Below are 53,315 nucleotides of genomic sequence, written 5' to 3'. Positions count from 1 at the left end.
GAATCCAATTGCCCCTTCCGATGTTCACAAAACATTCTCAATCCCAAATAGGATTCGAACCAGCTTGCTTCTGCGGGATGCTATATTTTTCAAAGGAAGATTGAATTCAGAGGGGCAACAAAGCCGCTTCAAATGGTCGAAACTCGTTTGCCTGAGAATTCACGATGAGTAGGAAAGAGAGGGGGAATACCATCAATTCAGTAAAAGTCAAAAGTAAAGCGACGACCCCTTGTGCGCGATTTAAATACTTCTCGAGTATCCGCAGAAGGAGCATCGCCAGGCTTTCTCCGTCTGGTACCAATCCATTTTCTCACGGCAGGCCGGGCAGGTCTTTTTTTTGCCCGAGGGCTGGTTATTGGACGGCGATAATCCCTTTTTTGATTTCTGGATTTCGTTGGAAGACGGGGGTGACAAAGGGATGGCAAGGGGCGGAGATGGATCGAAAATCGGCTTCGAAGCGGGAGTGGGTTTAGGCGCATTCGGATGTTCACTTTTCTTTTCGCTCTTACCCCGATCTTCGTCCGTTCTTGATTCTTCATATGCGCAGGTATAACACTGCCACATTTCATCCTTCGTGAGGAAACTCATTCGACCCCCACACATAGGGCATTTTTTCTCCCATTCCGTATCCTGCGGCGCAGAAGACCCACGGGTTTCGTTTTTCTGCTCGCCGCCTCCCTTTTCCTCGCCGGGAAGATCGCTTTTATGAATAGAAGCCCCGGGCGGGACGGGCTGAGCGGCCGCGCTTTCAGAAGTAACTTCCTCAACCTTTTTTTTGATATAGGTTATCTCCGCCCCGAGATCGGCGAAGAGTTCCCCCACGGCCCTCTCGACGAGTTCCATTTCCGTTTCCCGCGCCACCATCTCATTGAGAATCCTTTTTTCTTCACTCTCAAGCCGCCCTATTTTTTCGCGCAGTCTCGATATCTCGTCTTTAATCTCCAGCGAATTGGCTTTCATGGCCTTAAACTCGTCGCGCTAGCCGGGGAGGGCGGACATCAAGCTCTTCTCGAGCGGTTTAAGCTCCTCAAGCTGAATGTTGACGGCCTTAACGATCTCTTGCCGGCTTAGCTTCGAAGTCGTCGACAACGCTTTGATCGCGGCGTGATAACGCTGGTTCTCCTCCGGGATGATGACTCCACAAGTTCGCGGAATTTTCCGAATATTGTATTCTCACCTTCGATTATTTTTTTACTTCATTGCGGAGAAGATCGATTTTGAACGACAGCTCTTCGCCCCCCTCCGATTTCGAAAAGAGATCGGCGGCGATTCGGTGAAGGGTTTCGCTTCTGTTTTTTTTCTCAACGCCCATTTATTTCCTCCTTGTAAAGCCTACCTTATTCATCATTCATATCGTTTCAACCCGTATTGGACGTATTTGAGACAACTCGAGTTTCGGCTTCACAAAGGAATCACATATCAGCGATGTAATTTGAGTTTGTATTATAATTTGGAGCGATTATAGATAGAATTCTAGCTGATTCAATGAGGGTGTCAAATTACATCGACCCCTTCCTGGCTCCGTTCCGGTCGGCCGTCGGGGCGTCGAAGCGGAGGAACGGGCTTTTTGTTTCATTCCGCCTTCCTTACTTCCCTTTTTCTCACCTATTATGCTAACCTTGAGGCCGGGAGGACATTCCAATGAAAAAGCTTATCCTTGGTGTAAGCCTGTTGATCGTCGTCGCCGTTCTCGGCATCAGCGAGACCCGGCCGGTCTTTGCCGAACCGGTTTTTGCCGTCCGGGAGGGGGAGCCCGCCCCCGATTTCACCCTGCCCGATCAGGAAGGAAAGCCGGTCACCCTCTCCGCGTTGCGCGGAAAATGGGTGGTCCTTTATTTTTATCCCAAAGACGATACCCCCGGCTGCACCAAAGAGGCCTGCTCCTTCCGGGACAACATCGTCGCCATTCAACATCTCAATGCCACGGTCCTCGGGGTCAGCGTCGATTCGGTCGCCTCGCACAAGAAATTTTCCGACAAACACAACCTCAACTTTCAAATCTTGGCCGACGACCAATTCAAAGTGACCCGGCAATACGGCACCCTCACCCGTTTCATGGGGATGTCGATCGCGCGCCGCAGCACCGTCCTGATCGATCCGAAGGGAACCATCCGGAAGCTCTTCCCCTCCGTCGAGCCGGAAGATCATGCCCGAGAGATCCATCAGGTGCTCAAAACATTGCAAGCCGGCGGTTGAACCTCCGGCCGTCTTTTCCCTGCTCACGTCCCGTCACCATCACCTCCTTCGGAGGTCCAAATGAAAGCCGACGGAATGACCTCTCACAATTTTCCCACGGAGGAAGATCGGCGCGTCGTTTGGGAGGGGCGGCCTGCCTGGGGTGAATATGTCTTCCTCTGGTTCTTCGCCCTGATCTCGGCGGTCCGAGCCCTTTTTATTTTCTTCTTGCCGGTGGGGGACCCCGGCACCGGGGCGATTTATGGGCTCGGCGCCGGTCTCTTCATCGGGCTCGCCCTTTTTCTTCGCCGCACCAGCCGTTATGCCGTCACCCGGGCCGCCGTTCACCGCGCGGCCGGATTTCTCGGTCGAGACGAAAAGATCATCCCTCTGCAAAAAATCGCCGCCGCCGGGGCGGAGCAGGGTCCGCTCGATCGCCTCTTCGGGATCGGGACCGTCGTCCTCAATTTAAAAGGGGGAGAACAGGCCGAGCGGTTGCGGGGCATCCGCGACCCGGAGGTGGTCTGCAGAAAGATTGAAGCCCTTCTCTAAAACAGTCTTCAGAAAGCGATCGTGACCTGGGCGGGAATGGTTTCCGGCGCCGGCGGGGGAGCGGAAAGGTGCCGGGCATATTCTTCATAGAGCTTGTTCACCCGGCGGCCATGGACATAGTCATGATGCCGAAACCCGCCGCCGAACGTGGCGGGGATGTGCAGAAGCTCATGGATGAGGGTCTTCGTTTTTTCCATCTCCGAGAGACGATCGTAATTTTCCGACACCAGCTCGATCACATAATGCGCCGGAAGGGCCAGGCCGGTCTGCATCGCTTTCGGGAGGGCATGGCAGCGGGCCAGAATCCTTCGGCTCCGCGACCCCCGGCTTCGGATCGTCCGGACCCGCTTCGGATCGAGGTGGTCCCATTCGAAGAAGGCGATGATGCGGGCGACCTCTTTATCGATGTCAGGTTCCGGAACATATTCCATATCGGTTTTCCCCCTAGGCGGTTGAGGCGTTCGGACGCCGGCACGATCGGGCCCTCGTCTATATAAATCAACCTCGATCCGCTGTCAAGCGTCTCCCTCTTTCCACTTTAAGATCGGCATGAAATGAGGTATAATCTCCTTTCTGTGAGGAATTCTTCACACAGCCGATGCACGGAGTCGAAACAGATGATCAGTCAGGAAATGTTGATTAGTTACATCAAAAAAGCGATGCCGGATGCCCTGGTCACGGTGGTTGATCGGACCGGCACCATGGACCACTATCGCCTTCAAATCATCTCCGAAGCCTTCCGGGGGAAAAACCTCCTCGACCGTCAACGCTTCGTCTACCAGGCGCTGGATGAGCCGATGAAGGATGGACGGATCCATGCTTTGGAGATTAAATCATACACGCACGAAGAGGCCCCTGCGTAGCGCCTCTCCGGGCGATGGGTGTCATTATTAACAGAACCAGAGGAGAAATGAACGATGAGCAATCCCATTGAGGAAGAAATCAAGAAGGAAGTGGCGGACAATAAGATTTTGATCTACGGGAAAGGCACCAAGGCGATGCCGATGTGCGGTTTTACGATGGAGACCATTCAGTTCTTCAACAAATACGGCTTTCCTTTTGAAGTGGTCGATGTGTTAAGAAACATGGAAAAGCGGGAGACCCTCTCCAAGATGACCAACTGGCCGACCCTCCCGAAGGTTTTCATCGGCGGGGAGTTCTACGGCGATACCGACATCCTTGATGAGATGGCGAAAAAGGGGGAGATCGAACCGCTTCTGAAAAAGGTGTTCGGAAAGGAATAACGGCTCCTCTTTATTCATCCTTACTTCACCGCATCCCGATCTTTCACGCATGCTCGTTCATCTGATTGCCGATTACGGCCACGGAGATCTCGCCTTCGCGGAGGTGGCGCAGCGGATCAAGCGCCACCTCCCGGACGCGGAGATCATCCTGACCCCCGTTCCCCCCTTCTCGACGCTGGCGGCCGGGTTCTGCGTGGCGCAGCTGGGATTAAACGATCCCCCCGCCGGGACCCTCATTTTCCATAACGTCGCACCCCGAATGGACGACAAACGGGTCCGCGCCGGGAATGCCGGAGAGCGGTTGGCGTTTGCCCGTTTGATCACCGGGGTTCGTGTCGTCGGCGTGAATGCAGGGTACGCCTTCTCGTTCGTTCGGGGCGCTTCGGAGGAGCTTCGGTGGGTCTCCGTTCCGGCGGAGGGCTCCCAGTTCCGTTCGCGGGATCTCTTCCCGGAGGCGATCGGAGAGATCGCGCAGGGACATGCCGCCATCCTGGGGGAGAAAATCCCGCCGGATCAAATCCCTGAAATACCGAAAAACCGGATCGCCTATATCGACGGCTACGGCAATTTGAAGACGACCCTCGACCGGGAGAGCCTCCCTTTTCCGTCCGGGGCCTCCGTCGAAATTAGAATCGGAAAGCATCAACACAAGGCCGCGGCGGCTCCTGCCAGCTTTGAGGTCCCGATCGGAGAGATGGCGCTCGCCCCCGGCAGCAGCGGCTGGCGGGAAGGGAGCGGGAAAGAGCTCCGCTGGATGGAGCTCTTTCTCCGCGGCGGGAGCGCCTGGGAAGCTTTTGGAAAGCCGCCGGTCGGCGCCTTGATCGAGATCGATTTGTAGGGGCGCACCCATGTGTGCGCCCAGGGCGGCCACGCAGGGCCGCCCTACACAGAATAGATGCGTTTGTATTTAGAATACAAAACCGGCATTGGCCGAAATCGCCGTCTGATCGACAATGCGAAACTCGACCCCGACCTGGAAATTCCCGCCGAGCCTCGCCAGAGCCCCCAAGAAGAACCCGAAGGCATCATCTTCTGAGGCTCTCCCTTCCACATCGAGGGCCGACCAGGCCACCCCGCCGTAAGGGATCACCGCTTGTCTGGAACCGCGGCTGTCGAGGAAAGCGCCCAAAGCAGCGTCGTATTCGGCCCAGCCGAAACGGGTAGAATCATCCTCTGCCCGGATGCGCGTTGTCTGGAAGACCGTGCCGATCTTTAAGTTGACATCGGAGATCTCCGCCCAGGTGGTCTTAAATCCGACGCCGAAAGCGGGTCCGAAGTCGGTATCGACCCCCCCTCCCTCGAAATCACCGACCCCGAGCCGGATGATCAGATCGACCCGGTCGGTCAATCCGACCTCTCCTTTTGCAAAGGCCTGCGTGCTTTCCACCTCGCCGCCGCCGGTGAGATCCCGATCGGTGAGAAGGTTCAACTCGGCGCTGATGACCGATTTGTTGGCGCCGGCGGTCGCCCCCGGCACGCCGATCGGCGCCGCAGAGAGCGAAGTCGCCATTGTTGCAATGAAAACGGTGACCAAAAAGAACATGAACTGGAATCGCTTCATCCTAAACCTCCGTTCGATGGTTGATTGCGTCGTGTGAAAGTGAGATAAAAAAAACTTAGCACATTGAAATCGGTTGATGCAAGACCACGGCTCAGCTTGAGGTTGATTCCAGCCCGCAATCGATGTATTCTAAGGCCGCATGAGGACCCGATGACCGCTTTTCTATCCAAACAATCGCTCCTCTTCTTTCTCCTCCTGATTCTTGCCGCCTGCCGGTCGGGGCCGTCTTACGATCATCTCCCCATTCCGGACCGAAGGCTCAACCTCTTGGGTCTGGAGATGATCGCGACGCAGCATCTGGATGCCCACCCCGACCATTTCGATAAATTTTCCAAAATCCTCACCGAAGCCGACAACGTCCTTCAAACCGATTCCACCAAAACACATGCCGGGGTCGTCTCCTGGATCCGGCGCGCGATGAAGCGGGAGGGGATCGAAGAATCGGCGCCGGTCTTTCTCTTCTTGCAGAGTGTTTATCTAAAGGGATGGGAGGGGGCCTACTTCAGTCGTGTCGATGAGGGGGAGCGGGAGTATCTCTATGATTTGATGGGGGCCGTCATGGGAGGGATGCACCGCTGCACCTGCGCCGGATCGCACCCCTGACGCTCTCGGAAGAGAATCCCCTGGCAGGTTCCGCGCCGGGCGAACTCCGCCTCGATCATCTCCAGGATCTCCCCTTTATGTTTTCCCCATCGGGGGGCGAGAATATCTTCTCCGTCGAGCTCCCCCATCAACCTTTCAATGATAAGCCGCTCCGGCAGGCGCTCCAGCGCATCGCAGACCCGTTGAATATAATCGGAAAGGGTCAGGAGCGAGAGCGCTCCCCGTCGATACGCCTGCGCCAGCGGGGCCTGTTTCGGAATATAAAGATGGGTCAGCTTGACGGCGTCGATCGGCAGGGGCGCAACCCGCTCGACCGTCGCCATCATCATTCCGCGATCCTCCCCCGGCAATCCCAGAATCAGATGGGTTGAGAGATAGAGACCTCTTTCCTTGATCCGCGCGACCGCACTGACGAAATCGGCGAAGGTGTGGCCCCGATTCACCCGCCGAAGGGTCTCATCGTGGATCGATTGGAGCCCGACCTCCAAAAAGAGCGCCGTTCTCTTCTGAAGGTCACTGAGCAGATCGAGGACCGGCTCCGGGAGGGAGTCGGGACGGGTCGCGATCGCCAGACCGACCACATCGGGATGAGAAAGCGCCTCATCGTAAATGCTCGCCAGGCGAGCGGGCGGGGCGTCGGTGTTGGTGAACGCCTGAAAGTAGGCGATGAACTTTTCTCCGCCGAACCGCCGCTTTCGGTAGACGGCGATCCCTTCTTCCACCTGTTCGCGAATCGATTTCAAGGGCCCGCCGCTGTTGGGGCTGAAGCTGGCGTTGCTGCAAAAGGTGCAGCCGCCGAAGGCGACCCGTCCGTCCCGGTTGGGACAGTTGAAGCCGGCGTCGAGCGGCAGCTTATAAACCTTCCAGGGAAAGCGCTCTTTCAGCGCGCGGCTGTAGGCGTTGTAGTAGTAGCGCGGCATGTGTCGCCCCCGTTGAGTGTGTTATAGTAAAGAAGGATCGCGTCGAAGACAACAAAAAAGAACGTAGAATCGGTTCATGGGTTATCCGGTCGTCGAAGTCAGCCGCCTCACCAAAGCGTTCAACGGGTTCGTCGCCGTCAACGACCTCTCCTTCTCGATCGAAGCGGGGGAGATCCTCGGTCTGCTCGGGCCGAACGGCGCGGGCAAAACCACCCTCATTCAGATGCTCCTCGGCCTCATTACGCCGACCGCGGGCGAGATCCGCATTCTCGGGCTCGATCTCAGGCGGCATCGGGAGGAGATCATCTCCCAGGTCAATTTCTCTTCAACCTATGTCTCTTTGCCGACGTCGCTGACGGTCCGTGAAAACCTGACCGTCTTCGCCAAGCTCTACGGCATCCGAAAGCCGGAGCGCCGGATCGACGAGCTGCTTGAGATCTTCGAGATCAAACGGCTCAAGAAGACCCTTACCCGCCATCTCTCCTCGGGCCAATTGACGCGCCTCTCGCTGGCCAAAGCACTGCTCAATCATCCGAAGGTCCTCTTCCTGGATGAGCCGACGGCGAGCCTCGATCCCGATATTGCCGACAAGACCCGGCGGCTGCTGAAATCGATCCGGGATCAAAGCCGGCTGACCCTTCTCTACACGTCGCATAATATGAAAGAGATGGAGGAGATCTCCGACCGGATTCTCTTTTTGCACCAAGGGCGCATTCTCGCGAGCGGGACCCCCGCCGAGATCGTGCGGCGCTTCGCGGAGAAAAACCTGGAAGATGTTTTCCTCAAGGTGGCGCGGGGGAGCCACCCAACGGAGCGGCCGGAGATCGCGCCATGAAGCTCCATCGGGTGGCGGCGATCATCCAGCGGCATCTTTATCTCTACCAGAGAAGCCTTCCCCGAATGACGGAGGTTTTTTTCTGGCCGCTGATCGATCTCCTCCTCTGGGGGTTCGTCACCCTTTATCTCCAGCGCTTTCAAGAAAACCTTCCGAAGTTCGTCGCCTTTTTCCTGGGGGCCTTGATCCTCTGGGATATCCTTTATCGGGCGCAGCAGGGGATCTCCGTCTCGTTTCTGGAAGAGGTCTGGTCGAAAAATCTTCTGAACCTCTTCGTCACCCCGATGAGGGCGAGCGAGTTTCTGGCGGCGCTCATGTCGATCAGCGTCTTAAAACTCCTCACCGCGGGGACCGCCAGCGTCCTGTTGGCGTGGTTTCTCTATTCGTTCAACCTTTTTGTCCTGGGAATTTCGCTGATTCCTTTCGTCCTCAACCTGATGGTGATGGGATGGTCGATCGGCATTGTAACGATGGCGGCGATTCTGCGATATGGACAGGAGGCCGAGGTAATGGCCTGGGGACTCGCCTTCCTCGTCCAGCCGATCTCCGCCGTCTTTTATCCGGTCTCCGTCATGCCCGGCTGGGTCCAGCCGATCGCCTGGATGATGCCGTCGTCTCACGTCTTCGAAGGGATGCGGGCGGTGGTAGAAACCGGCGCTTTTCCGGTCGAGGCGCTGGTGAAGGCGGTTATTCTGAATCTCCTCTATCTCTTTTTGGCCCTTTCCTTCTTCTATCGAAATTTGAGGATCGTTAAAGAAAAAGGGCTCTTGCTCAGGAGCGGAACCGAGTAAGAACCCAGTCCACGCTTCATCAGGTTGAGCCTTTTTGAACCATGTCTCTTGTGTAAGGACGCCCACGGAACCCCTTTTTCATTGGTGGTACTCTCACATTCGTTATCGATCCAAAGCAACCAAAACAAACGAGGAGGTGTTCTATGGCTACAGGACAACAAGTGGCGCCCCGGCAGCAGCAGCGATCGCGCGCGGTCAGTCAATGGAGCCCGCGGACCGAGATGGAGCGGATCTTTCAGGATTTCTTCAGAGATTTTAGAGATCTTGCTTCATGGAATCCGCGGTCGATGCTTTCATTGGCCTCGGCTTTTCCGACGGTCGAAATGGTTGAAGAGAAGGACAAGTATATCGTGAAGGTCGACACCCCCGGCATGGAGAAGGAAGACATCCGAATTTCGATTGCCGACAATACCCTTCAGCTCAGAGGAGAGGTCAAACAAGAAGAAGAGAGAGAGGATCGGAACTTTATTTACAGCGAACGGGTCTACGGGGCTTTCTCCCGCGACATCCCCCTCCCTTCGGCGGTGAATGCGGATCAGGTCCGCGCCACGGTGAAAAACGGCGTCTTGACGATCGAGTTGCCCAAGTCGAAGGAAGCGATGCCGAAAGAGATCAAGGTCGAATCTCAGAAATGAGGAGCTCCGGTGGCGATTGGGTCTCGCGAAGGCCCAATCGCTATTCGAAGAGAAGGAGAGGCTTACGGGGAGAGAATCTCTTTGGCCATCTGAATCGCCTCGGACGGCTCCTTCGCGATAAAGACCAACTTCGGCTTCAGCGCTTTGAAGAAGCGCTTTCCCTCCTCGTTCTCGGTCAGGAGGATCACCGGCGTGTTCGCTTTCAGCGCGAGCGCGACTTCGGAAGCGGTCCCGGTTCCCAGGCCGCAGGCGATGATCAGGTCGCTGGTGAGAGCGTTGATGTTGTTTCGCGCGCTCCCCATGTCGGTGATGATCGGAATGTCGACGGCGACTGAAATCAGGTTCCGATCCCGCGTCGGTAGAATCCCAAGGGTGAGTCCGCCGGCCTCTTTCGCCCCGAGGCTGGCGGCCTCCATCACCCCGGCGTTTCGGCCGCCGGTGAGCGTCACCCACCCTTCTTGCGCAATGAGCCGTCCCAGTTCAAAGGCGTTCCGAACGTGATCCTCCCGCGCCCGCTCCCCCGGCCCCATCACCCCGATGATGATTTTTCTCATGTTCGGTTGAACCTGTCTTCAACCCTCAACAGCCGTTCCATCTCCGATTCCTCCCTCCCGATTAAAGAAGCCTCTCGACCTCTTTTTCGATCGACTCCGGCTTGGTTGCCGGCGCGAAGCGCTCGATCGGCTTGCCCCCCTTGTCGATCAAGAATTTGGTGAAGTTCCATTTGATCGGCTCGGTGCCGAGGAGGCCGGGAAGCGCCTTTTTGAGATAATCAAAAAGGGGATGCGCCTGATCGCCGTTGACATCGACCTTGGCGAACATCGGGAAGGTCACCCCGTAGTTTTTCTTGCAGAACGCTTGGATCTCCGCCTCGCTCCCCGGCTCTTGTTTTCCGAACTGGTTGCAGGGGAAGCCGAGGACCGCAAAGCCCCGGTCTTGATATTTTTTGTGAAGCGCCTCGAGCCCCGCGTATTGCGGGGTGTAGCCGCACGCGCTGGCGGTATTGACGATCAGAAGCGCTTTCCCCTTGTACCGGTCGAGCGGGATTTCCTCGCCGGTGATCGCGCGGGCCTTGAATTCATGGACGGACGCTGCCATTCGATCCTCTCCTTTTCATGCGACGGTTTTCGGCGCCGGCCCTCATGAAGGCGATTTCAAAGGCCGGCGCTGCACTTGTGTATAAGCCAATTCGTAAAAGGAGTCAATCGCAGGTTTTTCTCACGATGGGGGGGGCTCAGGGGAAGGGGGCTCCTCTTTGACCAACCGGGGCGGTTTTTCCTCGAAGCGATAGGTGAGTGTTCGAGGGCACTCGACGTCCGGGTGGGTCGGGCTGTAGAGGCCGGCCGGATTCCTTTTGAAGAGCCACATCCGCAGATTGTAGTGGACCATCTCTTTCGGCATCAACGGATGCAGCCCCTCCATCGGTCCATCGAGCGGCTGCTCGAAGAGCGTGGGAGGCTCGTTGACCCCCATCGCCACCGGAATCAGCCACTCCGCCGCAGCCAATCGGAGCTGTCCTCCCTTCGGCTCGTAAATCAGGATCGGCGGGTAATCGGGGTTGGCCACCGTGCTCATCAGGCTGGTATTGAGAAAGCGGATCCCGACGCCGCCGGAGGGATACTCGATACACCCGACCATCGAGAGATAGCCTTCGCGGACCGCCGCGATCGGATCTTTATATTTCTCCAACGCGGCGCGCATCTTTGCAAGCTCGGAAGGGAGGGGTTGGGAAGCTTGTCTTTTCTTCTCCGCGGAGGAGGCGCACCCGACGACGATGAAAAGGGAGAGGAATAGAATCGGCCATCGTATGAAATCGAGAAGATGTTGAAACCGGTCCCGTCGACATTTTCTGTTCATGGGAAACTCTTCGTTGAGGATTCGTAAAGGAGGTGAACGCGGGCGCGGGCGAACCCGCAACGTTCTACGATCACTATACCAAGACCGATGAGCTTGGGAATGTCATCTCGATTACATTTGTTAAAGCTTGCCGAACAGCTTTTCCAGCAGCAGGTGGGTCGGAAGATAGACAACGACCGGGAGAAAGAGCATCAACAGGACGAGATAAAGGATCGGCGGCATCCATGTCTGCGGCTCGCTTCCGGGGCCGAAGACCCAGTTGATGTTTTTAGAGGGATCGGTGAAGAAGTAGGAGACCGGTAGGACGATCCAGGCCAGCAGCGTTTGCGCGAGAAAAGCGCGGCGGTCGTAGCCGAGGTGCGCCACCATCCAGACGAGGAGGATCGGAAGGAAGATGTGAAAGAGGGAGAGTCCCCGGAGGTAGCGCGGTTTGGACGAATCGAACATGTAGACGGCGAGGCCGATCGGCTCGGCGCCGCTAAGGAGCCGGACGAAGAAATCGATATTCCACGTCAACTCCAAAAGGAGAACCCCCACCGCCATCGTGCTAGCGAGGAATCGGCTCTCCAGCCAGAGGGCGGCGACGGCGGCCAGCAGGGCGATGTCCGAGAACCAGAGGAAGTTGGCCGGGCCGTAATGCGCCCAGTAGACCGGCACCAGAACGATCACAAAAACGGTGTAAGCGATCTTGATCCAGAGAGGAATCGCGCCGCCGTCGGGCCCCATCGCCGCCTCCGATACCATTCCCCTCAACATAGTCATTTCAGAGGAAACGAGTCAACCCCGGAGGTGGGATGCGTCATTGCGCAAGATTCGAACTTAAAAAGAATTGGATTCGGTCTACGTAAACGCCGACAGTCCCGTGATGTGCTCGCCGAGGATAAGCGTGTGGATGTCGTGCGTCCCTTCATAGGTGTAGACCGACTCCAGATTGCAGAGGTGCCGCGCGATTTGGTGCTCGTACATGATGCCGTTGGCGCCGAGGATGTCGCGGGCGACCCGCGCGATCCGGAGGGCATGAAACACATTGTTCCGCTTTCCCATCGAGATCTGGACGTGGCTCAACCGGCCTTGATCTTTGAGCCGCCCGAGACGAAGGGCGAGCGGCTGCATCTTCGTGATCTCGGTGAGCATCTCGACCAGCTTTTGCTGGACGAGTTGGTAGCCGGCGATCGGGCGGGTGAACTGGACCCGCTCCTTGGCGTAGGTCAACGCCCGATCGTAACAGGCCGCCGCCGCGCCGATCGCCCCCCAGGCGATCCCGTATCGGGCTTGATTCAGGCAGCGGAGGGTCGATTTGATCCCGTCGGTTCCCGGAAGGCGATTCGCCTCCGGAATGTGGACGTCCTGGAGGACCAACTCGCCGGTGTCGGAGGCGCGAAGAGAAAATTTATCGGTCACCTTGTTTTGTTGGAAGCCCGGGGTTCCCTTCTCCACCAGAAAACCGCGGATGATCTCCTGATCGTCCTTGGCCCAGATCAGCGCCACGTCGGCGATCGTCCCATTGGTGATCCACATCTTGGTCCCATTGAGAATATATTCGGCGCCGCGTTTCTCGGCGCGGGTGATCATCCCCTCCGGGTTCGAGCCGAAATCGGGCTCGGTCAGGCCGAAGCAGCCGATCGTCTCGCCCCGCGCCATCTTCGGGAGCCAGCGATCTTTCTGCGCTTCCGATCCGTACTCCGCGATCGGCCACATCACCAGGCCCGATTGAACCGAGACGAAACTCCGCAGGCCGGAATCGCCCCGCTCCAATTCTTGATTGATCAAGCCGTAGGCGACGCTGTTGAGCCCCGCGCAGCCGTATTTCGGATCGAGGTTGGCGCCGAGGAGCCCCATCGCGGCCATCTGCGGGATCAGCGTCATCGGAAAGGTCCCCGCCTCATAGTGGGGGACGATGATCGGAAGCACCTGCGCTTCGACCCACCGCCGGACTTCGTCGCGGATCATCCGCTCTTCCGGTTTCAGCTCGTCGTCCAGGTGGAGGAAATCGACCCCTTGAAAAGGCATCTTCGTCTTCCTATCAAGAGAGGAGCCGTGCATTCGGTGAAGATCGCAGGATCAGGCGGGGTGGGTATAACGCGCCTCAATCCTCTCCCGAATCCGGGCGCGGCTCTCTTCGGCGGAGAGATCGCGCGCCGCCTCGATCTGCGCCGCTTCGTCGGCGAGCGGATCGTCTTTGATCGCCTCCCGGAACCAGCGGGAGTAATCCCCCTGCCGGAGATGATGCATCCAGGTCTCGTTGTCCACCCCGTCCGCCAATTGGAGAAAGAGGGTGAGATTCTGCGCCCGCAAATTGAGTTTTCCCTCGGGCCCGCGGAAGTAGAAACTCTTGTCGGCGCCGAGCTCTCCCTCGGCATATTTGCGCAGGTGGCGGAGCCGCTCGCCGCGGGGGGGAATGCTGCGGAACCAGAACGGCTCGCTCTTCGGCCGCCGCCACCAGGCGATCGCCTCCCCCGGCTCCAGCGAGACCGGCGGGACCGACGGCGCGGGCTCCCCGAGCGTTTCGCTGAAGGTGCGAATCGTCTCTTCCGGGTTCGATCCGATCGCGATAATCAGGTCGATCGAGGCGAGGACGGCGCGCGATATGCGGTCGGGATGAACGGTGATCAGCAGGAACCCCTGGAGCTCTTTCGGGACGGTCAGGAGGGCGGGGGCCCAAGCGGCGGGAAGGAGGTGATGGGTCTCGTCGATCACGATCCAATGCGGCCGGCCGGTCCGCGCCCGCAATTCCATCACGGCGGTCAGCAGCCCTTCGAAATAAGCGGGCCGATCCTCCATCGTGATCCCCAGGAGGTTGATCGCCACATTTTGATCCGGCGCTTCGATGAGCTGGATCGCCTCCGCCACCGTCGGCGCGCGCTGGGGGGTTCCGAGGACCACCGCCCCCTCCAGGTTCTGGTAATCTCCCTCCGGGTCGATGATGCAAAATTGGTATCCTTTTTCCGAGAGCCGCTCGAGGAAACCGGTCGCCAGCGTCGATTTGCCCCCGCCCGAGGTGCCGGCGAGAAGGACGCTCACGCCATACGGCTTCAGTTGAACCGTCTCTTCCCCTTCGCGCCGGCCGAGGGGGACCTCATGCCGCGTCAGACGCGGCTCCAGATCGGCCAGATCGGCGGCCAGGAGATGATCGATCAGCTCGGTCACCCCGGCGCCGCGGCTCCCTTGGGTCACCCAGTCGGCCTGTTCTTTCAACGACGGGAGGGCGTTCGCGACCGCCACGGAGGCTTCACAGAGATGGAGAAAAGCATGGTCGTTCTCCGCGTCGCCGACGCCGACGGTGTTGTGCGGTGAGAGACCGAGCGCTTCGAGGGCGGCGGCGAGCCCGGTCGCCTTGTTCACCCCGGAGGGAAGAACCATCACCGCCCCTTTGTTGAAGATCACCTGAAGCTCCAGCCCCAGCTCGCGGATCGTTTCGAGGACCGCGGTCTCGTGCGGCGTCCAGGTCGCCACGATGACCCGTCCGACCGAGAGGGGACCGACTCCCCGAGCGCGCAGGGTCTCGGCAAAACGCGCCGGCGGCGCTTCGGCGAGAAGTTTGATCTCGCGGGTCGCCGGGCGATAAAGCAAGGCGCCGTTTTCGGCGACCACGCTTTCAAAAAGATCGACCTGCGGGAAGACCTGAAGGAGCTCGTCCAGCTCCCGGCCGGTGACGAGAATCAACCGCCGGCCGGAGTTCCGCAATCGTTCCAGCGCCGCCAATGTCGCTTCGTCTACCCGGCCTTCCGTGGCGAGTGTTCCGTCGTAATCGGTCGCAAGTGCGTAATAGCGCATCCAAATCCTTTCGAATAAAATTGTAACGTATTCGCTCGTTTGAATACCAGAGGGGCGCCTATCGCATCCCTCTTTAAATGAAAAAGACAACCGTGATCGAATGGAGATTATCCGGGCCGGCCCCGGGAGAGGCTCCCGAGCGCCCACCCGACGATGATCCCGAGCGCAAAGATGATGAAGAACATCAACGCGCGGGAGAGTGAAAAACTCCAGAGGAGGAACTGGAGGGTCACCGGTTCCACATTTTGAAGCACAAAGAGGATGACCAGAAAAAGAAGGGTGATTCCGATGAAGACCTTGATTTGTTTCACAGAGAAATCGACTCACTGAAGAGGGTGGAACGCGATTTCCTCCGCGTTGAATCTTAAACGGGAGGAAGTTAGGACGAAGGGGAGCAGTCCTTTCCTTTTTTGTATATTCTATTTCAGGGGAGAAGTCAATTCTCCGCCGGGAAATCCGGCGACGAGAATAGGCTGCTTTCAGTGGGAAGCGGTCAGCTTGAGCCCTAGAATTCCGGCGATAATCAGGATCAGGCTGACGATCCGGCCGATGTCGCGCGACTCCCCGAAGAGGAGGATGCCGATCAGCGCCGTGCCGGTCGCCCCGATTCCGGTCCAGACGGCATAGCCGGTGCCGACCGGAATCGTTTTCAACGCTTGGGCGAGAAGGATGAAGCTAAAGGCCATCGCGATGACGGTAAAGACGCTCGGCCGGAGACGGGTAAATCCCTCCGTATATTTCAGGCCGACCGCCCAGGCCACCTCGAAAAGGCCGGCGATAAAAAGATAAAACCAATCCATCGTGCATTTCCCTCCGGGATGATTGATTCGAGCCGCGATCCAAGCGGACTTCCTCTTGTATAGTCGAATTCATCGCCGGAGTCAATTTCGTTTGATCTTCTCCTCGGCTTCTTTTCGATCGCCCGGATGGGGCTGCGGTTTTTCCTGCTCGGCGGCGGCCTCCGGCTCCAAGTTCAATGCGGCAAGGATCGGAAAGTGGTCCGACCCGAAGTAAGGGAGCCGCTTCAACTCGATCAAGCGAAAATGCGGCGAATGAAAGACATGATCGAGCGGCCATCTCATGAATGGATACTTTGCGTGAAAGGTGTTGAGGAATGTCCGCCCGATCCGCGGATCGAGAAGGCCGCTGATCTTCCGGAAGAGCCGGGTGGTCCGCGACCAGGCGACATCGTTGAGGTCCCCCGCAACAATCACCGGCTTCTCAGATCCGCGAACCTCTTTTCCGACGATCAGCAACTCCACGTCCCGCTCCGTCGAGCGGGGATGCTGCGTCGGCGCCGGAGGGCGCGGGTGAAGACAGTGGAGCGCGATCTCCCGGCCCGACGGAAGCCGCACGCCGGTATGGATCGAGGGAACGTCTTCTTGAACAAGGAAACGGACCTGAGGACCGGATAATTCAAATCGAGAGTAGAGGAGCATCCCATAGGTGTTCTCAAGAGGATGACGGCCCATGAAGGGATGGCTCTTTTCCAAAAGATCCAACTCGCTCTGCCACCACCGATCGGCCTCGATGATCAGGATCAAATCGGGATCGGTCTGCCGGATGATCTCAAGGAGCCGCGGCCCGTTCCGGTTGGGCATACAGACGTTCGCGATCAGAAGGCGCAACGACGGTCCCTTCGAAGGTTGCCGGCTCTGTTGGACCTGCTTTTTCCAGAGGGGGGTGTAGGGGAGCATTCGTCCGATTTGATAGAGGGTCGAAGCGGCCAGAAGGACTATAAAAAGCGCTTCCCAAACGGAGCCCGACTCCCAAACAAGCGGATAGAGGATCAACACGGCGACGGCCAAAAGGGTGATCTGCAGGCGCGGAAAATCGAAAATGCGAATCCACCAGACCTCCATCCGGAGAAGGGGAAGGAGGGTCGCGAGGAGGGTGAAGGAACCGAGAAGGATTAAAGCCGCTTTCATGTCAAATTGTCCGCTTGAGAATGAACCTCTTCGCCCCCATTCGAGCATGGTTTAAAGAGGCCTACAATTTAGCTTATCCGAGAAGGGAAGATGACTGCAACGGAGAGAAATAAGATCGGGATGCTCAAAACCGGTCCGGCCGCCCGTTTACGGGCGGCCGGGTGCACAGACGTCGCGGGATAAATTTAAGGCGCTGCGGCGACGGGAGCGGCAAGCGCTTGGACGGGCGGCGGCGTATTTTCAATCGGAGAAATCGTCTGAAGATAAGCGAAGATCGATTTCAAATCTTCATCCGTCAGATTCCGATAAACCGGCCAAGGCATCGGCGGGAGGATGGGACGGCCGGTGTCTCGGTCTCTCCCGGTCCGGATCGCGGTGATAAACTCCTTCTCCGTCCAGGTCCCAAGGCCGGTCCGATCAGGCGTGAGGTTCTTGGCGTAGCTGATTCCCCACGGTCCGGCAAAGGCGGTGTTCGTGCCGGCGCCGATCCAGACCCAGGGACCTTCCAGCTTGGGCGGCGGGGGCATGACGATCTTTTCCGGGTGGCCCGACAGCGCCCGGGGCATGTCCGGACCGGGGCCGCCGTCTTTCATGACCCACGGCGTATGGCAATCGTGGCAGCCCGCCGTATTGACCAGGTACTCTCCCCGTTTGACCCGCTTGGATTGCGGCGAAGCCGGATCTTTTGCGATGCCAAGGCCGTTGTAAACCGTCCCGATGAGGAGGGACGTCAGGATCAACAGGCCGATCCGCTTGCGATGGTTTTTGAAGAAATCAACTTTTTCTGAAAATTTATTCATTGCTCTCCTCCCCCCTTGGCGCTTGCCGGAATAGTGGAATCGGTGATCGCAGACATTGTTACTCCAGCGGGATGCGGTTCTTCGCTTGTGCAAGCCACTGGTCGAACGTCTGCAGCTCCGGATTAAGCGCCCGGGAAACGGCGAGGTTGCGCGCGGCGCAGAAGTCGTCGTTGAAATCGCGCTTGAACTGGAACATGTTGCCGAGATCGTCGGCCCCCGGAAAACCGAAGCTGCGATAAACTTCCGGCGGCACGTCGTTGTAGCGGACTTCCCGGCCGAGGGCTTTGGTCAGGGAAGCGGCCATCTGGGCGCCGGTCAAATGCTCGCCGGCGATGCCGACTGTTTTGCCGATATACTCCGGCCCTTTCTTGAAGATGCCGAGGGCGCACTTGCCGATATCTTCGGCGGCGATCCCCGGGAGTTTTTTGTCTCCCATCGGCATGGTGATCGCAAGCTTTCCGTCCGGCCCTTTCTTGGGTCCCATTCCGAAGTAGATCATGTTGTCCCAGTAGAACGACGTCAACAGAATCGTCGTTGGGACGCCGGCCCGGGCGAAGAGCGGATCGGCCTCCCCCTTGCCGTCGAAATGGGGGACTTTGTATTTGCCGTGGAGGGTCGGCATCCGGTTGTCCGAGAGCGGGACCCATTTGCGGGTGTCTTCGAGGGTCGACCAGATGACGTGCTGAACGCCGGTTTGTTTGGCCGCCTCGGCCATGTTCTTGGCCTGGGCAATTTCTTTTTCGGCCGAAAAGTGCTCCCAGAAATTGGTGAGGCAGAATGCGCCGTAGGCGCCGTCGAATGCCTTCTTCACACTTTCCACATCGTCGATATCGGCCGCGACGACCTCGACCCCTTGTTGCGCCAGCGCTTTCGCTTTATCGGAGTTGACGTTTCGGGTCAGCGCCCGCGCTGCAAAGCCGCTCTCTTTATCATTCAAGATCGCGCGGACCAAGCCGCCCCCCTGTGCGCCGGTGGCGCCGACCACTGCGATGATTTTTTTATTGGCCATGATATCCTCCTCCATATGAGTTTAAGAAACAAAGTGAGCAACGAGAAAATACTTCTTTCGAAACTGAATCGAGTTATCTTAATTCAGGAAAAGAAGCGATTGCAAATGAGTCGATGTTTGAGACTCTCTTCGGTTGCCGGTTTCGGCGGTAAAGAATAGCAAAGCCCATACCAGGAAAACTGAACTCTGAGATCGAGCGGATAAAACAATTTAAAACAAAGCGTTGTAAATTGAGAGGGGATCTTTGAAGGAGAAAGTGCCCATCCGGATCTGCCGACATGCCGGCAGATGCCGACCGGCGGGCACTAAGAGGGGCGGGAGATGTTCAGCTTTTTCATTTTATGTTGAAGGGTGGTCCGTTTCATTCCGAGGCGGGCGGCCGCGCCGGAAGGGCCGGCGATGACCCAGTTTGTTTCGTTCAAAATCCGGAGGATATGTTCTCTCTCGGCGCTCTCAAGCGTGGAGACGCGGGAGTGGGGACCGGTTTCTGTAGAGAGGTTCAGTTCCGTCAAAGGAACGAAAAGGGTCGATTCTTGCGAGAGGATCACCGCACGTTCGATCATATTCTCAAGCTCCCGGATATTACCGGGCCAGTCATACCATGTCAGCGCTTCCATCGTCTCGGCGGAGATCGCCTCGATCTGTTTGTTCATCCGTCTCGAATATTTCTGGGCAAAGTATCTCACCAGTAAAGGGATGTCTTCGCGCCGCTCGCGCAGCGGCGGCAATAAGATCGGAAAGACATTCAGGCGATAGTAGAGGTCGCTTCGGAACGCTTTATCGGAAATCATCCGGGGCAGGTCGCGGTTCGTCGCCGTCACCAGGCGGACGTTGACCTTGATGGTTTTGGTGCTTCCGAGCCGCTCGAACTCTTGTTCCTGGAGCACCCGCAACAATTTTGCCTGCAGTTCCAGCGGAATGTCTCCGACTTCATCCATAAACAAGGTTCCCTGATGGGCCAGCTCGAACCGGCCGATCTTCTGTGCGATGGCGCCGGTGAAGGCCCCCCGTTCATGGCCGAAGAGCTCGCTCTCCAACAAGCCCATCGGGATCGCCGCGCAGTTGATCTTCACGAAGGTCCGCTCGCGCCGCCCGCTTAAGTTGTGAATCGCGCGCGCGATCAGCTCCTTGCCGGTGCCGGTTTCTCCCTGGATCAGCACCGTCGAGTCGGTCGAGGCGACCGTCTCCGCCTGCTTCAAAACACGCTTCAGCGCCTTGCTCTCTCCGATGATCTCCGTAAAATTATGCTCGGTGTGAATTTCGTCTTCTAAGTAGAGTTTTTCCTGCGCCAGCTTGTCTTTGAGCCGGCTGATTTCTTGGTAGGCCAGGACGTTCTCGACGGCCACGGCGACCTGTCTTCCCACCTGCTCCAAGAATTCCAGATCTTCCCGATCCCATGCTTCGCTTTTCGAGCTGGTGAATCCCATCGCCCCCAGCTTGCGAAGGGCGGTCGTCAATGGGACGAAACAACAGGAGCGGGCGCCGTCTTCCCGCATCAGCTGAATGACCCTGGACCAACGCACTTCTTTGGAAAGATCGGGAACAAGAACAGACCGCTGGTTTTTCCAGACGAACCCGTCCGGACACGCTTCGATCGGGGCTTCGAGGCCCCCGACGATCTCGGCGGGAACATTGGCCTGAAGGGTGTGCAGCCGCATCAGATTGCGATCGGGATCATAGAGCGAGAGGGCCACATAATTCACATGAACGACCGCGGGAAGTCGCTGCGCCAACTCTCGGAACAATTCGTCCAGATCCCGGCGAAGGGAGATCACCTCCGCGACCTCCAGTAAAGAGCGGTATCGCCGGGCCTGGCGATCGGATGTTTGGGTTAAGTGATGGTTCATCAGCGGGGCGCTTTCTCGTGCGGAAATGAACGGGGATATCTTAATTCAGAAGAGAAGAGATTGCAATGAGGGGATGTAAAAATCCTGGATCTCATAAAGGGGTCTATGGAGAAAGATCAGGCGAAGCGTCTTTCCTTTTCCGGGGAGGAATCCCCTTCGATAAAAGCGCGGACCTTGGAGAGGGCTTCCTGATCGCCTAAGATCAACAACGTATCCTCCGGCTCAAGGACCGTCCCGCCGGTGGAGACGAGGAATTCATCCTTTCTCCTGATTAAAACGATCAAGGCCTCTCTGGGAAAGCCGACATCCACGATCTGTTTGCCGACCACGGGAGAACGGCTCGGGATTTTTATCTCAATCAGCTCCCCCTTGACCCTTTCATTGGGGCCATAGGTGATCGGATAGGGAGACCGGTCGGGAAGGGGGGCTTCGACCCCGAGTTTTCTTGCGACCCAGGGGATCGACGATCCTTGCAAAAGGGCGGAGGTCAGGACGATAAAAAAGACGAGGTTGAAGAGGGTATCGGCCTGGGGAACACCGGCCAGCAGCGGGAAGGTCGCTAAAACGATCGGAACCGCGCCGCGCAGTCCCACCCAGGCCATCAAAAGTTTCTCTTTAATGTCCATTTTGAATGGAGAGAGGGTTAAAAAGACGGCGAGCGGCCGGGCGATGAAAATCAGAAAGGCCGAAATGAAGAGGCCGGCCCCGATGACCGGAACGAGCTGCGATGGAAAGACCAGCAGCCCCAGGGTCAAGAACATCGTAATCTGCATCAGCCAAGCGACCCCGTCCTGAAAGCGCATCAAGCTCTTCTTATGGATGAAGTCGCTGTTCCCCATCATCAGGCCGGCGACATAAACCGCCAAGAACCCATTTCCTCCAAGCGAGGCGGTCGCCCCATACGTGAGGAGAACCAAAGAGAGGGTCAGCACCGGATAGAGCCCTTCATACTCCAGCCGCATCCGGTTGACCAGATAGGTCATCCCCTTCCCCATGGCATACCCGAGCAGGGCGCCGACCGCCATCTGTTGAACGAACATCGGGATCAGATCGAACATGGAGGCGGTTGGATCGGACAAGAGGCGAATCAGTCCGATGGTGAGGAAGACCGCCATCGGATCGTTGCTTCCCGATTCGAGCTCCAGCAGCGGCTTTAAATTTCCCCGCAAGCTGACATTCTTCGACCGGAGGACCGCGAAAACCGCCGCCGCATCGGTCGAGGAGACGATCGCCCCGAGAAGCATCCCTTGAATAAATGAGAGATCGAGGATCAGCATGGCAAAGAGGCCGACCAGCACCGCCGTGATCAGGACGCCGAGCGTGGAGAGAACGAGGCCTTTTCCGAGGACCGGACGGACCCTTCTCCAATCGGTATCGAGACCGCCGGCAAAGAGAATAAAGGAGAGGGCGATAACGCCGAGCGACTGGGCCAGCCGGAAATCGGCAAATTCGATCCCCCCGGGGCCGTCCGATCCGGCGAGCATGCCGATGAGGATGAAGAGGAGAAGAGAGGGAACCCCCAATCTCCCCGATGCTTTGCTGGCGAAGACGCTGATCAGAATGAGAACAGAGGCTCCGACGAGAATGTATTCAATGTGGAAATCAGAGATCATTGCGCAAACGTCTTTCTTTTACGGCTTCGGCGGGAAACGCCGGCCTTCTATCTTCTATAAGGAATGATCGAAGAAGTGAGAGGGAAAGGAAAACGTCGATCGATTTCTTATGTCGGGAAATCACTCGAAATGTTAAAATATGACGCCGAAAAAGGCAAGGGCGAACTCCTTTTTTGAGACGCAGGATTCAATCCGGGCCTGCGCGTTTCCTCTTTTTTATTGCCGCGCGGGCCTTGGGCCTGACGACATACACCGGGCAGGGGGCCTTTTGCGCCACCCGCTCGGCCACGCTCCCCATCATGAAGCGGTCGAGGCCGGTCCGGCCTTGCGTGCCGAGCACGATCAGATCGGCCGAGGTTTCTTCGGCGGATCTGAGAATTTCGTAGAACGGAATCCCTTCTTTCAAAATCGGATGAACCTTGATCCCTTTGCGACCGACCTCTTTGGCAAGGGCCATCAGCTTCCGGCGCTCCTTCTCCCTGACCGCTTTAATCCATTCGAGGACCACGATGTTCCCGGCGCCGATACGGCTCGACGCGGCCGGATTGTAGACCGGTTGCTCGAACACATGGAACAGATAGATCTCCGCCCCGATTTTTTTTGCCAAATAAACGGCATGGTCGAGGGCCTCTTTTGAATAATCCGAAAAGTCGGTTGCCATTAAAATTCGACGCAGGATCGCCATCATTCATTCTTCTTTTTTCGACGCAGTTGATCAGACGGGGTGTCTTCTCTGCTGATGCATCGACGCTGCACGTTCATTCATGCGGTGATCAGGCCGGCTTCCGATCCCACCGGAATTTCCGCTCCGATTCTCTGATTGGAACATCGTTGATGCTCGCCTCGCGTCTTCTCATCAAGCCATTGTCGGCGAATTCCCACTGCTCATTTCCATGAGAGCGATACCAGCATCCGGCATTGTCATGCCATTCATATTCAAAACGAACCGAAATTCGATTATCGGTAAAGCTCCAGAGTTCTTTCTTGAGGCGATAATCGAGCTCCTTTTCCCATTTCCGTTTGAGAAATTCTTTGATCTTCTCTCGGCCGCTGAAAAATTCCGATCGATTCCGCCACTGTGAGTCTTCGGTGTAAGCACCAGCGACCCGCTCCGGATCGCGGCTGTTCCAGGCATCTTCGGCCGCCTGGACTTTTTTCTTTGCCGACTCCAGGGTAAACGGGGGAAGCGGGGGTCGTGTTTCCATCTGTGGATATTCTCCTTTCTCGGTGAATGTGAAAAGATGTTGTGACACCTGCCGGCCGACAACCAAAGTGATCCGTCTAGAAGATCGACCGCACCACACAGCCGTCGACCCGAAGGGCGGCGCCGACCGCCGGCGCCTGCTCGATCAGCCGATTGCATCCCGCCGCCAATCCAATGCCGGCGGTCGATCCGGTCACCAGGACGCGTTTTCCATAAAGCCCCAGGTCCATGAATCTCCTTTCATTTCTTTTTCAGTCGATATGGAGAGGTCATCAGGAAAGGTTTATTCTTCCGATGCCGTCATGAAGGGTTCTTCTCCCCGGAGCAAGTTTTCCACCACCGCATGAACCTGCTCATACGCAAGCGCGCCCCTCACGGCCGTTGCATCGGACAAGGCCGCGTCCCTTCGGCGAAGAAGCATCGTTGGGACGGCGGAAATCCCGAGCGCCTGCGCAAGCCGCTCGTCCTCCAAAACCGGTTCGGTGTAGCGGCCCGTTTCCAGGGCGCGCCGAAGCGGTTCTTCTTTTATCCCGGCCGAGGCGGCGATCTCCAGCAGAATTTCCATCTGTCCGATGTTCCGGCCTTCCTCAAAAAAGGCGCGGAAAATCGCCCGGTGCATCGGATCGAATTTCCCTTCGTCGCGCGCATGCGCCGCCGCTTCGAACGCTTTTCGGCTGTGGGGTTGCACCGGCGGAAGATGAAGGATCATGCCGCGCCGCTCCGCCATCGGGTAGACCGAACGGGCCCAGGTCGTTTTTAAATAATCGCCGGCCGGGTCGAGGGTGGGAACCGGCTCGGGCCGCAACTCGAACGCGCGCCAATGGATCTGAAGGGCCGGCCCGAACGCTTCTTGAAGCCGGTCGAGCACCGGGACCTCCAGATAGCAGAACGGGCAGACATAGTCGCTCCAGACGTCGATGTGAATCTGAGGTTCAACAGTCATTCTGTTCCAAGGTTCAGCCGGGTCCTTCAAAGGCGCTTTTATTTAGTTTGACGGCCATCTCATTTCCCTCCTGATGAAGACGTGGCGGCGTCGTTTGGTTCTGTATAATCCAACCCTCCACACCGAGTCAATCACTGAAAGGAATGAGTGAGAGGATTGAGGATGATCGAAAGCAGCGCGCCCGCGAGGATCAATCGTGCGCTTACGGCAGTGTCTTTCAATGAGTTTTGTGCGTGAACCGGTTCCGCTTCGGTTGCGCTCATTGGTGCGATCTCTGTCCGGCTGTTTTCATGGAGAACGTCAGCCGACGCCCTGAAGCCGGGTAAGCCAGCGTTCAATGCCGGTGAAAATCATCTCGACGGCAAACGAGCCGACGAAGAGCGCCGTCACCCTCCCGGCGATCTCGCTGTACCGTTGGACCAGGGGCTCGTTTCGATTCCGGAAAAAATCGTGGAAAATTTTGATCAGCAGGATCGCGGCGATCGAAAACAAAAGGGCGAGCCCGATGGCGCTCGCGGCCATGGGGAAGTTCAGGCGGCTGCCGATGACGACGCTCGCGCTGATCGTCCCCGGTCCGACCATAAACGGCATCGCGATCGCCGCCGAGACCTGGCCCGACTCGGGACGGAGCGCCTGGATCGGCGGCCCGACGCCGAGAATCAGCCGGATGCCGGCGATCAGGAAGGTGATCCCGCCGAAGATGAGAAACGACGAGAAGCGAACCTGCATGACGTTTTCGAACACGGCGTCCCCCGTCCATGCAAAAAGCAGGAAGATCGTAAAGCTGATCATCCCGGCGCGGATCAACTGTCTTGCAAAATAGGAGAACGTCAGCCCTTTCACCAGCTCCATCAAATAGACGCTCATGATAAACGGGTTTAAAAGAACGAAAAGAAGAAGAAGCGATCTGGAAAATGTGTCCATCTTTGTCCCTCGATGTTCAAGACGGTCCGCCCTGTCCTCGCAGCATACCGGTCTGTGCCGCTCGGGTCAACCCCAGACAGGCGTTCTTCTTCGGGCGAGCGAAAAACAACCAAGACGCCTCAAAAAAATTTCTCTTTCGGACGGCGTTTTATATCGCCCCAATCTCCCATAGAGTCAACGACTTCAACGAAGAGAGGATCTCGAAGAGCGGTCCCGCGTCGCATCGAATCGGGCCGAACGGGCACAAACGGCTTGACAGCTCTTCCGTTCCTGTGCTAGGTTGAAATCCTGGCTTGCGATTGCCTCGGTCGGTGTATTCTTAAATGGGATATACCGCCCTGAGTGAAGCGCGATTCAAAACGCGTCAAGGTCGCAATCCGGGCGCTGAACGCTTTTATGCCGATCCCCCAGGGCATCGGCCTCCGCCGCCGAAATAGAAATCTGTCGAACGCGCAGAAGAGGCATAAAGGCTTGCAATTCTCCTTGCGAGATAAAGCGCCGGGGTCGGTCCGTCGTTCCTGAAAAACCGTCGGTCATGATCCTTGCTCGACGCCAATAATGTCCCGTAATAAGGACTGCCGCCGCACAACATCTCTATCCTCCGCGACGGCGCCTCGTCGAGAACCGTAGCAACAATCAGCACGCAAAAACCGAATCATCGTCCGCGAGAGAATCAATGGACCTTCTCTTCGCCGGAATATTTATTTATCACTCATCACCGCCCGCGCATCGCCGCCGTGAAAACGAAGGGGGGAGAACTATTTTTTTTCGAAAGCCGACGATCGAAGACGGATCCGACATCTGGAAATTGGCGAAGGATTCCGAAATCTTGGACCTCAACTCGGCTTACTGCTATCTCCTGCTCTGCAAACATTTTTCCGAGACCTGCGTGGTCGCCGAATCGGGCGGCCGCCTCGCCGGCTTCGTCACCGCCTTCCGTCCCCCTGCTTCCCCCGACGTTCTTTTCATCTGGCAGATCGGCGTCGCGGGCGCGATGCGGCGGCAGGGGCTCGGCCGCGCGTTGCTGAAGGATCTGTTGCGGCGGGAAGCGAGCCGAGGAGTCTCTTTTCTGGAAACGACGATCACCCCTTCGAACCATCCCTCCAAGGCCCTTTTCGCTTCCCTCGCGCGCAGCCTGAATACCCCCTATGTCGAGGAGAAAGGGTTTCCAGAAAGTCTTTTTCCGGAAGGGAACCATCAAGCGGAAGACCTGATCCGGGTGGGTCCGTTTGATCCACTCAAACTAGACTGAGAAAGGAGCGTTATGGAGATAACCGAACGTATCGAATCGAGAGTGCGGAGCTACTGTCACAGTTTTCCGGCCGTTTTCGACAAAGCGGAGGGATGCTTCATGTACGACACCCAGGGCCGGGAATATGTCGACTTTTTCAGCGGCGCGGGAGCGCTGAACTACGGACACAATCCGCCCCACATGAAAGAGAAACTGCTCGAATATATCGAGCGAAACGGACTGACCCACAGCCTCGATATGGTCTCCACCGCGAAAGAGCGGCTGCTCGGTCAATTCTCATCGACCATTCTCGAGCCGCGCGGTCTGGAGTATAAAATCCAGTTCCCCGGCCCCACCGGCACCAACGCCGTCGAAGCCGCGCTCAAACTGGCCCGCAAGATCACCGGAAGAAAAAAAATCATCTCGTTCACCAATGCGTTCCATGGGATGAGCCTCGGGTCGCTCTCGGTCACAGGCAATGCATTCAAACGCAACGGGGCCGGCATTCCCTTGATGCTGTCGGACACCATGCCGTTCTGCGGTTATTTCGGCGAAGAGCTCGACACCATCGACTACATGGAGCGTTTCCTCAGCGACACCGGAAGCGGCGTCGATCTGGCCGCGGCGGTCATCGTGGAGAGCGTGCAGGCCGAGGGGGGGATCAACGTGGCGGCGTTCGATTGGCTGCAGCGTCTGGCCGAGCTTTGCCGGCGCCACGGCATGCTGTTGATCTTCGATGAAATTCAGGTCGGCTGCGGCCGGACGGGGCCCTTCTTCAGCTTCGAGCCGGCGGGCCTGGAGCCCGACATTGTCTGCCTCTCCAAGTCGATCAGCGGATACGGTCTGCCGATGGCGCTCACCCTGATCAAGCCGGCGTGGGACCAGTGGGAGCCGGGCGAGCACAACGGCACCTTCCGCGGGCACAATCTTGCGTTCATCACGGCGGCCGAGGCGTTGACCTATTGGAAATCCGACCGCTTCACGGAGGAGATACAGAAAAAGGGGAAGGCGGTTCACCGGCGCCTGCAAGAGATCGCCGACCAATATTCCCGGGTTTTTCAGCCTCCCCGGGGCCGCGGGATGATTCAAGGGCTCCCCTGCTCTCAGGCCGGTTTGGCCAAAAAGATCACCCGCACGGCGTTCGACCGCGGCCTGATCATGGAGACGGCCGGCCCCGAAGACAACGTCCTCAAGTTCATGCCGCCGCTGATTATCGATGAAGAAACCCTCACGCGGGGCCTGGAGATCGCCGTAGAAAGCATCGAGGAGGTCGTGGGCCGAGCGGCGCCTTCTTCGAACACGGTCGCCCTCGGCTCGGCAGCGGAACGGAGGGAGACGATATGATCGTTCGCAGATTGCATGAAATCGAGGGGACGGAAAGAGAGGTGAAGGCGCCGACCTTCACGAGCCGGCGCTTCCTGCTCAAAAGGGACGGGACCGGCTTCTCGCTGCACGATACGATCCTTTATGCCGGAACGGAGACGGTCATCTGGTACAAACATCATCTGGAGGCGGTCTACTGCATCGAAGGAGAGGGGGAGCTGGAGGTCGTTCCGGAAGGGCCGTCGTTCCGGATCGGGCCGGGGACGATGTACACCCTAAACGGCCACGAAAAACATCTTCTTCGCGCGAAAACCGATCTGCGGATGATCTGCGTCTTCACCCCGGCCCTCACCGGCCGGGAGGTCCACGATCACGAAGGGACCTATCCGCTTCTGCAGGAGGAGCAATTGCGCTCCGAGTCGTTCTCTGAAATTGCGATGGAAAAGAAAGGAGGTCATTGATGAGATCCGAAAGCGCAACGAAACCGCAAGAGACCCGGGAGGATCGCTATCCCTCGCGCGTCTATGAAACCCCTCGGATGACGGAGCGGACCGACCCGGTCGTCCACGGAACCGCCGCCGGCCCGCTGACGCCGGAGGAAGTCGCCTTCTTCGAGAAAAACGGCTACCTCTCTTTTCAGGGGGTCTTCTCTTCCGAAGAGGCGGCGACCTATCTGGAGGAGCTGCGCCGGCTCTCTCTCAGCCCGGAGGTCAAAGGGGCCGCCGAGACGGTCCTGGAGCCCGACAGCGAAGCGGTCCGCTCCATCTTCAACGTGCACCGGAGCAACCCGCTGCTGCGGCGGTTGGCGTGCGACCGGCGGATCGTGGAGATCATGATCCAGCTGCTGGGGGGGGCCGTCTACATGCATCAGTCCCGGATCAACTACAAGCCGGGCTTCCGGGGCAAAGAGTTCGACTGGCACTCCGATTTCGAAACCTGGCACGTCGAGGACGGCATGCCGGGAATGCGGGCGATCAGCTGCTCCGTAAACCTGACCGAAAACAACCCGTACAACGGCCCGCTGATGCTGATTCCCGGCTCCCACAGGCATTATGTCTCGTGCGTCGGCGAGACCCCGGACGACCACTACAAACAGTCGCTCAGAAAGCAGGATTACGGGGTGCCCGATCGCGAGAGCCTTCGCCGTCTGGTCGATCTGGGGGGAATCGTCGCGCCGACCGGCCCCCCCGGCTCGCTGGTCCTCTTCGAGTGCAACATGATGCATGGATCGAACTCGAACATCACCCCCTGGCCGCGGAGCAACGTCTTCTTCGTCTACAACAGCGTCGAGAACGCCCTGGGAGCCCCTTACGGCGGAACGACCCCCCGGCCCGATTTCATCGCCAGCCGCGATTTCACGCCGGTTCCTTCCGGGCAGGCCGCCGGATCAACCGCCTCATGAGCGGATCATGAAGATCGTCGGGAGATCCGCCGCGGGATGGATGGTTCTGGTCGGGCTGCTCCTCGCGACCGGCTGCGACCGCGGCCGGCAGGAGTCGGCCTCTTTCTCGACGACGCTGGAGCGGGTCCGGAGTCAGGGGAAGATCCGCCTCGGCTACGCCAACGAGGCGCCGTACGCCTACTACGACACCGCGGCGGGGAAGCTGACCGGCGAGGCGCCGGAGATCGCGCGGGCGGTGCTCGGCGAGATGGGGGTGACCGAAGTGGAAGGGGTTCTGACCGAATTCGGGGCGCTGATTCCCGGCCTTAAGGCCGGCCGATTCGACATCATCGCGGCCGGGATGTATATCACCCCCGCGCGCTGCCGGGAGATCGCCTTTTCAAACCCGACCTATGGACTCGGCGAGGCCTTTCTCGTCAAAGCGGGAAACCCGCTTGGCCTGCACAGCTACGAGGAGGCGGCGGCCCACCCGACCGCGCGATTGGGGGTGGTCGCCGGGGCCGTGGAGCGTCGATATGCGCAGGCGACCGGTGTCCCCGAAAGCCGGATTGCGGTGCTCCCCGATGCGCCGAGCGCCGTCGCGGCGGTCCAGGCGGGTCGGGTCGACGCCTACGCCGGAACCAGCTTGACGATTCAGAATCTCCTCAGCAAAGCGCGCGATCCAGGCATTGAGCGGGCGGAGCCGTTCAGAGATCCGATCATCGACGGCAAAACCGTGATCGGCTACGGGGCGTTCGGCCTCCGCAAAGAAGATACGGCGCTGTTGAACGAATTCAACGCGCATTTGGAGCGGTTCATCGGCTCGCCGCGGCATCTGGCGGTCGTGGCGCCGTTCGGGTTCACCGAAGCCGATCTGCCCGGAGAGATCACGGCGGAGGCGCTCTGCAGGCCGTAAGTTCCCACCGTGCCCGTTTAATGAAACGCGCAACCCGGAGGAAGAAAGAGCGTGCTTGAGCTTTTTCACTTCTTGCCCCCCCTGCTCTCCGGCCTTTGGGTGACGATCCAGCTCGCCTTCGGGGGTTCCATCTTGGCGGTCCTGGCCGCCTTTGCGGTCGGTTTGTTGCGACTCTCACGAAAGGCCGGGTTGCGGATCGCCGCCACGGCCTATACCGATTTTTTCCGCGGCACCTCGGCGCTGGTGCAGCTCTTTTGGGTCTACTTCGCCCTCCCCTTTTGGGGGGTTGAATTGGACGCCATGACCGCTGGCATCGTGGTCCTGGGGCTGAACCACGGCGCCTACGGGGCCGAAGTGGTCCGCGGTGCCGTCCAGGCGGTTCCCAGGCCCCAATATGAAGCGGCCGCCGCGCTCAATTTTACGGAGCGTCAGACGTTGTGGCGGATCATCCTGCCGCAGGCGCTGCCGGCGATGCTTCCTCCGTTCGGCAATCTGTTGATCGAGCTTCTCAAGAGCACGGCGCTGGTCTCGATGATCACCCTGGGCGACCTGACCTTCCAGGGGCAGATCCTGCGGGCCGCCACGCTTCGCTCGGGAGAAATTTTCACCCTGGTCCTTTTGCTCTATTTTATGCTGGCGCTGTCGATCTCGTTCGGCGTAAGACGATTGGAGCGGAGACTCGCCGTCGGCCGTGTCCGGCGGCGCCCGATGGTCGCGGCCGATGTTTGACTGGGAATTTGCAATCTCGATTCTGCCGGCGCTGTTGAAGGCGCTCCGGGTCACCCTTCAGGCGACCCTGGTCGGGATCTCCATCGCCCTGCTGCTCGGCCTGGTTTGGGCCTTTCTCGGCCATTCCGGACGGGGCTTGCCGGCCAAAGTGACGGCCGCCTCGGTGGAGTTCATCCGGAGCACGCCGCTGCTGGTGCAGATCTATTTTCTCTTTTATGTGGCGCCGAATTTCGGCCTGACCTTGTCCCCCTTTTCGGCGGGGACCCTCGCCCTCGGCCTCCACTACAGCGCCTATACCGCGGAAGTTTACCGGGCGGGGATCGAGGGGGTTCCTTCGGGACAGTGGGAGGCCGCGCTCTCCTTGAACATGGGCCGGTTTCTCACCTGGCGGTCGGTCATTCTCCCTCAGGCGATTCCGCCGGTGATTCCCGCCCTCGGCAACTACCTGGTGGCGATGTTCAAGGAGACGCCGCTGCTGGCCGCGATCACCGTCATGGAGCTGCTGCAGACGGCGAAGATCATCGGGGCGCAGACGTTCCGTTATCTCGAGCCGCTGACCCTCGTCGGCCTGCTCTTCCTCGCCGTCAGCCTGGTCGCGTCGAGGCTGGTTCGAAGACTGGAGGTGCGGTTTGGAAGCCGCTGACCGCGAGCGCGGCGCGCCCCCTCCGATCATCCGGATGCGGGACGTCCGGAAGTCGTTCGGGGATCTGGCGGTGCTGCGCGGCTTGGATCTGGAGATTCCCCCGTCTCAAAAAGTCGCCCTGATCGGTCCGAGCGGCTCGGGAAAATCGACCGTCCTGCGCGCTTTGATGACGCTGGAGAAGATCGATTCGGGAACCATCGAGATCGACGGCGACCCGATCTGGACCCTGGTGAAGAACGGCCGGGAGGTCCCGGCGAACGCCGCGCATCTGCGCAAGATCCGGAGCAAGGTCGATATGGTTTTTCAGCAATTCAACCTTTTTCCGCATATGACGGTCCTGCGCAACGTCACCGAGGCGCCGATCCATGTCCTTCGTCTTCCCCGCGAGGAGGCGGTGAAAAACGCCATGGCGCTGCTCGAACAGGTCGGATTGCCCGACAAGGCGGAGGCCTATCCGGCGCAGCTCTCGGGCGGGCAAAAGCAGCGGGTCGCCATCGCCCGCGCCCTGGCGATGCGACCCAAAATCATGCTCTTCGACGAGGTGACGTCGGCGCTCGACCCGGAGCGGGTCGGAGAGGTGCTGGCGGTGATCCGGCGATTGGCCCTGGAGACGGAAATGACGCTGCTGATCGTCACCCATGAAATGGGGTTCGCGCGGGAGATCGCCGACCGCGTCATCTTCATGGATGAAGGCCGCATCGTGGAGGACGATCTTCCCGAGAAGATCTTCTCCGAACCGAAGCACGAGAGGACCCGGGAATTTCTCAAAAGAGTTCTTCGGCCTCTGGAACCGCCCCGATAAAACAGCGGGCGATCAACCAATAAATAGGAGGATTACTGATGCAGGATGTTGTCCAGATCCATTACCGGAGGTTGGCGCAAAAGTACGACGGGTTTCTCTACTACTCGCCCGGTTTTGTCCGCGCTCTGACGGAGAAAATGATCGACAAGCTCCGCCTTCGGGAATCGGACACCTTCGTCGATCTCGGCTGCGGGACCGGAATGTACTCGCTCGATATTCTTAAGCAGGTCCCGTTGAAAAATAAGATTATCGGCGTCGATCCGTTCGCCGAAATGCTCGCCCAGATTCCGCAAGAGGCGCCGATGGAGCGCCATCCGCTCGACGCGGTCGTTTTCTCCGAGCGCCCCGGAAGCTACGATAAGGTTCTGATCAAAGAGACGGTTCACCACATCCAGGACAAGGAGAGGCTCTTCCGCAATCTGCACCAGCGCCTCACCCCCGGGGGCATTCTTCTTCTGGTCCATGTGCCGCCGAAGGTCCAATACCCGCTTTTCCAGAAAGCGCTTCAGAAATGCGAGCGTTGGCACGCCGATCCCGACGATCTCGTCCGGCTGCTCGGCGAGGCCGGCTTTCGGGTCGAGCGGGACGCGCTCGACTATCCGCATGCGATTCCCAAAGAGAAATATTTCCAGATGGTCGAAAGCTGTTACATGTCTGTGTTGTCCAGCTTCAGCAAAGAAGAGATCCAGGAAGGGCTGGCCGAGATGGAAAAAAGATACGCCGATCGAACCGTCTTGGAGTTCACCGATCATTTCGACTATATCGCGGGGGTCAAAGCCTGACTTTTTTCCGTAAAGGATGAAGATCAAGGGTCCGCGAGGCGGGTCAGGTTCGCCGTCGAGTCTCATTCGAACGACTCGACGGCGAATTTGTGTGGACGGGATCTGCCGGATCTACTCCCGAGCGTTCGGATTGAGGGCGTAGGTTCCCATCAGCGTGGCTTTATCGAGGATATGGCCTTGCATCGCCTTGAGCGCGTCGGGCCCGTTGAACCGCTCCGGCATCTCGAGCGACGGGACGTTGAGCGCATAAACGGTAAAGTGGTAGTGATGAAGCCGCTCGTCGTTGAAGGGGGGCCACGGCCCATCGTAGCCGCCATAGTCACCGCCCATCTGAGGGTCCTCGCCAAACCAGTCTTTGTAGCTGTTGATCCCGCGCGCGCCGTAGGCGACTTTTCCCGGCTTCTTTCCCTTGGGGGTGAAGCCGTCGGAGTCTTGCCCTTCGGCCAGCTCGGTCACGTTCGCCGGAATGTCGACGAGGACCCAGTGATAGAAATCGACGCGGGGCAAATCGTACGGCACGGTTCGGTCCGGCTTGTTGACGTCGTCGGGCTTCGACGGCACGTCGGGGTCGTGGGCGATAATTGCGAATGACTTGGTATTTTCCGGAAAGTCGGACCAAGAGATATGCGGGCTCTTGTTCTGTCCCGGAACGGGACCGCTCGGTCCCGGAACGCCCGCGGCGTTCGCTTCGGGAATACGTTTGTTGTTCTGAATGGAGCGGCTGGTCACTTTCATCGGATTTTCCTCCTCCCTGTGCTTCAGAGTGTTCGTCCCTATAAATCGACCGACTTTTCGTTTGATGCTCTCGATCTATCCCGGAAGCTTGGCCGCAAGGACATCGACCTTCTGGATGTCGGGGGGCTTCGCCAAAAGCTCGGGCGCCTTGGCCATCAGCGCCGCGGCGACGCGGCCCGAGAGGTGCGCCTGCCGCCCCGCCTCATCCGGGAAGGCGTCGAAAATGCCGAATGTCGACGGCCCCAATCGGATGGCAAACCATGCAGTTGTGGCCGGCTCTTCTTGGACGATCGACAAGCCTCCGCGAAGGAAATCTTCCACTTCTTTTTCTTTTCCGGGTTTTGCTTCCAGTCGAACCAACAGCGCGACTTTGGCCATGGCGGTTCTCCTTATTTAGGGTTGGCGCCTTGTTAGGCGACTTATGTTGATCAGGATGTTCATTAGAAAAGGGGACAGATCTATTTATAATCGATACGTTTTACCAACTCAAACGATCCCAGCAGGTTCACCGCACCATTCAACATGACCTCCACCCGGTGCGTTCCGGGATAGTGCTTCCGCGTCGTCATCTCCGTCAACGAGATTGTCTTTCCGAGCGGGAGGGTTTCTTTCGGGGCGAGCTCGATTGTTTTGAGTTTAAAAACTTTCGGGCTGGTTTTGCCGTCGGCCTTCACGAAGTGGACGCGGAAATCAACCAGCACCCGTTGCCGCCGCGAGCCCTTGTTCACCACTTCAAAACCGATCGTGACCGAGCCGCCTGTTCGGGGACGTTTCGGTCTGATGGTGGCGTTGCGAATCGCCACGTTGACCTTCTTGCCGAAGCCCAGAACGCCGAGCGCGCCCGGCTCGCCCCGTTTGATCGCCGAACGGAGTGCGTGACGAATCAGCCGGCGACGCTCTTCCGTTGCATCGGTCATCCAGCGCCGGACCGTTTCCACCAGCAGGGCCGGGTGGTCTTTACCGATGTCGTTGAGGTTGTTTGCCACGGAGCGGCGGACATAAAGCTCCGGGTCATCCTTCAGCAACTCCAGCAGCGCGAGGACCGGGCGCGGCTCTTTCTGGAATGCGCGCAGCCGCGGCGCCCAGGGCAGGCGTGGTCGTGTTCCCTCGGAGACGAGCCGGCGGACATGGGGACTGGAATCTTTCGTCCATCTTTCGAGGTGATCGAGCGTCTGCTCCGGGTAGCGGACGAGGAAGGGGCGAATGCTGAACTCGGCGGTGAATCGCTGTGTCAGCTCGTATTGGGCTTGCATCGAAATCTCGAAGTGGTCGAGGCCATATTCCGCGACGAAGAAAACGTGCGGAAGGTAGAGAAAAGGGGCCATCCCCAGCGCTTCGGTCCGGTCGAGTTTTGGACCGAGGGAAGCGATTAGGATTTCAGCGGCTTCGGCATAGTCATCCGGCAGATGGCGGCGCAGCGCTTTGGCGATCTGCCGTCCGCGCGGGGTCAGATCGAGCGCTTCGTAACCGTTGAGTACTTCTGCGAGGAAGGCGTTCGTGTCAAAACGCCGGAACACCGCCGAAATCATCCCGGCGATCCGCCGGGGGATCTCGGGGCCAAAGTGACTTTTGAGCGGTTCGGCCATCGAAGATCAGTTCCCTTTCAATTTAAAGGTTTCGCGATATTTGTAAAAAGCGCCTTAAAGAGACGACTCCTCATGATCGCTTCCGAAGCCACCTGGTGCCCAAGGGCATTCCAATGGGCATCTTCCGAAAATTCAAAGCGGGCTCCGTTTTTTCGGTAATCCGCAATGAACAGCGGTTGCAAATCTGCCACCGAATAACCCCGGCTCCGGGCTTCCTCCATGAACCTGCGACGCATGCGCGGGAAGTAGTTCCCGTTGACCGCATTGAGGTCTTCGTCGCTCCCGTACAGTTCGGGCCGAACCCCGTCCAGGAGGAAAAATATCCGCCCTGGGGGGAGGGCCGTGCGTCGCGGCAATTCATCAAAAAAAGCGCGGATGGCCCGTTCCGAGTCCCGCAGACGGTCGTCCGCAACATCGGCGGCCGTGTTGCCCACGTACCGCTCCGTCTCGCCCGCCGGCGTCGAACGCATCCGGCGCTGCCATAACATCTTCAGCGCCGTATCCGCATGTAGGTTGGAGACGAGGTACCGCGCCAGCGCAGAATGACGCAAGGTCTTGCGTAGAAGCGTCGGCGCGTAATCATAAAGCTGCAAGGAGAGCCCCCCGTCGTTGTTTTCAATAAAATGATGAAACCCCGGAGCCGTTTTGTATTTTGCGACGCTCTCGTCAAAGTCGTTGCCGACCACGACAAAAATCATTCCCTGAGGAGCGTATCGCGCGCGGGCATCGTCGGCCCAGGCAAGATACTGGCTCAAGGGGGCTCCCGAAGCCGCAAAGCTGTAGACGCGCCCCTGCTCCCCGAGAAATTTTTGGACCCGCCCGTGTAATGTCTCAGGGTAAGGCAGCATTAACGCCTCCACGTAAGAGTCACCGATGACGGCGAGCAACGGCCGGGGATCTTTTGCATCATAGTCCTGATCGTTGACGAACCCCGCGTTATTGGTCCGGCCGTGATTCACGAGAGCGAAACGCCACCCCACCGACCATTGATACTCGCTATTCGGCGTAAACCGAAAGATGGGGTGTTCTGCATTGATCGGCCCGGCTGTAGGACCCTTGGCGACCGGCAGTAACCGAAAAACCCCCTCGACCACCAGAACGGAAAATAGGATTCCCAAGAACAAGGCGGTGAGACGGACCGAGACTTTCGGGTTCGACCTTGTCCGAGAAGGGGGGCTAACGGGCATTATCTCTTCCTGGGACACGGGGCGCCTTCATGGGCCTCCGCACAGCGAGCGGGTCTGGTCTCCATTGTTCGTGGACCGTCTCTCTCTGAAACAATCGGCCTGGGTTTATTTTTCCAGGTGGCTTCGCAGCATCCAGGCGGCTTTCTCGTGCGCTTGCATCCGCTGCGTCAACAGATCGGCCGTCGCTTCATCGCCCGCTTTTTCCGCGGCCGGGAAGGCGGCGCGCGCGGTTCGCACCACCGCTTCTTGACCTTCCACAAGCAGGCGGATCATCTCCTCCGCTTTCGGCACCCCCGGGGTTTCTTTGATGGAACCGAGTTTGCCAAACTCGCTGTAGGTGCCGGGGGCCGGGAATCCCAGGGCCCGAATCCGCTCGGCAATGAGATCAACGGCGAGGGCCAGTTCGTTGTATTGGGTTTCGAAAAGGAGGTGAAGCGTCTGGAACATGGGGCCGGTCACGTTCCAATGAAAATTGTGTGTCTTAAGGTAAAGCGTATAGGTGTCGGCGAGCATCTTGGACAGCCCTTCGGCCACTTTTGCGCGGTCTTCTTCTTTCATGCCCATATCCATTTCCATGAAGCCCTCCGTGAGAGAGTTGAAAATAGGGTGTTTAACTTTGCGCGCATGACTCTTTTGTATATTCCAATTCTTTCGCGGAGTCAACAGCTGCAGCGAAGCGGGTAGCGGACGAGGAAGGTGTAAGGGCGATCTCTTTCTATCGTCGTATTGAACGTGCAAAACGTGCAAAAGGGTGCAGACCGTTCGTCAGACGCGGTTAGATGAGTCGGGTCGCACTGATTCGCACGGAGCGTTTTGGAGAAGTGGGTCGCTATAGGGGCCCGTTATGCGGCGCGCGAGCGCGGAATATTCGGCCAAAGGTCCCGGATCTCGGCCGGCAATATGTTCTTCACATCTTCGATCTCGCCTTCCGTGATCCGATGTTCAAGCAACGCGAAGACGGCGCGGGCAACCCCCTCGGGATTGATCTCATCCCCTCTGAATTGCTGCTTGATGCGGAGTAAGAATTGTTCTCTGTCTCTTATTCTCTGAGGTGTGTGTGTCGGATCCCAGCCTTCGTAGTAAAAGCCGCGGATCAGCATGGGAAGTTGCGCTCCGAGCTGCGCCACCTCCTCTACCGTAAGACGGTCCCTCAACGCTTGCAGCGTGGATCTCAAGGCGAGATAGGCTTTATGCTTGTCGTTCCAGCCGAGCAGATTTTCCAAGTTGTTGAGCCAGTGGTTGGTTTTATGTACCGTCGTGTCGAAAACGTCCAGACCCGTTGTGCTCATGGCGTCTCCTCCTTGTGTTTGTACCGCTATTTTGTAGACAGGAGGGGAGCCGAGTCAATAACTGATATGGATGAGTGAGAGAGATCACCTGCGCTTTAGCGGTTCCCCCCCAGTCTTCGTCGCTATTTTACGGAGGCGGTGCGACCCCGATGTACATGTGACAAGGACTAGTCCAACGGCCCCGCCTCTCCGGCCGGAGGAGGCGTCCTTCGGTCGTCCAGGCGTCCGAGGGTGCTGTCGAGCGACCTTTCCAACTTCTCGGCGGCGCCGTCGATCGCCTGCTGCAGGGTCGCCGCCTGATGGCTCACTGCGATCGGCTGGAGTCCCGCAAGGCGGGCTTCCATCAGGCAGCGTTTATCATCATCGCCCGATTTGTTGCGATTCAGGTCGCTGAGATGAACCTCCACCCGGGTGATCCGGTCGCCGAACCGGCCCAAGGCCCCCTCCACCACCGCCTCGACCTGTTGGGAGAGGGTATTGTTCCCTTTGATGCTGCTGTCGGTATTCGTCTGAATTTGCATCGGTTGATCCTCCTCAAAACCGGTAAATCGCGGCGATTCCGGTCGATGTCGGCATCCGGTCGGCGGGGACGATCACGACCTCGCCCCCTTTCTTCAGGACCCGCTCTCCCAGGTCGTCGAGCAGATCGTCCACCTCCGGATCGGCCGGGTCAGCACGCTCGATCCGGCCGCTCGCGCTGATCCGGCCGGGAATCTGACGGTCGGCTTCAATGAGCAGCGTCGCGACCCGCCCCGACGCGGCCGCTTCGGCGACCTGCGCCGGCGCGTCGGCGCCGAGCCCCTTCGACTTCGCCTCCCCGAACGCCGCAACCAGCCGGGCCAACCGCGCAAGATACTGCGGTAGGATCACCTGCCAAGCGCGGTCGCGCAGCGCCTCGCCCGACAGGGCATCCGGATGGATATCGATTCCTTCGGCGACGAGGAACGGATTATGGCTGACCCGGCGGAAGAGGGTGTGGTGTTCCGGCAGCGCCGCCAGAATCAGCGGCAGCCCCGACGGCTTCGAGTGGCGCTCCAGGACCGCCCGGTCGACCGCCCGGAAAAATCGCTCCGCGTCGATATCGACCTCCTCCTTCTTCGAGCCGTGGCCATGGTGCATCGCCGGCCCCCCGGCCCCCCCGTAGGAGGCGACGGTCTGGTGCGGCTCGGTCAGCTCCTCGCCCAGCGCCTCGGTGATCGTCCGCGGGACCCCCTCGGCTGGCGCGATCTCGTCGAGGGTGTCGCGGTTTCCCTCGAAGAGTCTGATCTTCTCCCGGCTCAGGCCGAGGATTTGATAGCGGTCGGCCGACTGAACGATGCGCAGCAGCGGCTTGATATGAAAGCTGTCGGCCACGACCGCCCGCGCGGGGACCGGCCGCTGGAGCCGGTAGACGCGAAACAGGCCGGTGGTGCCGAGCACGGCGAGTCCGTCCAGCGTGTGATTCCAGAAGTCGTGATCGCCGGCCAACGCGCGAAACGGCTCCAGGAGCGGTTGAATCTCGCGCGCCGGGTACTTCTGACGCAACGATTCCTCCATGGAATCGACCAGGTTCCGAAACCGGATCGGGTCCTGCCGGTTGTCCGGATGATGCCGGTTCGTCGGTTGGTAGAGCGAGAGGCACGGCGGCTCATAAGAATCCAAGAGCCCGATCGGATAATGATTCACGGCGAAATCCATTCTTCCTCCTACGAAATGCATTTAACTTTAATGAGTCGACCGGGCGCAGGGGGGATCAACATGTCCCGGTCTCCTGCTGCGAAGCGAACGGTCGGAATGGGCGCGAAAGAGGGATCGATCCCGTTGAGAGGTGCAACCTTATTCCGCCCGGAATACCTCATTCGTACTGCTGACGGAGCCGCCGGGTCTGGGTCCGCCGGCGATCACGAAGATTTGATTTCCAATGGTCGCGGCGCCGAGACCGTGGCGAGGGGTCGGCATCGGCGGGGCCGATTCCCACTGCTGGGTGGCCGGATCGTAGACATCATTGTCGGCGAACGTTCCTTGGGGGGCCTCGCCGCCGAAGAGATAAATCTTCCCGTTGAGAACCGCCGCGGCGATTCCGCTCCGGGGTTTGGGAAGAGGGGCTGCTTCGCCCCAGCGGTTCGCGGCCGGATCATAAATATGGTGGAGGGCGAGGTTTTCGGAGTAGTCGCTGTTGAAGCGCCCGCCGATCGCATGAATTTTTCCGTTCACGACCGCCACGGCCAGGTGGTCGCGCGGCGTCGGCAGCGGCGCTTTCTTCTCCCATCGGTCGGTCGCCGGATCGTAGGCCTCGTTTGCGCCGGTATTGCCGAGCAGCTCAAACGGCCGGGTCGCCCCCAATCCGCCGACGGCATAGAGCTTCCCTTCCGACACGCCGACCCCCAGCGCCCCTCGCGCCGTCGGCATCTCCCGCTTGGCGGTCCATCGGTCGGTCCGGGGATCGTACTCCCAGAGACCGCTGGAGGGTTTCCATGACCGCCCCCCCTCCAGGCCGCCGACGATGTAGAGCTTTCCGTTCAACACCGCCGCGCCGGCATGATGAAGGGCGACCGGCATCGACGCCCGGGAAGTCCACCGGTCGGTCGCCGGATCATACATTTCGACCCGCGACGTGACCCCTTCTTTTGTGAAGCCGCCGACCAGATAAATCTTTCCATCGAGGACGGCGGCCGACACCTCCGTGCGAGGCATCGGCGCCGGGGCGCGCATCTCCCAAGCGACTTTCTCCGCCGCCACCGGACGAAGCAAAGAGAGGGAGTAGCCGAGAGAACCGGCGATGACGATAAAAGCCAGCAGTCGACCTGTTTTCATCTACGCGGCCTTGGCCCAGTTTCGGGGAATGCACCAGCGGGGTTGCGAGCGGGAGAGATCGAGGTAATCGGCGGGATTGAAACGGTGATCGGTCACCTGCAGGGAGAGGATCCGGTCGAGGAGGAATTGGCGGTGGGTCTGCTCCCGATCTTCCCACCAGCCGAAGTCGAGCCGATGGCCGAAGAGATACTCAACCCGTTTTCCCTCCGGGCGGATTTTGACCAGGATGTCCAGTGGAACAATCTCATGCCCGACGATCTGCCCACGCTGCTTGATGTAGGAGAGGCGGACCGTCCGGGTCGATTGGATCGCCTCGGATACCTTTTGCCAGATTTCAGCGCTATTGATCATTTTTGAGACCCATGAAAATGAACTCAAACAACTTCTATAATTTTATTCTATTGTTTTGGAGGGAAACAAGTCAAAAGGTGATCGAATCGGGTTTGGCATAGGGACGAGCGGCGCTTCGCCGCCAAACCCAGGCTGGACAGGGGGAATGAAACTGTCTTACAATTGGAAACAATTGGAGGAAAGGATGGATCTCGGACTGAAAGGGAAGATCGCGGTGGTCACCGGCGGGAGCAAGGGGATCGGAAAAGCGATCGCCCTGGCTCTGGCGGATGAGGGGGCCGAGATTGCGCTTTGTGCGCGGGGAAAAGAGGAACTCTCTCAAACGGCGGCCGAGGTCGAGAAGAGAGGGGTCGGCGTACTTGCCGTCCCCGTTGACCTCACGAAACCGGACGGGCCCCGCCAATTGATCAAAAAAACCATCAAGCGCTTCGGCCGGATCGACCTCCTCATCAACAACCTCGGCGGGCCGCTCCATTTTAAGAGCTTTCTCGACCTGACCGATTCGGAGTGGGAGGCGACGTTTCATCTCGATCTGATGGCGGCGGTGCGGAGCTGCCGCGAAGCGATCCCCGCAATGCAGCGGCAGGGAGGAGGCCGGATCATCAATATCGCCTCGACCTCCGGGACCGAGATGGAGGAGAAATTTCCCGACTACCGGGTGGCCAAGGCGGCCTTGATCGCGCTGGGGAAGTATCTCTCCATGGAATTTGCCAGGGATAAGATCGTCGTCAACACCGTCTCTCCCGGGGCGGTCTGGACCCCCTCCTGGGAGGTGGAAGCCTCTCTCCTGGCGGAGCGGATGGGAAAACCGGCGAAAGAGGTCGAGAAGATGCTCAAGCGGGAGACCGGCGCCGCCATCCCGCTGGGGATGGGAAGCCCGGAAGAGGTGGCCCGGCTGGTCGTCTTTCTCGCCTCGCCGAACGTCACCTGGATGACCGGGTCGACCGTTCGGATCGACGGCGGCGCGGCGAAGATGCCGTAAGGCGACAAGGAAGGAGACGTTCGGCGTGAGGTTCATAAAGATTCAAAGAATTTGTCTTTACCCCTAACGCCTTGCGCCTCACCTGTTTTTCTTGAAGAGAACCGTCTCCCTGTGATAAAACTAAAGATCTTTCTCGAAAAACCGATCACAAAGGAGACGTTATGCCGAAGCCGAAATATCATGTTATCGTTTGCACAACCACCCGCCCTCCGGGAAATCCCCGCGGATCGTGCGGCGAGAAGGGGAGCAAAGAACTCGTACCGGCCTTTTTCGCCGAAATGGAAAAGCGGGAGCTCTTCGGACAAATTTTAGTCACCGAGTCGAGCTGCCTCGGCCCTTGCCCGATCGGCGCGACCGTCGTCGTCTACCCCGACGGCACCTGGTATAAAGGGGTCAAGCCGGCCGATGTCGCCGAGATTATGGAAGAGCATATCTCGAACGGCCGCCCGGTGAAGCGCCTGGCGATCCCGGAGGAGATGTGGGGGTAGCTTTTAGGATTTCATTTTGGAAGTAAAAGGAAACAATCAGAACCGGCTCACCTGGCGGGAACGTTTCCGCCGGTGGGCGCTGGGAACGCTGACCCCGCGGCAGCTTGCGGCCGACGTTTGGAAACAGATCAACGAAGACGATATCTTTTCCGTTGCCGCCGAACTCGCCTACTTTTCTCTCTTTGCCCTTTTTCCCCTCCTTCTCTTTCTTGTGACGTTGATCGGTTACCTGCCGGTCGAAAACCTTTATCAGGAGCTTCTCGGCTATCTCCAGCAGGTCCTCCCGGCAGAGGCGATGGCGCTGGTTCAAAAAACCCTCAATCAGATCGTTCGAGAACAGCGCGGCGGGCTCCTTTCGATCGGACTGGCCGTCACCCTTTGGGCCGCCTCGCGGGGAATGGCCGCTATAATCAATGCGCTCAACAAAGCGTACGGAGTGAAAGAGGAGCGTCCCTGGTGGAAGGTTCAGGCGACGGCCCTGGGATTGACCGTCTCCCTTTCTGTTTTCATCATTTTCTCGGCGGTCCTGATGATCTTCGGCGGCGCGATCGGAGAGTGGCTCGCGAATTGGACCGGACTCGGCGCCTCTTTTCTGATCGGATGGAACCTCCTTCGGCTTTTTCTCGCCACGCTCATCATGATCACGGTGGTCGCGGCCATTTACTACTTCGGGCCCGATGTCGAGCAGGAGTGGCGGTGGGTGACCCCCGGATCGGTCCTCGCCGTGCTCGGCTGGATCGCCGTCTCGCTCGCCTTCTCTTATTATGTCAGCCATTTCGGCAACTACAATAAAACCTACGGGGCGATCGGCGCCGTGATCATTCTGCTGACCTGGATGTATCTGAGCGCGCTGATGATTCTCTTGGGAGCGGAGATCAACTCCGAAATCGAACGCTCGCTCCCGGAAGGGAAGAGTAACGGCGAGAAACGGCTGGCCCACAAACATCCGGGAGATCTTCTTCTCCAGGCCCGCGCCAAAGCGCCTGTCTCAGGTAGAATTAGGAAATTGCTCTTCTCCCCTTGGTCGCTCGGCGGCCTCGCCGCCCTTTCGGCCACGACTTTTTATTTCCTCCGGCGACGTCGCCGATCTTCAGAAGCATGATATAAAGTACAATGAGGAATGAGGAATTGTTCGATTAGGAATCAAAAAGAATCTTTCACCCATTGCTCTTCTCTCAGACCTTCATTCCTAATTCTCAGATTCCTCATTGATTTTAAGAAAGGATAGATTTGAAATTTATACTTCGCGTTTTGGCTTTTATCAAGCCGTACAAGGGACTCGCGGCGCTGACCCTGGGCGCTGCAATCTTGACCACTCTCATGGATCTGATTCCCCCCTGGCTGATCAAGGTGGTCATCGACGAAGGGGTCGGCTCCGGAAACACGCGGTTGATCCTCTTCCTAACGTTGGGGATGATCGGCGTCTTTTCCGTCAAAGCCCTTTCGAACACCGCCCGGATTCGCCTGAACAACGTCTTCGAGCAGAAGGTGATCTACGATATTCGGAACACGGTCTACCGGGCGACGCAGCGGCTTTCGATCTCCTATTTTGAAAACCGCTCCACCGGCGAGATCATGTCGCGGATCAACAACGACGTCGAGAACATGGAGCGGATCTTCATCGACGGAATCGAGCATCTGCTGATCGCCGCCTTGACGCTGATCGGGATCACCGTCGTTCTCTTCTCCATCCAGTGGCAGCTCGCCCTGGTGGCGATGATCCCGCTGCCGATTCTGGCTTTCTCCGCCGTCCTCTTTACCCGGCGGATTCACCATTGTTATAAAAATGTCCGGCAGCGGCTCGGCGACCTCAATGCCCTCCTCCAAGATTCGATCTCCGGCATCCGCGAGACGATGATCTTCAACCGGCAATCGCATGAAGCAAAACGGTTTGCCGAGAAGAGCGCCGCCTGCCGCGACGGAAGTCTGGAGGTCGCCCGCCTCTGGTCGTACTACTCGCCGGGGATGGCTTTTCTCGCCTCGATGGGGACGGTGCTGATTTTAGGGTTCGGCTCTTACAAAGTGTCGACCGGAGCGATGACGGTCGGGGAGCTGGTCGCCTTCTTCGCCTACGCCGCCCTCTTCTACGCGCCGATCAACCAGATCCACTCGATCAACCACATGCTGCAGCACGCCATCGCGGCGGGGGAGCGGGTCTTTGAAATCATCGACACGAAGCCGGAGGTCGCCGAGCCGGAGACCCCGATCGTCCTCCCGGCCCGGTTGCAGGGATTCGTCCGGTTCAACAATGTCTCGTTCCAATACGTCTCGGACCTCCCGGTTTTGAGGCAGATCGACTTCGCGGCCTCGCCGGGTGAAACGGTCGCCCTGGTCGGCGCCACCGGAAGCGGGAAGACGACGATCGTCTCGCTTTTGATGCGCTTCTACGATGTCCAGGGGGGAAGCGTGACGATCGACGGCTTCGACGTCCGGGCAATGTCGCTGGCGACGCTGCGCGATCAGATCGGCTTGGTCCGCCAGGAGCCGTTTCTCTTCAACGGCACCGTCCGGGAGAACATCGCCTACGGCGACTTGACCGCGTCGGAAGAGCAGGTCATCGCCGCCGCCACCGCCGCCTGCGCCGACGACTTCATCCGTCAGCTTCCCGAGGGCTACAACACCTGGATCGGGGAGCGGGGGGTGAAGCTCTCGATCGGCCAGAAGCAGCGCCTGGCCTTCGCGCGCGCCTTCTTGAAGAATCCCCCGATCATCATCTTCGACGAGGGGACCTCCGCCGTCGATGCCGAGACCGAGGGGAGCATTCAAGAGGCGATGAAAAATCTCTTCGCCAACCGGACGACGTTGATCGTCGCTCATCGGCTCTCCTCGCTTCGGACCGCCGACCGAATCTTGGTGATCGACCAGGGGCGGATCGTGGAAAGCGGAACACACGAGGCGTTGATCCGCGACAACGGCGCCTATGCCACGTTGTTCGAGGCGCAGCTGCAGCTGTAACGGTATCCCGGCTGCGCTTGACACTCCCTCCAGAATCCCTTTATATAGACCTGTTTTGCCTCTGCATCGATCATCCAAGGGGCTTAAGGCGGCCCTTGACCCGGGAGGAAGCCTGTGACGAATGAACTCTTTCGAACGATCATGATCCCCTTCGGCATCTTCGCCGGCGCGACCGCGGTCGCCCTGGCCGTGCGGAGCGTCCTCCTGCGCCTTCTCCGCCGATGGTCCGAGAAAACCGAATCGGAGATCGACGACCTGTTCGTGGCCGCCCTTCGCATTCCTTCGATCGGCTGGGGGGTGGCCATCGGACTCTACGTCGCCCTCGGCACCTCCCCGCTCCCGGCCCCTTACGTCGCCTATTCCCTCAAGGTGATTCATGTCCTCGTCATCCTCTCGGTCACGCTGGTGTTGGCCAACATTTCCTCGCAACTGGTCGCCTATTCGATCAGGAAGGCGGCGATTTCGATTCCTCTGACCGGCCTCTCTCAGACGATCATCAAGGGGACGGTCCTCGTGATCGGTTTTCTCATCCTGCTTGGGACCCTCGGCATCTCGATCACCCCCCTGATCACCGCCCTGGGGGTCGGCGGTCTCGCCGTGGCGCTCGCCCTTCAAGACACCCTCTCGAACCTCTTCGCCGGAATTCATATCCTCGTGGAGCAGCCGATCCGGGTCGGCGACTTCATTCGTCTGGAGTCGGGCCAGGAGGGATATGTCACCGACATCGGCTGGCGGACCACCCGCATCCGGATGCTCCCGAACAATATGGTGATCATCCCGAACAACAAGCTCTCCCAGAGCATTCTGACCAATTATTATCTTCCCGAAAAGCGAATGGCGCTCTTGATCCCGATCGGCGTCAGCTATGAGACCGACCCCGATCATCTTGAGCGGGTCCTCATCGAGGAGGCGACCGAGGGAGCCAGGGAGATCCCCGGACTGCTTGCCGATCCTCCCCCCATGGTCCGGTTCATCCCCGGTTTCGGCGACTTCTCCCTGAACTTTACCCTGGTCTGCCAGGTGCAAGAGTTCACCGATCAGTACCCCGCGCAGCACGAGTTGCGAAAGCGGATCTTGAGACGGTTTCGAAAAGAGGGGATCGAGATCCCTTTTCCCAGCCGGACGGTCTATACGCGGACGGTCGACGGCAAAGCGCCGGCAGGGGATGGGCAGGGGAATGGGACAGAGAAAAAAGAGGCAGGGGAAGAGGGCCGGAGCGGCAACGGGTGAGGTCGGAGGGACGATTGCGCAGAGGATACCGATTCATCATCGGCTGGCTGATGATGGGGGGAGCGATCGGACTCCTCTGGGGCTGTCCCGCCGCCGAGCGGGTCCAGCAGGAGAAAGGGCCGGTCACCCTCGTCTTCAAGCACGGCCAGATCGAGGGAAACCCCGCCGCCTTCCAGGCGCTCTTGCGGAAATTCGAGGCGACGCATCCGGGAATTCTCGTCCGGGATGAGATCCTTCCCTCTTCCTCCGATCAGCAGCATCAATTTTACGTCATCGGCTTGGAAGGGCGATCGAGCGATTTCGATCTGATGTCGCTCGACGTGATCTGGACTCAGGAGTTCGCCCGGGCCGGCTGGGTCCGCGACCTCTCCCACCTCCTTCCCCCCGAAGAGCGCGAGGCCTTTTTCCCCGGACCGGTCGACGCGGCCCTGTTTGAAGAGCGGGCCTATGCGATCCCCTGGTTTCTGGACGCCGGTCTTCTCTACTACCGGAAAGATCTTCTGGAAAAATATCGGCTCGACCCGCCGCAAACCTGGGAGGCGCTGGCCGCCGCGGCGCGGACGGTCCTCCAGCAAGAGAACGATCCTCAGTTGAGGGGTTATGTCTGGCAGGGGAAGCAATATGAGGGGCTGATCTGCAACGTCCTGGAGGTGATCTGGTCGGCGGGGGGGGAGGTCCTCGATGAAAAGGGAGAGGTGATCCTCGCCGGGGCGGAATCAGCCCAAGCGCTCACCTTCTTGCGCGATCTGATCGGGGAGAACGGGGTCTCCCCGCCGATGGTGACGACCGCCGACGAGGAGACGACGCGGCGTCTCTTCGGGGAGGGGCGGGCGGTTTTCATGCGCAACTGGCCGTACGCCTGGAACCTGTTTCAAAGAGAGGGCTCGGCGGTGCGGGGGAAGGTCGGGGTCTCGCCGCTGCCGCACTTCCCGGGCCACGCTTCGGCGGCGACCCTCGGGGGGTGGCAGCTGGCGGTCAACCGCTTCTCGCGCCACCCGAAGGAGGCCGAGGCGCTGATCCGCTTCTTGACCTCTCCGGAAGTACAGCGGACGATGGCGATCGAGATCGGCTACAAGCCGACCCGCACGGCGCTCTATCACGATCCCGATCTCATCGCCGCCCAGCCGTTCATCGCCGGGCTTCGCGCCGTTTTTTCCCTCGCCCGATCGCGTCCCGCCTCTCCTTACTATCCGATGCTCTCTCAGATCATGCAGCCCGAATTCTCCGCAGCGCTGGTCGGGATCAAGACGCCGGAGCGGGCGCTGCGCGACGCGGCGCTTCAGATGGACCACCTCCTCGGGAGGGATGCGGGATGAGGTCGGCAACGACGCGGCTCGGCTTCCTGCTCGTCTCCCCGGCGGTGATCCTCCTCGCCGCGGTCGCGCTGGTTCCGATCGGGGCGGCCTTCTTTCTCAGCCTGCAACGAAGGTTTCCGATCTTCCAGATCGTCGAATTCGTCGGCCTGGAAAATTACCGCTTCTTGTTGATCGACCCCCGCTTCTGGAACAGCCTCGGCAACACCCTCTACTTCACCCTCGTCGCGGTGGCTTTGGAGCTGGCGCTGGGGCTGGCGGTGGCGCTTCTCCTCGACCGGGCCTTTCCGGGGCGGGGATGGATGCGGGCGATCGTTCTTCTTCCGTGGGCGATCCCGACGGTCGTCTCCAGCCGGATGTGGGAGTGGCTCTACAACGTCGAGTTCGGTCTTTTCAATTTTATATTGACCGGAACGGGTCTGGCGGGGGGGCCGGTCAACTGGCTCGGCGATCCGTTCTGGGCGATCCATGCGGCGATCTTAATCGACGTTTGGAAGAGCGCTCCCTTCGCGGCGATCCTTCTCACGGCCGGGCTGCAGACGATTCCACGGGAGCTCTATCTCGCGGCGCGTGTCGACGGGGCGGGGGGATGGGGGATCTTCCGTCACATCATCCTTCCGTCGCTTACGCCGATGATCCTGGTGGTCCTCCTTTTCCGGACCCTCGACGCCTTCCGGGTCTTCGACGCGATCTACGTCCTCACCGGCGGCGGCCCGGCGAACACCACCGAGACCCTTTCTATCTATACCTACAAGGTGTTGTTTCAGACCCTTCAGTTCGGCTACGGCAGCGCGTTGTCGGTGGCGATGTTCCTCTGCGTCGTTGCGATCAGCCTGGTTTATCTCGCCTTTCTCGGCCGGGAGAGGAGGTTCTCCTCATGACGAAGCGATCTTTGAAGCAGGCCGGATTTTTTCTCCTTCTCTTCGCGACGGCGCTCTTCTTTCTCGGGCCGGTCGTCTGGCAGGCGATCACCTCGATCACCCCCGATTCGGAGCTGGTCACCCTGCCGCCGATCCTTCCGCAACATCCGACCCTGGAACATTACCGCTCGATCTTCACCGGCCATCCCTTCTTCCGGATCATTCTCAACAGCCTGGCGGTCGCCGGGATGACGACCTTTTTCTCCCTCGCCTTCGGCGCCCTTGCCGCCTTCGCGTTGGCGCGGCTTCACTTCAAAGGGAAAAGGCTTCTGCTCGGCGTCGCCCTCGGCGTTTCGATGTTCCCGCCGGTGGCGATCGTCAGCCCCCTTTATCTGATCGTCCGGGCGCTCGGATTAAGAGACACCTGGTGGGCGCTGGTGATCACCCACACCGCCTTCTCGCTTCCCCTCTCCCTCTGGATCCTCACCCGTTTCTTCGAGGAGATCCCGGCGGAGCTTTACCGGGCGGCGCAGATCGACGGCTGCGCGCCGTTGCAAGCGTTCACGAAGGTCCTCTTGCCGCTCGCCGCCCCCGGTCTCTCCGCCGTGGCGATCCTCGTCTTTCTCTTCTCCTGGGGGGAGTTTCTCTTTGCGCTGACCTTCACGACGACCGAGGCGTCGCGGACGATCCCGGTCGGGATCGCGCTCTTCCCGGGATTGCACGAGATTCCCTATGGAGACATGGCCGCCGCGTCGATCGTCGTGACCCTGCCGGTGATCCTCCTCGTCCTCTTTTTTCAGCGGCGGATTGTCGAAGGGCTGACCGCCGGCGCGGTGAAAGGATAGGGGGCTCGAATGGCGGAAGTGCGGCTGACGGGGATCACGAAACAATTCGGCGAGAAGGGGGTGCTCCGCGGGATCGATCTGACGATCGCGGAGGGGACGTTCTTCACGCTGGTCGGGCCGAGCGGCTGCGGGAAATCGACCCTTTTGAATTTGATTGCCGGTTTGGAAAGTCCGACCTCGGGCGAGATCCTGTATGACGGCGCGCCGGTGAACGATCTGGCGCCGAAGGAGCGGGATGTCGCGGTGGTCTTCCAGAGCTACGCCCTCTATCCCCACATGACCGTCTATGAAAACATCGCCTTTCCCCTTCGAATGAAAAAGGAGCCGTCGGTCGAGATCGACCGCCGCGTCCGCGAGGTGGCCGAGCTGCTCGGACTTGCGCCGCTCCTGCCGCAGCGGCCGGGGTCGCTCTCCGGCGGCCAGCGCCAGCGGGTGGCGTTAGGAAGAGCGATCGTCCGGAAGCCGCGCCTTTTTCTCTTCGACGAGCCGCTCTCCAACCTCGACGCGCGTCTGCGGATCGAGATGCGGAGCGAGTTGAAACAGCTGCATCGGCGATTGAAGACGACGATGATCTACGTGACCCACGATCAGGCCGAGGCGATGACCCTCTCCGACCGGATGGCGGTGCTGCACCAGGGGACGCTCCAGCAGGAGGGGACGCCGAAGGAGATCTACGCCCGCCCGGCCAACCTCTTTGTCGCGGAGTTCATCGGCAGCCCCCCGATGAATCTGCTGCGAGGGAGGTGGGTGGGGGAGGGGATCGAGATGGCCGAAGGGGTTGTCTTTCGGCTCACGGGAGAGAGGGCGGAGCGGCTCCGGGATGTGCCATCGGGAGAGGTGGTTCTCGGCATCCGGCCGGAAGATATCCGTCTTTCCCGTCCGGCCGAGGGGGAGATGACGGCCGAGATCGTCCTGATCGAGTCGATCGGCGCCGAGGTCTGGGTGGAGTTAAACTGGGGAGGCCGGACGGTCCGCGCGACCGCCCCGGCCGATTTCGATGGAGCGCCGGGGGAGCGGGTCGGACTCACGATCGAGTCGAACAAGATCCATCTTTTCGATCCCGAGACGGGAAGGCGGATCGATTAAAGCAGAATCAAAACTTGCCTTTTATCCGAAACAAAGAAAATGACGAATCCCCGCTTTGGCAAGGCGATGCTCTAACGCTGAGCTATTCCCGCATGACAACCTATGGCCGCAAAATCCTCCCGAGAAAATCTTGCACCGGCCCTTCGCTATTAAGCCCGTATGCCGCAGCCGGCTTTTCGTTCTTGTCGTAGACGACCAGCATCGGCTCTTCGTCCTTTCCCATCATCAATTTCGCGCGAAGCTTCCCCTTTTTGTCGACCAGCTCGAAGGCTTCCGCTCGAACCGCTTTGGCCTGTGAAGGCTGGGCGAACGCCGGTTCGGTCTCGGTCCATCGGGCCAACCTTCCGCCGAACCAGAGCCCCGCGATGAACACGATCAGCCAAAGAAGAATCGAACTTCTCCCTTTCATTGTTTCTCCTTTCTTTTCGATGAAACTCAATGAAGCATCAGGTTTACAAAAAAGTTTTTGATTTCTCAAATGAGAAGGGGCAAAGGGTCGGAGCGGGGGCGGACGATCGGTGCAATCTACTCCTTCAAAATCTCCCGGACTTCCCTCGCATTTTTCAAAAGCCGGTCGATCTTCATTCGGGTCGCCTCGCTCGGGGCGGTCTTGCGGGCTTCGACCAGCTCGGCCTCTTCGGCTTCGGCGAGGGTGAGGAAGTAATTCTTTTCAAGCCGATTCAAGCGTTGCTGAACCACCTTGTCGAAAATATCGTGCCCCAAGGCATAGTCAATCAAGGTCAGGTTGGCGTGCCGGAAGACGAATCGCTCGAACGCTTCTTTCTGTTGCGGGGTCATCGCTTCCTCTTCAATCGTACGGTTTGAGATCGACCTTGATCATCCCGATCGGACTCTGTTAAGATGCCTTTTTATCTTTTGAAGGAGTCAGGCATGGATTATCTCTTTTCAAAGCAGGCCCTTTCGATCTACTTCAACGTTTGGGAGCGGATGAAGCGGGAGGAGGATCTCTCCGGCGATTCCGAGCTGATCGCCGACGCCATGAGAGCGCATCCCGAATTTGATTCTTTGTGGCCGCAGGGGGAAGCGGCCTTCCACCCGCAGGAGATCGACGGCTACGTCGTCAATCCGCTCATTCACACCGGCCTGCACGTCGCCGTGGAAAAGCAGCTCTTTCAGCAAGATCCCGAAGAGGTCGAAGTGGTCTTTAAGGCGCTGCTCGAGAAGGGAGTGCCGCGCCACGAGGCGATCCACCGGATCGCTGGCCTCTGGGGGAATCTCTATTTCCTCTCGGTCCGCCGGGGCGGCCCGCTGGAGGAGACGGTCTATATCGAAGAGCTCAAGCTGCTGATGGAGCAGACGGAGAACTCCTAGGCGGCGCCGGACGAAGGGCCCGCCGGGGAATCGGGTAAGGCCCGTTTTCCCTTCACCCGATTCAGCCGCGCCTTCATTTTTTCGGTCGGGATCATATCACCCCGGACGGTTCCGATCTCGATCCCCTTCAGGTAGACCGCTTCGGCCTCCTCCAGATTTCCCATCTTCTCCAGACAGCGCCCCAAGATCTCATAGGCCGCGGTGTAATCGGGCTTGATCTCGATGGCCCGCGCCATCGCCGACGCCCCCTCCGCAAAGAGGCCCTCGTCATAACAGGCCTGTCCCAATCCGAAGTGGGTGATCTCACTCTTCGGGTCGAGTTCGACCAGCTTTCTCATCCGCTCCAGACGGGTCACGGCAGGGCTCCTTGCCTCTCCGCATTACATCAATTGATGATTCTTAAACTCCAGGATCCGGACGATCGCCGTTCCTTTGTCGTTCGAAATAATCCGGCGATACCCGGGGAGATAGAGCCCTTTCACCTCGGCCGGGCGGTCGGTGAAGGCCTCGGCCTGCATCAACTGCCCGTCGGGGGAGAAGTAGAAGACGGTATAGCGGGTGGTCAGGTGCTTGCCGTCGGAGGTGGTCATCGCCTCCTCGACGTTGATCGTGAAGCTCATCTTCCCCATGCTCCGGGAGATCTGCTGGATCCGGTCGTCTTTGATCCGGTAGCGGGAGTTCATTCCGTCGCCGTTGATGATGATCTGGCGGCCGAGGGGATGGTGGTCTTCCGGGGCGAGGGTCAAGGCGTATTTGCCGTCGGCCTCCTCGAAAGGACGGGAGGCGCGATGAACCGCCATCATCCCGATCTGGTTTTGGGCCCATTTCAAAAGCGGCTCGTCGGCGCCGTCGACGGTGACCTCCGCCTCTTTGGGCGATTTGATCTTGACCTTTCCCTTGTATTCCTTGCCGTTATCATTGAGAAGCAGATCGGCGGTGAAACCGGGGAACTCCTTCCCCCAGCGCGAGGTTTTCTCGTAGGCCCGCCGAAGTAATTCCTTGGCGGCGGGATCATCCTGGACGGTTGTTTCTGTTTGCGAACGTTGATAGAGCTCCATGGCAAACCCTCCCTCTCGTTTAAGTTAACCGGATTATAGCCAATTCGTTTCCAAGAAGACAAGGGGCGGGAGGGAAACCTCGCAAAAAAGGTTCACTTTTGTGTGGGACGTTTCCTCTTTTTTCAGGGAGGATCCCGGGGAATCACCCTATCCGCCTCGAAAAGCCGGTCCGGCCTTTGCACCGCGTTCGGGAAAACAGGACA

65 protein-coding genes are annotated in these 53,315 nt (G+C 59.0%); 28 read left to right on the top strand and 37 right to left on the bottom strand.

The window, feature by feature from the left end:
• Positions 1-240: 240 nt before the first annotated feature.
• Positions 241-960: a hypothetical protein gene (locus MNODULE_RS00800; protein ID WP_168057605.1), complete on the bottom strand. Its 720-nt coding sequence runs from the start codon at positions 958-960 to the stop codon at positions 241-243.
• 223 nt (positions 961-1,183) lie between these two features.
• The gene (locus MNODULE_RS24950) at positions 1,184-1,312 is read right to left on the bottom strand and encodes a hypothetical protein (RefSeq protein ID WP_272953215.1); all 129 of its coding nucleotides are present in this window, start codon (positions 1,310-1,312) and stop codon (positions 1,184-1,186) included.
• 329 nt (positions 1,313-1,641) lie between these two features.
• On the opposite strand from MNODULE_RS24950, the gene MNODULE_RS00795 reads away from it, so the two are divergent.
• A complete protein-coding gene (locus tag MNODULE_RS00795) occupies positions 1,642-2,196 on the top strand; it encodes a peroxiredoxin (protein WP_168057604.1) in 555 nt (184 codons plus the stop codon).
• A 60-nt stretch (positions 2,197-2,256) separates the two neighbouring features.
• Positions 2,257-2,727 carry a PH domain-containing protein gene (locus tag MNODULE_RS00790; RefSeq protein WP_168057603.1) on the top strand — a complete coding sequence of 157 codons (471 nt, stop codon included), beginning with the start codon at positions 2,257-2,259 and terminating at the stop codon, positions 2,725-2,727.
• Between the two features lie 8 nt (positions 2,728-2,735).
• Here the strand turns inward: MNODULE_RS00790 and MNODULE_RS00785 are convergent, their stop codons facing one another.
• Entirely contained in the window at positions 2,736-3,158 is a 423-nt protein-coding gene (locus MNODULE_RS00785; protein WP_168057602.1) for a putative metallopeptidase, read from the bottom strand.
• A 186-nt stretch (positions 3,159-3,344) separates the two neighbouring features.
• Between MNODULE_RS00785 and MNODULE_RS00780 the strand changes: the two genes are divergently transcribed.
• Genes MNODULE_RS00780 through MNODULE_RS00770 form a run of 3 tightly spaced genes read left to right on the top strand, consistent with a single transcriptional unit; the run spans position 3,345 to position 4,809 of the window.
• Entirely contained in the window at positions 3,345-3,590 is a 246-nt protein-coding gene (locus MNODULE_RS00780) for a BolA/IbaG family iron-sulfur metabolism protein (protein ID WP_238339161.1), read from the top strand.
• A 54-nt stretch (positions 3,591-3,644) separates the two neighbouring features.
• Complete coding sequence (locus tag MNODULE_RS00775) at positions 3,645-3,971, top strand: glutaredoxin family protein (RefSeq protein WP_168057600.1); 327 nt, start codon at positions 3,645-3,647, stop codon at positions 3,969-3,971.
• A gap of 49 nt (positions 3,972-4,020) precedes the next feature.
• A complete protein-coding gene (locus MNODULE_RS00770; RefSeq protein WP_168057599.1) occupies positions 4,021-4,809 on the top strand; it encodes an SAM hydrolase/SAM-dependent halogenase family protein in 789 nt (262 codons plus the stop codon).
• 69 nt (positions 4,810-4,878) lie between these two features.
• Here the strand turns inward: MNODULE_RS00770 and MNODULE_RS00765 are convergent, their stop codons facing one another.
• Positions 4,879-5,532, bottom strand: a complete 654-nt coding sequence (locus MNODULE_RS00765) for a hypothetical protein (protein WP_168057598.1) — start codon at positions 5,530-5,532, stop codon at positions 4,879-4,881.
• A 150-nt stretch (positions 5,533-5,682) separates the two neighbouring features.
• On the opposite strand from MNODULE_RS00765, the gene MNODULE_RS00760 reads away from it, so the two are divergent.
• The gene (locus MNODULE_RS00760; RefSeq protein ID WP_168057597.1) at positions 5,683-6,135 is read left to right on the top strand and encodes a hypothetical protein; all 453 of its coding nucleotides are present in this window, start codon (positions 5,683-5,685) and stop codon (positions 6,133-6,135) included.
• Here the strand turns inward: MNODULE_RS00760 and mnmL are convergent.
• Positions 6,069-7,055, bottom strand: coding sequence for a tRNA modification radical SAM protein MnmL/YtqA (gene mnmL / locus MNODULE_RS00755; protein WP_168057596.1), 987 nt, complete (start codon positions 7,053-7,055; stop codon positions 6,069-6,071). The genes MNODULE_RS00760 and mnmL overlap by 67 nt on opposite strands.
• A gap of 76 nt (positions 7,056-7,131) precedes the next feature.
• Between mnmL and MNODULE_RS00750 the strand changes: the two genes are divergently transcribed.
• From MNODULE_RS00750 to MNODULE_RS00740, 3 genes are all read left to right on the top strand, one after another.
• Positions 7,132-7,890 (top strand): ABC transporter ATP-binding protein, encoded by a 759-nt coding sequence (locus MNODULE_RS00750; protein WP_168057595.1) that lies wholly within the window; start codon positions 7,132-7,134, stop codon positions 7,888-7,890.
• Positions 7,887-8,681 carry an ABC transporter permease gene (locus tag MNODULE_RS00745; protein WP_168057594.1) on the top strand — a complete coding sequence of 265 codons (795 nt, stop codon included), beginning with the start codon at positions 7,887-7,889 and terminating at the stop codon, positions 8,679-8,681. Before MNODULE_RS00750 ends, MNODULE_RS00745 begins: the two co-directional genes overlap by 4 nt.
• Positions 8,682-8,824: 143 nt before the next feature.
• Positions 8,825-9,316 (top strand): Hsp20/alpha crystallin family protein, encoded by a 492-nt coding sequence (locus MNODULE_RS00740; protein WP_168057593.1) that lies wholly within the window; start codon positions 8,825-8,827, stop codon positions 9,314-9,316.
• A gap of 62 nt (positions 9,317-9,378) precedes the next feature.
• Here the strand turns inward: MNODULE_RS00740 and MNODULE_RS00735 are convergent, their stop codons facing one another.
• The 18 genes from MNODULE_RS00735 to MNODULE_RS00650 all read right to left on the bottom strand — a co-directional run bounded on the left by MNODULE_RS00735 (position 9,379) and on the right by MNODULE_RS00650 (position 25,215).
• On the bottom strand, positions 9,379-9,870 hold the full coding sequence (locus MNODULE_RS00735; protein ID WP_168057592.1) for an SLOG cluster 4 domain-containing protein: 492 nt from the start codon (positions 9,868-9,870) through the stop codon (positions 9,379-9,381).
• A 61-nt stretch (positions 9,871-9,931) separates the two neighbouring features.
• A complete protein-coding gene (locus tag MNODULE_RS00730; RefSeq protein WP_168057591.1) occupies positions 9,932-10,414 on the bottom strand; it encodes a glutathione peroxidase in 483 nt (160 codons plus the stop codon).
• 120 nt (positions 10,415-10,534) lie between these two features.
• A complete protein-coding gene (locus MNODULE_RS00725) occupies positions 10,535-11,173 on the bottom strand; it encodes a hypothetical protein (RefSeq protein ID WP_168057590.1) in 639 nt (212 codons plus the stop codon).
• Positions 11,174-11,293: 120 nt separating this feature from the next.
• Positions 11,294-11,917, bottom strand: a complete 624-nt coding sequence (locus MNODULE_RS00720) for a hypothetical protein (protein WP_202882082.1) — start codon at positions 11,915-11,917, stop codon at positions 11,294-11,296.
• A gap of 96 nt (positions 11,918-12,013) precedes the next feature.
• Positions 12,014-13,183 (bottom strand): acyl-CoA dehydrogenase family protein, encoded by a 1,170-nt coding sequence (locus MNODULE_RS00715; protein ID WP_168057589.1) that lies wholly within the window; start codon positions 13,181-13,183, stop codon positions 12,014-12,016.
• A 51-nt stretch (positions 13,184-13,234) separates the two neighbouring features.
• Complete coding sequence (locus MNODULE_RS00710; protein ID WP_168057588.1) at positions 13,235-14,947, bottom strand: HAD family hydrolase; 1,713 nt, start codon at positions 14,945-14,947, stop codon at positions 13,235-13,237.
• Between the two features lie 107 nt (positions 14,948-15,054).
• Entirely contained in the window at positions 15,055-15,258 is a 204-nt protein-coding gene (locus MNODULE_RS00705; RefSeq protein ID WP_168057587.1) for a lipopolysaccharide assembly protein LapA domain-containing protein, read from the bottom strand.
• A gap of 168 nt (positions 15,259-15,426) precedes the next feature.
• On the bottom strand, positions 15,427-15,747 hold the full coding sequence (gene sugE, locus MNODULE_RS00700) for a quaternary ammonium compound efflux SMR transporter SugE (protein WP_168057586.1): 321 nt from the start codon (positions 15,745-15,747) through the stop codon (positions 15,427-15,429).
• Positions 15,748-15,828: 81 nt separating this feature from the next.
• Positions 15,829-16,875: an endonuclease/exonuclease/phosphatase family protein gene (locus MNODULE_RS00695; protein WP_168057585.1), complete on the bottom strand. Its 1,047-nt coding sequence runs from the start codon at positions 16,873-16,875 to the stop codon at positions 15,829-15,831.
• Between the two features lie 185 nt (positions 16,876-17,060).
• A complete protein-coding gene (locus MNODULE_RS00690) occupies positions 17,061-17,675 on the bottom strand; it encodes a c-type cytochrome (protein ID WP_168057584.1) in 615 nt (204 codons plus the stop codon).
• Between the two features lie 58 nt (positions 17,676-17,733).
• Positions 17,734-18,684 (bottom strand): NmrA/HSCARG family protein, encoded by a 951-nt coding sequence (locus MNODULE_RS00685; protein WP_168057583.1) that lies wholly within the window; start codon positions 18,682-18,684, stop codon positions 17,734-17,736.
• Positions 18,685-18,989: 305 nt separating this feature from the next.
• Complete coding sequence (locus MNODULE_RS00680) at positions 18,990-20,531, bottom strand: sigma-54-dependent Fis family transcriptional regulator (protein ID WP_168057582.1); 1,542 nt, start codon at positions 20,529-20,531, stop codon at positions 18,990-18,992.
• A 116-nt stretch (positions 20,532-20,647) separates the two neighbouring features.
• Entirely contained in the window at positions 20,648-22,144 is a 1,497-nt protein-coding gene (locus tag MNODULE_RS00675; RefSeq protein WP_181070898.1) for a potassium/proton antiporter, read from the bottom strand.
• A gap of 187 nt (positions 22,145-22,331) precedes the next feature.
• Positions 22,332-22,832, bottom strand: coding sequence for a universal stress protein (locus MNODULE_RS00670; protein ID WP_168057581.1), 501 nt, complete (start codon positions 22,830-22,832; stop codon positions 22,332-22,334).
• A gap of 85 nt (positions 22,833-22,917) precedes the next feature.
• Entirely contained in the window at positions 22,918-23,349 is a 432-nt protein-coding gene (locus MNODULE_RS00665) for a nuclear transport factor 2 family protein (protein ID WP_168057580.1), read from the bottom strand.
• A 76-nt stretch (positions 23,350-23,425) separates the two neighbouring features.
• Positions 23,426-23,578: a hypothetical protein gene (locus tag MNODULE_RS00660; RefSeq protein WP_168057579.1), complete on the bottom strand. Its 153-nt coding sequence runs from the start codon at positions 23,576-23,578 to the stop codon at positions 23,426-23,428.
• A 53-nt stretch (positions 23,579-23,631) separates the two neighbouring features.
• The gene (locus tag MNODULE_RS00655) at positions 23,632-24,291 is read right to left on the bottom strand and encodes a DsbA family oxidoreductase (RefSeq protein WP_168057578.1); all 660 of its coding nucleotides are present in this window, start codon (positions 24,289-24,291) and stop codon (positions 23,632-23,634) included.
• A gap of 300 nt (positions 24,292-24,591) precedes the next feature.
• Positions 24,592-25,215, bottom strand: coding sequence for a MarC family protein (locus tag MNODULE_RS00650; protein ID WP_168057577.1), 624 nt, complete (start codon positions 25,213-25,215; stop codon positions 24,592-24,594).
• 676 nt (positions 25,216-25,891) lie between these two features.
• Between MNODULE_RS00650 and ectA the strand changes: the two genes are divergently transcribed.
• From ectA to MNODULE_RS00605, 9 genes are read left to right on the top strand one after another with little or no spacing between them, the layout of a single operon-like run.
• Complete coding sequence (gene ectA, locus MNODULE_RS00645; RefSeq protein WP_168057576.1) at positions 25,892-26,467, top strand: diaminobutyrate acetyltransferase; 576 nt, start codon at positions 25,892-25,894, stop codon at positions 26,465-26,467.
• Between the two features lie 12 nt (positions 26,468-26,479).
• Positions 26,480-27,790, top strand: coding sequence for a diaminobutyrate--2-oxoglutarate transaminase (ectB, locus tag MNODULE_RS00640; RefSeq protein ID WP_168057575.1), 1,311 nt, complete (start codon positions 26,480-26,482; stop codon positions 27,788-27,790).
• Positions 27,787-28,230 carry an ectoine synthase gene (locus MNODULE_RS00635; protein WP_168057574.1) on the top strand — a complete coding sequence of 148 codons (444 nt, stop codon included), beginning with the start codon at positions 27,787-27,789 and terminating at the stop codon, positions 28,228-28,230. The genes ectB and MNODULE_RS00635 overlap by 4 nt, the downstream gene beginning before the upstream one ends.
• Positions 28,230-29,171, top strand: coding sequence for an ectoine hydroxylase (thpD, locus tag MNODULE_RS00630; RefSeq protein ID WP_168057573.1), 942 nt, complete (start codon positions 28,230-28,232; stop codon positions 29,169-29,171). The genes MNODULE_RS00635 and thpD overlap by 1 nt, the downstream gene beginning before the upstream one ends.
• A 7-nt stretch (positions 29,172-29,178) precedes the next feature.
• Entirely contained in the window at positions 29,179-30,066 is an 888-nt protein-coding gene (gene ehuB, locus MNODULE_RS00625) for an ectoine/hydroxyectoine ABC transporter substrate-binding protein EhuB (RefSeq protein ID WP_168057572.1), read from the top strand.
• A gap of 51 nt (positions 30,067-30,117) precedes the next feature.
• The gene (ehuC, locus tag MNODULE_RS00620; RefSeq protein ID WP_168057571.1) at positions 30,118-30,795 is read left to right on the top strand and encodes an ectoine/hydroxyectoine ABC transporter permease subunit EhuC; all 678 of its coding nucleotides are present in this window, start codon (positions 30,118-30,120) and stop codon (positions 30,793-30,795) included.
• The gene (gene ehuD / locus MNODULE_RS00615; protein ID WP_168057570.1) at positions 30,788-31,438 is read left to right on the top strand and encodes an ectoine/hydroxyectoine ABC transporter permease subunit EhuD; all 651 of its coding nucleotides are present in this window, start codon (positions 30,788-30,790) and stop codon (positions 31,436-31,438) included. Before ehuC ends, ehuD begins: the two co-directional genes overlap by 8 nt.
• A gap of 34 nt (positions 31,439-31,472) precedes the next feature.
• Positions 31,473-32,240 carry an ectoine/hydroxyectoine ABC transporter ATP-binding protein EhuA gene (gene ehuA / locus MNODULE_RS00610; protein WP_181070953.1) on the top strand — a complete coding sequence of 256 codons (768 nt, stop codon included), beginning with the start codon at positions 31,473-31,475 and terminating at the stop codon, positions 32,238-32,240.
• Between the two features lie 38 nt (positions 32,241-32,278).
• Positions 32,279-33,022: a class I SAM-dependent methyltransferase gene (locus tag MNODULE_RS00605; RefSeq protein WP_168057569.1), complete on the top strand. Its 744-nt coding sequence runs from the start codon at positions 32,279-32,281 to the stop codon at positions 33,020-33,022.
• A gap of 111 nt (positions 33,023-33,133) precedes the next feature.
• On the opposite strand, the gene MNODULE_RS00600 is transcribed toward MNODULE_RS00605, so the two are convergent.
• From MNODULE_RS00600 to MNODULE_RS00555, 10 genes are all read right to left on the bottom strand, one after another.
• Positions 33,134-33,757 carry a YbhB/YbcL family Raf kinase inhibitor-like protein gene (locus MNODULE_RS00600; RefSeq protein ID WP_168057568.1) on the bottom strand — a complete coding sequence of 208 codons (624 nt, stop codon included), beginning with the start codon at positions 33,755-33,757 and terminating at the stop codon, positions 33,134-33,136.
• Positions 33,758-33,832: 75 nt separating this feature from the next.
• A complete protein-coding gene (locus tag MNODULE_RS00595) occupies positions 33,833-34,135 on the bottom strand; it encodes a putative quinol monooxygenase (protein ID WP_168057567.1) in 303 nt (100 codons plus the stop codon).
• 80 nt (positions 34,136-34,215) lie between these two features.
• On the bottom strand, positions 34,216-35,343 hold the full coding sequence (locus MNODULE_RS00590; protein ID WP_168057566.1) for a DNA alkylation repair protein: 1,128 nt from the start codon (positions 35,341-35,343) through the stop codon (positions 34,216-34,218).
• A 17-nt stretch (positions 35,344-35,360) separates the two neighbouring features.
• Positions 35,361-36,530 carry a hypothetical protein gene (locus MNODULE_RS00585; RefSeq protein WP_168057565.1) on the bottom strand — a complete coding sequence of 390 codons (1,170 nt, stop codon included), beginning with the start codon at positions 36,528-36,530 and terminating at the stop codon, positions 35,361-35,363.
• Between the two features lie 105 nt (positions 36,531-36,635).
• Positions 36,636-37,106 (bottom strand): Dps family protein, encoded by a 471-nt coding sequence (locus tag MNODULE_RS00580; protein WP_168057564.1) that lies wholly within the window; start codon positions 37,104-37,106, stop codon positions 36,636-36,638.
• Between the two features lie 266 nt (positions 37,107-37,372).
• Positions 37,373-37,819, bottom strand: coding sequence for a DUF2267 domain-containing protein (locus MNODULE_RS00575; protein ID WP_168057563.1), 447 nt, complete (start codon positions 37,817-37,819; stop codon positions 37,373-37,375).
• Positions 37,820-37,986: 167 nt separating this feature from the next.
• Entirely contained in the window at positions 37,987-38,340 is a 354-nt protein-coding gene (locus tag MNODULE_RS00570; RefSeq protein ID WP_168057562.1) for an HPF/RaiA family ribosome-associated protein, read from the bottom strand.
• Positions 38,341-38,353: 13 nt separating this feature from the next.
• The gene (locus MNODULE_RS00565; protein ID WP_168057561.1) at positions 38,354-39,496 is read right to left on the bottom strand and encodes a baeRF3 domain-containing protein; all 1,143 of its coding nucleotides are present in this window, start codon (positions 39,494-39,496) and stop codon (positions 38,354-38,356) included.
• A gap of 138 nt (positions 39,497-39,634) precedes the next feature.
• Positions 39,635-40,612 carry a Kelch repeat-containing protein gene (locus MNODULE_RS00560; protein WP_168057560.1) on the bottom strand — a complete coding sequence of 326 codons (978 nt, stop codon included), beginning with the start codon at positions 40,610-40,612 and terminating at the stop codon, positions 39,635-39,637.
• Entirely contained in the window at positions 40,613-40,963 is a 351-nt protein-coding gene (locus tag MNODULE_RS00555) for a WYL domain-containing protein (RefSeq protein WP_168057559.1), read from the bottom strand.
• A 184-nt stretch (positions 40,964-41,147) separates the two neighbouring features.
• Between MNODULE_RS00555 and MNODULE_RS00550 the strand changes: the two genes are divergently transcribed.
• The 9 genes from MNODULE_RS00550 (at position 41,148) to MNODULE_RS00510 (ending at position 50,722) form a co-directional block, all read left to right on the top strand.
• Complete coding sequence (locus MNODULE_RS00550) at positions 41,148-41,945, top strand: SDR family NAD(P)-dependent oxidoreductase (protein WP_168057558.1); 798 nt, start codon at positions 41,148-41,150, stop codon at positions 41,943-41,945.
• A gap of 161 nt (positions 41,946-42,106) precedes the next feature.
• Entirely contained in the window at positions 42,107-42,433 is a 327-nt protein-coding gene (locus MNODULE_RS00545) for a (2Fe-2S) ferredoxin domain-containing protein (RefSeq protein ID WP_168057557.1), read from the top strand.
• A gap of 16 nt (positions 42,434-42,449) precedes the next feature.
• Positions 42,450-43,535 carry a YihY/virulence factor BrkB family protein gene (locus MNODULE_RS00540; protein WP_168057556.1) on the top strand — a complete coding sequence of 362 codons (1,086 nt, stop codon included), beginning with the start codon at positions 42,450-42,452 and terminating at the stop codon, positions 43,533-43,535.
• 128 nt (positions 43,536-43,663) lie between these two features.
• Positions 43,664-45,388 (top strand): ABC transporter ATP-binding protein, encoded by a 1,725-nt coding sequence (locus MNODULE_RS00535; protein ID WP_168057555.1) that lies wholly within the window; start codon positions 43,664-43,666, stop codon positions 45,386-45,388.
• Between the two features lie 114 nt (positions 45,389-45,502).
• Positions 45,503-46,618, top strand: coding sequence for a mechanosensitive ion channel family protein (locus MNODULE_RS00530; RefSeq protein ID WP_320412326.1), 1,116 nt, complete (start codon positions 45,503-45,505; stop codon positions 46,616-46,618).
• Positions 46,619-46,632: 14 nt separating this feature from the next.
• On the top strand, positions 46,633-47,934 hold the full coding sequence (locus MNODULE_RS00525; RefSeq protein WP_168057554.1) for an ABC transporter substrate-binding protein: 1,302 nt from the start codon (positions 46,633-46,635) through the stop codon (positions 47,932-47,934).
• Complete coding sequence (locus tag MNODULE_RS00520) at positions 47,931-48,812, top strand: carbohydrate ABC transporter permease (protein WP_168057553.1); 882 nt, start codon at positions 47,931-47,933, stop codon at positions 48,810-48,812. Before MNODULE_RS00525 ends, MNODULE_RS00520 begins: the two co-directional genes overlap by 4 nt.
• On the top strand, positions 48,809-49,636 hold the full coding sequence (locus MNODULE_RS00515; RefSeq protein WP_168057552.1) for a carbohydrate ABC transporter permease: 828 nt from the start codon (positions 48,809-48,811) through the stop codon (positions 49,634-49,636). Before MNODULE_RS00520 ends, MNODULE_RS00515 begins: the two co-directional genes overlap by 4 nt.
• A 9-nt stretch (positions 49,637-49,645) precedes the next feature.
• Entirely contained in the window at positions 49,646-50,722 is a 1,077-nt protein-coding gene (locus tag MNODULE_RS00510; protein WP_168057551.1) for an ABC transporter ATP-binding protein, read from the top strand.
• A 100-nt stretch (positions 50,723-50,822) separates the two neighbouring features.
• On the opposite strand, the gene MNODULE_RS00505 is transcribed toward MNODULE_RS00510, so the two are convergent.
• Positions 50,823-51,131, bottom strand: a complete 309-nt coding sequence (locus MNODULE_RS00505; RefSeq protein ID WP_168057550.1) for a hypothetical protein — start codon at positions 51,129-51,131, stop codon at positions 50,823-50,825.
• Between the two features lie 116 nt (positions 51,132-51,247).
• On the bottom strand, positions 51,248-51,520 hold the full coding sequence (locus tag MNODULE_RS00500; RefSeq protein WP_168057549.1) for a hypothetical protein: 273 nt from the start codon (positions 51,518-51,520) through the stop codon (positions 51,248-51,250).
• 93 nt (positions 51,521-51,613) lie between these two features.
• Here MNODULE_RS00500 and MNODULE_RS00495 point away from each other — a divergent pair, with 93 nt between their 5' ends.
• Positions 51,614-52,054: a DUF1841 family protein gene (locus MNODULE_RS00495; RefSeq protein WP_168057548.1), complete on the top strand. Its 441-nt coding sequence runs from the start codon at positions 51,614-51,616 to the stop codon at positions 52,052-52,054.
• On the opposite strand, the gene MNODULE_RS00490 is transcribed toward MNODULE_RS00495, so the two are convergent.
• Together MNODULE_RS00490 and MNODULE_RS00485 are read right to left on the bottom strand one after the other, a co-directional pair.
• Entirely contained in the window at positions 52,051-52,410 is a 360-nt protein-coding gene (locus MNODULE_RS00490; protein ID WP_168057547.1) for a tetratricopeptide repeat protein, read from the bottom strand. The genes MNODULE_RS00495 and MNODULE_RS00490 overlap by 4 nt on opposite strands.
• Positions 52,411-52,434: 24 nt before the next feature.
• Entirely contained in the window at positions 52,435-53,112 is a 678-nt protein-coding gene (locus tag MNODULE_RS00485; RefSeq protein ID WP_168057546.1) for a DUF3386 family protein, read from the bottom strand.
• Between the last annotated feature and the right edge of the window lie 203 nt (positions 53,113-53,315).

Origin of the sequence: Candidatus Manganitrophus noduliformans, assembly GCF_012184425.1 — a bacterium.
Taxonomy (GTDB): domain Bacteria; phylum Nitrospirota; class Nitrospiria; order SBBL01; family Manganitrophaceae; genus Manganitrophus; species Manganitrophus noduliformans.
Note: the sequence above shows the minus strand (reverse complement) of the source record. Positions and strands in the feature narration are given on the sequence as shown.

What these genes read in the sequence shown, in the direction of transcription:
- MNODULE_RS00485 (WP_168057546.1), bottom strand. Translation starts at nt 53,112, where the DNA reads ATGGAGCTCTATCAACGTTCGCAAACAGAAACAACCGTCCAGGATGAT.
- MNODULE_RS00770 (WP_168057599.1), top strand. Translation starts at nt 4,021, where the DNA reads ATGCTCGTTCATCTGATTGCCGATTACGGCCACGGAGATCTCGCCTTC.
- MNODULE_RS00660 (WP_168057579.1), bottom strand. Translation starts at nt 23,578, where the DNA reads ATGGACCTGGGGCTTTATGGAAAACGCGTCCTGGTGACCGGATCGACC.
- MNODULE_RS00635 (WP_168057574.1), top strand. Translation starts at nt 27,787, where the DNA reads ATGATCGTTCGCAGATTGCATGAAATCGAGGGGACGGAAAGAGAGGTG.
- MNODULE_RS00710 (WP_168057588.1), bottom strand. Translation starts at nt 14,947, where the DNA reads ATGCGCTATTACGCACTTGCGACCGATTACGACGGAACACTCGCCACG.
- MNODULE_RS00555 (WP_168057559.1), bottom strand. Translation starts at nt 40,963, where the DNA reads ATGATCAATAGCGCTGAAATCTGGCAAAAGGTATCCGAGGCGATCCAA.
- MNODULE_RS00605 (WP_168057569.1), top strand. Translation starts at nt 32,279, where the DNA reads ATGCAGGATGTTGTCCAGATCCATTACCGGAGGTTGGCGCAAAAGTAC.
- MNODULE_RS00520 (WP_168057553.1), top strand. Translation starts at nt 47,931, where the DNA reads ATGAGGTCGGCAACGACGCGGCTCGGCTTCCTGCTCGTCTCCCCGGCG.
- MNODULE_RS00505 (WP_168057550.1), bottom strand. Translation starts at nt 51,131, where the DNA reads ATGAAAGGGAGAAGTTCGATTCTTCTTTGGCTGATCGTGTTCATCGCG.
- MNODULE_RS00655 (WP_168057578.1), bottom strand. Translation starts at nt 24,291, where the DNA reads ATGACTGTTGAACCTCAGATTCACATCGACGTCTGGAGCGACTATGTC.
- MNODULE_RS00790 (WP_168057603.1), top strand. Translation starts at nt 2,257, where the DNA reads ATGAAAGCCGACGGAATGACCTCTCACAATTTTCCCACGGAGGAAGAT.
- MNODULE_RS24950 (WP_272953215.1), bottom strand. Translation starts at nt 1,312, where the DNA reads ATGGGCGTTGAGAAAAAAAACAGAAGCGAAACCCTTCACCGAATCGCC.
- MNODULE_RS00680 (WP_168057582.1), bottom strand. Translation starts at nt 20,531, where the DNA reads ATGAACCATCACTTAACCCAAACATCCGATCGCCAGGCCCGGCGATAC.
- sugE (WP_168057586.1), bottom strand. Translation starts at nt 15,747, where the DNA reads ATGGATTGGTTTTATCTTTTTATCGCCGGCCTTTTCGAGGTGGCCTGG.
- MNODULE_RS00775 (WP_168057600.1), top strand. Translation starts at nt 3,645, where the DNA reads ATGAGCAATCCCATTGAGGAAGAAATCAAGAAGGAAGTGGCGGACAAT.
- MNODULE_RS00545 (WP_168057557.1), top strand. Translation starts at nt 42,107, where the DNA reads ATGCCGAAGCCGAAATATCATGTTATCGTTTGCACAACCACCCGCCCT.
- MNODULE_RS00560 (WP_168057560.1), bottom strand. Translation starts at nt 40,612, where the DNA reads ATGAAAACAGGTCGACTGCTGGCTTTTATCGTCATCGCCGGTTCTCTC.
- MNODULE_RS00670 (WP_168057581.1), bottom strand. Translation starts at nt 22,832, where the DNA reads ATGATGGCGATCCTGCGTCGAATTTTAATGGCAACCGACTTTTCGGAT.
- MNODULE_RS00750 (WP_168057595.1), top strand. Translation starts at nt 7,132, where the DNA reads ATGGGTTATCCGGTCGTCGAAGTCAGCCGCCTCACCAAAGCGTTCAAC.
- MNODULE_RS00720 (WP_202882082.1), bottom strand. Translation starts at nt 11,917, where the DNA reads ATGGTATCGGAGGCGGCGATGGGGCCCGACGGCGGCGCGATTCCTCTC.
- MNODULE_RS00695 (WP_168057585.1), bottom strand. Translation starts at nt 16,875, where the DNA reads ATGAAAGCGGCTTTAATCCTTCTCGGTTCCTTCACCCTCCTCGCGACC.
- MNODULE_RS00685 (WP_168057583.1), bottom strand. Translation starts at nt 18,684, where the DNA reads ATGGCCAATAAAAAAATCATCGCAGTGGTCGGCGCCACCGGCGCACAG.
- MNODULE_RS00585 (WP_168057565.1), bottom strand. Translation starts at nt 36,530, where the DNA reads ATGCCCGTTAGCCCCCCTTCTCGGACAAGGTCGAACCCGAAAGTCTCG.
- MNODULE_RS00715 (WP_168057589.1), bottom strand. Translation starts at nt 13,183, where the DNA reads ATGCCTTTTCAAGGGGTCGATTTCCTCCACCTGGACGACGAGCTGAAA.
- MNODULE_RS00550 (WP_168057558.1), top strand. Translation starts at nt 41,148, where the DNA reads ATGGATCTCGGACTGAAAGGGAAGATCGCGGTGGTCACCGGCGGGAGC.
- MNODULE_RS00745 (WP_168057594.1), top strand. Translation starts at nt 7,887, where the DNA reads ATGAAGCTCCATCGGGTGGCGGCGATCATCCAGCGGCATCTTTATCTC.
- ehuA (WP_181070953.1), top strand. Translation starts at nt 31,473, where the DNA reads ATGCGGGACGTCCGGAAGTCGTTCGGGGATCTGGCGGTGCTGCGCGGC.
- mnmL (WP_168057596.1), bottom strand. Translation starts at nt 7,055, where the DNA reads ATGCCGCGCTACTACTACAACGCCTACAGCCGCGCGCTGAAAGAGCGC.
- MNODULE_RS00795 (WP_168057604.1), top strand. Translation starts at nt 1,642, where the DNA reads ATGAAAAAGCTTATCCTTGGTGTAAGCCTGTTGATCGTCGTCGCCGTT.
- MNODULE_RS00735 (WP_168057592.1), bottom strand. Translation starts at nt 9,870, where the DNA reads ATGAGAAAAATCATCATCGGGGTGATGGGGCCGGGGGAGCGGGCGCGG.
- ectB (WP_168057575.1), top strand. Translation starts at nt 26,480, where the DNA reads ATGGAGATAACCGAACGTATCGAATCGAGAGTGCGGAGCTACTGTCAC.
- MNODULE_RS00595 (WP_168057567.1), bottom strand. Translation starts at nt 34,135, where the DNA reads ATGGCCAAAGTCGCGCTGTTGGTTCGACTGGAAGCAAAACCCGGAAAA.
- MNODULE_RS00785 (WP_168057602.1), bottom strand. Translation starts at nt 3,158, where the DNA reads ATGGAATATGTTCCGGAACCTGACATCGATAAAGAGGTCGCCCGCATC.
- MNODULE_RS00590 (WP_168057566.1), bottom strand. Translation starts at nt 35,343, where the DNA reads ATGGCCGAACCGCTCAAAAGTCACTTTGGCCCCGAGATCCCCCGGCGG.
- thpD (WP_168057573.1), top strand. Translation starts at nt 28,230, where the DNA reads ATGAGATCCGAAAGCGCAACGAAACCGCAAGAGACCCGGGAGGATCGC.
- MNODULE_RS00500 (WP_168057549.1), bottom strand. Translation starts at nt 51,520, where the DNA reads ATGACCCCGCAACAGAAAGAAGCGTTCGAGCGATTCGTCTTCCGGCAC.
- ehuB (WP_168057572.1), top strand. Translation starts at nt 29,179, where the DNA reads ATGAAGATCGTCGGGAGATCCGCCGCGGGATGGATGGTTCTGGTCGGG.
- MNODULE_RS00580 (WP_168057564.1), bottom strand. Translation starts at nt 37,106, where the DNA reads ATGGAAATGGATATGGGCATGAAAGAAGAAGACCGCGCAAAAGTGGCC.
- MNODULE_RS00675 (WP_181070898.1), bottom strand. Translation starts at nt 22,144, where the DNA reads ATGATCTCTGATTTCCACATTGAATACATTCTCGTCGGAGCCTCTGTT.
- MNODULE_RS00650 (WP_168057577.1), bottom strand. Translation starts at nt 25,215, where the DNA reads ATGGACACATTTTCCAGATCGCTTCTTCTTCTTTTCGTTCTTTTAAAC.
- MNODULE_RS00725 (WP_168057590.1), bottom strand. Translation starts at nt 11,173, where the DNA reads ATGAACAGAAAATGTCGACGGGACCGGTTTCAACATCTTCTCGATTTC.
- MNODULE_RS00665 (WP_168057580.1), bottom strand. Translation starts at nt 23,349, where the DNA reads ATGGAAACACGACCCCCGCTTCCCCCGTTTACCCTGGAGTCGGCAAAG.
- MNODULE_RS00575 (WP_168057563.1), bottom strand. Translation starts at nt 37,819, where the DNA reads ATGAGCACAACGGGTCTGGACGTTTTCGACACGACGGTACATAAAACC.
- MNODULE_RS00800 (WP_168057605.1), bottom strand. Translation starts at nt 960, where the DNA reads ATGAAAGCCAATTCGCTGGAGATTAAAGACGAGATATCGAGACTGCGC.
- MNODULE_RS00740 (WP_168057593.1), top strand. Translation starts at nt 8,825, where the DNA reads ATGGCTACAGGACAACAAGTGGCGCCCCGGCAGCAGCAGCGATCGCGC.
- MNODULE_RS00515 (WP_168057552.1), top strand. Translation starts at nt 48,809, where the DNA reads ATGACGAAGCGATCTTTGAAGCAGGCCGGATTTTTTCTCCTTCTCTTC.
- MNODULE_RS00690 (WP_168057584.1), bottom strand. Translation starts at nt 17,675, where the DNA reads ATGAATAAATTTTCAGAAAAAGTTGATTTCTTCAAAAACCATCGCAAG.
- MNODULE_RS00510 (WP_168057551.1), top strand. Translation starts at nt 49,646, where the DNA reads ATGGCGGAAGTGCGGCTGACGGGGATCACGAAACAATTCGGCGAGAAG.
- MNODULE_RS00495 (WP_168057548.1), top strand. Translation starts at nt 51,614, where the DNA reads ATGGATTATCTCTTTTCAAAGCAGGCCCTTTCGATCTACTTCAACGTT.
- MNODULE_RS00565 (WP_168057561.1), bottom strand. Translation starts at nt 39,496, where the DNA reads ATGGATTTCGCCGTGAATCATTATCCGATCGGGCTCTTGGATTCTTAT.
- MNODULE_RS00570 (WP_168057562.1), bottom strand. Translation starts at nt 38,340, where the DNA reads ATGCAAATTCAGACGAATACCGACAGCAGCATCAAAGGGAACAATACC.
- ectA (WP_168057576.1), top strand. Translation starts at nt 25,892, where the DNA reads ATGGACCTTCTCTTCGCCGGAATATTTATTTATCACTCATCACCGCCC.
- ehuD (WP_168057570.1), top strand. Translation starts at nt 30,788, where the DNA reads ATGTTTGACTGGGAATTTGCAATCTCGATTCTGCCGGCGCTGTTGAAG.
- MNODULE_RS00600 (WP_168057568.1), bottom strand. Translation starts at nt 33,757, where the DNA reads ATGAAAGTGACCAGCCGCTCCATTCAGAACAACAAACGTATTCCCGAA.
- MNODULE_RS00780 (WP_238339161.1), top strand. Translation starts at nt 3,345, where the DNA reads ATGATCAGTCAGGAAATGTTGATTAGTTACATCAAAAAAGCGATGCCG.
- MNODULE_RS00760 (WP_168057597.1), top strand. Translation starts at nt 5,683, where the DNA reads ATGACCGCTTTTCTATCCAAACAATCGCTCCTCTTCTTTCTCCTCCTG.
- MNODULE_RS00765 (WP_168057598.1), bottom strand. Translation starts at nt 5,532, where the DNA reads ATGAAGCGATTCCAGTTCATGTTCTTTTTGGTCACCGTTTTCATTGCA.
- MNODULE_RS00730 (WP_168057591.1), bottom strand. Translation starts at nt 10,414, where the DNA reads ATGGCAGCGTCCGTCCATGAATTCAAGGCCCGCGCGATCACCGGCGAG.